Genomic DNA, 57,671 nt, shown 5'->3' on the forward strand with positions numbered 1-57,671 from the left:
TTTTATGGTTTGTTCATACATGGCAATCTTCTATAAAAAATGGTCAAATGAATTACGTATAAAAATGTGGATTCCTAAGTGGATTCATATAAAATTTTATCCAATAAATAATTGATATTATTATATTTTTATGCAATGCGCGGTGGAAAAGGAATTTAGCGCATTTTCAAAAGTTGGAGCGATCATATTTGAATAATTTTATGTACAAGTTCTAATATATAATAAAAATGACCATTCGTATAAAGATAAAATTATTTTATAAATATTTTTAATAGTAAATATTATAAAATATTTTAAGTAAATTTTTTTCTTATTTGTTATATATGGTTTAAATTTAAAAAATTTTATTAAAAATATCTATAAAGTGAATTTTATACTTAATTAATTATAAATTAAATTGATAAAAATGAATAAAATAAAAATATTATATTATTATTTCTATAGAATTTTCTTTATTTTCTATGCATACGAGGAAAATTTTCCCCCCTTATGTAAGCTGAAGAGTCATCTTAAATTTTTGGTAAAATGATCTGCTTAGTAAATTAGTAAAAGTAATAAGTGGGTAAGAGTAATGTGCTACGCGATAAAGTTATTGGTTTTTACAATCATATACATTGGTTGTATTATTATGATGGTAAGTTGTGTTGCTATTTACAGTAAGCTGAAAACGACCTGATTGTGGTTATTCATTGTGTTTGTATATTTGCTTTTAAAAGTCTTTAGGCTTCCAAATCCATTTCACGACGACGCTCGTGAATGGTAGAACGTAAAATCTGTTGAGTACTACTATTTTTACGTTTATGAAAGTATAAGTTGGCGACATCAGTATATTTACCAGTCTATAGTGTTGTGACAGCTCTTGCATTTAGATGGTTTATAAAAATTATTCTTAAATGATTTTTTTCTACGCCAATGCTATTTAGTGATGTACAAGCGAATAGTTTTGTTGATTTAATATAAATAGGCTCGAGATGAGGAAATTTCGCCTTATGCGGAATTTTCTTTAATTTATTGAATATGAAAATAATTCATGGTTATAAATCAATGTGTTATAATTCTATCTTGTACTCTTGTACTAGAGTTTTGGGTATTGGTATGAGTGAAAAAACAGATATTAAAACATAATGATATTTGAATGTGATTATAGAAAGATGAGATGACATTGCATCAACTGAATACAGAAGATCTTTTTGGGTACAAATATACTGTGCATCCTGACGTGGTATATCCATGTGATGCATTGCTAACAGACTTTTATCAGCTTTCTAGTTTAATGATATGAAGATGGTGCTGCAAAAAGATTGCAGCTTAAAACCACCCCTTCCTACCACCACGGGCTGCAATTTCAAAGCGCTGGTAGAAGTATTGTAACAGTTTCATTCAGCAAAAAGGTGATATTAAAGAATGAATAAATGTTCTATGATCGGATTTTTCGTCCTATCCATATAAGAATGCAAGCTCCAATCAAACCTGCAATAAGATAGCCAAGCCAACCAGCAAAACTCACGCCAAAAAAGCTAAAAATAAAGCTTGCTAATGCGGCTCCAATAATTCCTAAGATAATGTTTAAAAACACGCCTGTCTGGCTTTTCATAAGATATTGTGCAATCCAACCTGCAAGGCCACCAATAATAATAGCTGCAATCCAACCGATATTTGCGTCTTTCATTATGCTCTCCCTTAATCTAAGCTGTTAGTATCTAACTAGAGTAAGCTGTATGAAAATCAAGGATTATTTCTTTTTGTGGAGGAGATACGACTTGAGGAAATTTTGTTATAACTTTCACTTTGCTGATTTTTAAATAACGCGAATAGTATTTTCCATAAAAGCACAAATATACATAATCTCATTCTATGATAACAAAAAGTTCTGAAGTTAGCAATTATTTTACGCAAAAAGAAAAAAGTGTCTATGAAAGTACTTTGAGAGTATGAAAAAGCGTGTTTGTAAATACATCTTGCCAATTTTTAGAACGCGTTTTGAAGAAACGAAAGTGACTTGATTAAAATAAAGTGACCTGATTAAAATTGATTAAAATAAATGAGAAAAATAGATATTCAAAAAATTTGAAAAGAATACCACCCTTAAGATATCAATAATGTTGAAAATAGTGTTTTAAAATGTGTGCTTTTAATTTTTTGCACCATGTTGCATTGGTAAAATAGATGAAAATATTGATTGTAGTCATTGCAATCTCATGAATACTAGCATTCCTTAGGATACAATTTTTTCCTTGAGGTTGTGTTTTTTACTAGAGAAATTTGATTTGATTAGGATATTTGAAGTGTTAAAATCCAATGATTAGTATGATATGGAGATTGGGGATAAATTTGCCAAAAGTTAAGATTTAGCTGTTTATTATTCTTCAGGATTTCGCAAGCGAGAACTTTGGAGAAGTCCTTGTGCTTCTAAAATGGGATAAATCATTGAGGTTAAAAGGGAATTGATTTGTTTCAGATCGCGTACCGTGTCAAGATGAAGGCTGGATGATTCTATATTTTTAAGATTGCCGTCACGAAGGCGTTTAAAATGCTTTAAACTCATCTCTTTTTCTAAATTGCGAAGCTGGTCTTTTTTCTGCACAAGTAAATGCGCACTATGTGTGTCACGTGAGACAAGAACATTAAATGCAATATGTGCATTGGCTAGAACAATAGCGTGGAAACGGAGGAGGTCATTCCATCCTTCGCTGCTAAATTGTAAATTTTTTTGCTGTTTCTTTTTAACCAGCATAAGCATATTATGAATAATAATGTCTCCTGCTTGATCCAGTTTTATACAAGCTTCTAGAAGTTCTTGGGTTTGAAGAGCTTCTTCATCAGATAATTTTTGCCCAGATAATTGTGCGAGATAAAGTTTGATTGCAGTATGTTTTTTGTCCAATATAGTGTTCAGTTGGTTGAGTTCATGGATGATGTCTGGATCGGGTTTTTCATAAAGTCCCATAATTTTTTCTAGCATGATATCCACAAGGTCACAAATGTGAATGACCTCACGCATGACATTAGAAAGTGCTAGAGTCGGGCGTTCAAGAACACTATCATCAAGGGCTGTTTGATTAGATAAATTAAGTATTTTATCAGTTTGCGTTCTTTTTGTATTTATATCGACAATTTTAGTGGTCAGTTTTAAAACCCATTTTGAGAGTGGTATTCCAGCAAGGAGAATGAAAGCATTGAAAATAATATGGGTGTTGATCACTTGAGATGAGGTGTTATCGCCTAGCCATGTGATTGATGGTTGAAAGAACAAAAATAAGATAAGAACAAGGAGTGAACCTGCTCCGCGCATGAGTAAATTCCCTAATGGAACAAGGCGGGTATGAGGTGGGGCATTGCGCGTTAAAAGCGGTGCTATAAGGGAAGAACCAAAATTCACTCCAAGGACCATGATAACACATAGCTGAGCATGGATGAGATCATAGTTGGCGAAATTGACCAGCAAAATAATTCCTGCAATGGAGGAATGAAAAAGGTAGGTTAATGCGGCTGCCAACAAAAAAGTAGAAACGGGATCATTTGAGAGATAATTAATAATATTCGGTAAAATAGCGCTATCACGTAGAGGTTCTGTGGCGGTACTGATCATTTGTAAGGACAAAATCAAAAGACCAATACCAATAACAATACGTCCTACTTGACGCCAATCACGTTTTTCAGTTGTCATGAAGATACAAGTGCCAATTAAAAGACATAAGGGCACAATGATCGTAAGATCATAGGAAAGAACTTTAACAACTAATGCTGATCCTAATTCTCCTCCACGCACAGCCATGAGCCCCGCCAATCCAGAGACAAAACCAGATTCAACAAAAGAACCAACAAGGAGTGTTATTGCTGTAGAGCTTTGTAAAATCATTGCTGCAAAGAGTCCAAAACTGACAGCAAATAATGGTTTGGAAATGACATGGCGCATTTTGTATTTTAGTCTGTCGCCATAGGCACGTTCAACTCCTGTGCGTACCATGCGTGTTGCCCAGAGAAGTAAAGAAATAGCGCCTGCAAGATGAAGGAGTACCAATGAACCATTCATGATACTTTTTCTTTCCTTTTTGTTATAAAGATAGTTGATTAAAAAATTGATGCATTGAGGTTTATTATTTTACTTTGCTTTTTCTTCTAATATATGACGAAGATCATAGCCATTTGGATTTTGAAAAATCTTTAGTCCAAAACTGGGAAGAATGGAATAAAGGTGATCAAAAATATCAGATTGAATTTGTTCATATTCCCGCCAAATGATTGTGTTGGTAAAGCAATAAATTTCTAAGGGTAGACCATTTGGTGTGGGAGGTAATTGTCTTGCCATTAGGGTCATGTTTTGTGCGATATTGAGGTGCTTTTCTAGATAAGCAATAACGTAAGCGCGGAAAGTTCCAATATTGGTTAAACGGCGGGTATTGGCTAATACATCATGATTTTTATCTAATTGGGTGTTCCATTCATTGATTTCTGGTATTTTGTTTGTGAAATAATTTTCTAATAAATTAAACCGAGAAAGATATGTTTGTTCTTCTTCTGTATGAAAACGGATGCTTGATTGGTCAATATAGAGGGACCGTTTAATGCGCCGTCCGCCTGCTTCTTGCATTCCACGCCAATTTTTGAAAGGATCTGTTACGAGCTTACGTATAGGCACGGTTGTGATTGTTTTATCAAAATTTTGAACTTTAACGGTATGAAGAGCAATTTCAGTGACATCGCCATCTACATCAAGACTAGGAATTTGAATCCAATCGCCAACACGAACCATATCGGTGGATGAAATTTGAATGCCTGCAATAAGAGAAAGCAGCGTATCTTGGAAAATCAACATAAGGACAGCTGCCATTGCACCAAGACCGGATAAAAGAATAAGAGGTGAGCGGTCCATTAATGTGGCTACCATCAGAATGATAGCGACAGTAAAAAGCGCAATTTTAGCGATTTGAATATAACCTTTTATTGGTTTTAACCGTGCTGTTGGCCTTTGTTCATAAAGGATATTAACAACATTAAGAAAAGAAGAAATTGCAAGAACAACAACAAAAATAATGAAAGTGTTAGCAACATTGCCTATAATAGTGCCAAGTGCATCAGGAAGTGTTGGGATAAAATCAATACCAATTGAAAGAGTAAAGGCTGCAACAATATTGGCTATGTACTGAATGGTATGTTCAATATCAACGGTTGTAGCTTTAGGGAGAAAAGAAGAAAGCTTTTTTGCTCCGTGAAAGAGTAGGTTTTTTGCTAAAAAATTGACTAAAATCGCAATAATGATAAGAATAATAAGCCAAGCAATAGATTCTAGCAACGGATATTGAACAAGAAATTTGGTCACTTTTTCACTCTCCATTTCTGAAATATGTGCGGTTGAGTCTTTTCCATTCTCAACTGTGTAAAAGGAAGTCTTGGAATTATGCTCTAAAGTCGTTAAATATGCAAAAAAGAATTTTCAACTCTGTGAGAGATAATGCGTTTTCTGCCTGATTTCCTTGATGAGCTCCGCACCAGATTACCAATTTCAACTGTTATTGGTCAAAGAGTGGTTTTTGATACTAAAAAAAGCAAGCCTTCGCGAGGAGATTTTTGGTGCTGTTGCCCATTTCATGGTGAGAAAACTCCAAGCTTTCATTGTGATGATCGTAAAGGTCGTTATTATTGTTTTGGATGCGGTGTGAGCGGTGATATCTTCACGTTTCTTTGTGAGCTTGATGGATTACATTTTTCAGAAAGTGTAGAGCGTTTGGCTGATTTTGCAGGGGTAAAATTACCTGTTTTTGATTCCAAAAGTCATAAACAGCAAAGGGAAAAAGCTGATCTTTATGACGTCATGAAAATGGCTATGGATTTTTTCCAATATAGTTTACATAGTGAAGAAGGTGCACAGGCACGTCGTTATCTTGATACACGTGGTATAACACCAAAGCTTGCAGAGCGTTTTCGGATTGGTTTTGCTCCAATGAAGCGTACAGCTTTGAAAGAAGCGTTGAGTGCACGTGGTATCTCAATAAAACAAATGGAAGATTGTGGACTTCTCGTATCAGGTGAAGAGAATATGGTTTCTTATGATCGTTTTAGAAATCGTATTATGTTTCCCATTGAAGATTTACGCGGTCGTGTGGTGGCTTTTGGAGGTCGGGCTTTAGAGAAAAATACACGGGCAAAATATCTTAATAGCCCTGAAACAGTCCTGTTTCATAAAGGAAATATGCTTTATAATGCAGCAGCAGCCCGTAAAAATAGTCGTTTTGTTGGTGATGAAAAAGTTCATTCACTTCTTGTTGTTGAAGGTTATATGGATGTCATCGCGTTGACGAAATCTGGTTTTGAAGCTGTTGTATCGCCTTTGGGAACAGCATTAACGGAAGTGCAAATTGGGCTTTTATGGCAAATGGGGACTGATCCTATTTTGTGTTTTGATGGAGATGATGCTGGTTTAAAAGCTGCTTTTCGTGTTGCTGATCGCGTTCTTCCTCTTTTAAAGGCGGGGGTTTCTGTACGCTTTGTTTTACTGCCGCAAGGTAAAGATCCAGATGAAATTATTTCTGATGGTGGTGCACAGCTTTTTACTTCCTTTTTGCAAAAATCAATTCCATTGATTGAGCTTCTGTGGTGGCGTGCTACTTATGGAAAGAGTTTTGAAACTCCAGAAGCACGAGCGGCGCTAGAAAAACAAATAAAACAGCAAGTTTTTATGGTTAAGGATGAGGATGTTCGTCGCTATTATTTGCAGGATATCAAAAAACGGCTCTTTGATTTTTTTCATCTCTCTTTTTCGAAAAAAAAAGGAGAAAAGCAATATGATCAATTCTCCAAAAATAGAATATTTAAAAACCAATCTTTTTCCGTGTTGGCAAATACCAACATAGTGCGTCATTCTTCGCAATCGATTCCTCTGCGTGAGGCTATTATTTTACTGATTCTGGCTTACTATCCTGAATTATGGTATGAAAATTTTGAAGTTTTGGCTGAGTTGGAGCTACAAAACACTCAATTAATGCGCTTTCATCAATCCATGTTAGAAATTCTTGGAAGCCAGCAGCTCCAAGATAAAGAAACAATGGTTGCGTTTTTAGAAGAAAAAGGGCAAAAAACTTTATTAGAGCAGATGAAAAGTCTTGTGCAACATGTTGGTGTGCGTACCATATTTATTGGAGCATCCGTTGAAGATGCACGTACTATATTAAAACAAGCTATCTACTTGCATCTTCGAGAATACCACCTACATAAGAGATTACAGGATATTGAAGAGCAACTCGTAGAAAATCCTAATAGTGAGGTTTTTGGTCTGCTTCGTGAGGTAAAAAAGGAGTTGGAACATATGCAGGCGACAGAAGCGTTAATCGAAGGGTTTGGAAGTTTGCTTGATGAAAAAATAGAGGGAAATAAGTAAGATACAATAAAATGATTCGCTTTTTTGATGCGAATCAGTCACCTAAAGCTTAAAATGAGAAAATTTAGTTGAGCGGCGTTTTTATAAAAAATGACGAGTGAATTTTGGGAAAAGCGGGAAAGTGGTTTTTACTATAGGATGAAGAGATTATCTCAGAAAAGCTGAGAGGTGGTCGGGGAAACTTCTAGAGTTTTCCCGCGTTTTTGTGTGAATGAAGGACGTATGCAGAACGTATTTTTCTAATAGAAATCTCATCTAAGAGAAAGTATATATAGGAAATTGAAATTATTGGACGTGTAAGTAAGAAAAAACTGGTCACGTAGAAGCTGTGGAGTGATCAAGTGGAGTTATGGTATGGCAACAAAGGTTAAACAGAAAGATAATGTGGAAGTAACAAGCCAAGCAAGTTTGGATAGTCCTCTTCTTGATTTTTCTGATGATGCCATCAAGAAAATGATTAAACTTGCCAAAAAGAATGGTTACGTGACGATGGATGAACTGAATGCAGTCCTTCCTTCGAGCGAGGTTACGTCCGAACAAATTGAAGATATCTTAGCGATGTTCTCCGAGATGGGTATTAATGTTGTGGACGATGAAAATGAAGCCGATCCTGAAAATTACGAGGAAGAGGTTACAGTAGAAGGGGGAGATTTAGTAGAAGCTTCTAGCCATGCAATCGCGACAACAACAAATAAGCGTGAGGTAACGGATCGTACTGATGATCCGGTACGTATGTATTTGCGTGAAATGGGAGCTGTTGAGCTACTTTCACGGGAAGGTGAAATTGCCATTGCTAAGCGTATTGAAGCAGGGCGTGAGACAATGATTGGAGGACTTTGTGAGAGCCCCTTAACTTTTCAGGCTCTTATTATCTGGCGTGAAGAATTAAAAGAGCAGCGTGTTCTCCTTCGTGAAATTATCGATCTTGAAATGACTTATGCTGGTCCAGAAGCTAAGCAGGCCCCTGTTGTTGAGCGCAGTGAAGTTAATAAGGTAACAGAGGAAAAAATATCTTCTGGTATGCGCGACATCGACGGTATAGTGGGCGATGGAGGCATTGAGGATGATGATGAGGATGATGATGAAGTGAATTTGTCACTTGCTGCAATGGAAAATGAGCTTTGTCCTCAAGTTATGGAGACATTGGATTTCATTGCTCAGACCTATACAAAATTGCGAAAATTACAAGATCAGCACGTTGAGAGCAGTTTGGCAGAGCGTAAAGAGGGGGCTCTGTCGCCTTTGCAGAAGAAAAAGTATATTCAATTAAAGAGCGAATTGGTTCAAGCGGTGAAATCTCTTTCTTTAAACCAAAATCGTATTGAATCCTTGGTTGAGCAGCTTTATGACATCAATAAGAGATTGATTCATAATGAGGGTAAACTGAAGCGGATTGCAAATAATTACGGTGTTGGTCATGAGGATTTTTTAAGAGAGTACCAAGGTCGTGAATTGGATGCAGATTGGATTAATTATATTTCAACTTTGTCAGGAAATGGCTGGAAAGAATTTTCAAAACGAGAAGCTAAGGAAATTCAGAGTTTGCGCAGTGAAATACAGAATCTTGCACAAGAAACGGCTATTTCAATTGGCGAGTTCCGTCGGATTGTGACACAGGTGCAGAAAGGTGAGCGCGAATCAACGATTGCTAAAAAAGAAATGGTGGAAGCTAATTTGCGTCTTGTGATTTCAATTGCAAAAAAATATACCAATCGTGGATTACAATTTCTTGATCTTATCCAAGAAGGCAATATCGGTTTGATGAAGGCGGTGGATAAGTTTGAATATCGGCGCGGATACAAATTTTCTACTTATGCCACATGGTGGATTCGTCAGGCTATTACTCGCTCAATTGCTGATCAGGCACGTACTATTCGTATCCCTGTTCATATGATTGAAACAATTAATAAGATTGTTCGTACATCGCGTCAGATTCTCCATGAAATTGGACGTGAACCTACACCGGAAGAATTGTCTAGTAAACTTTCTATGCCTTTAGAAAAAGTACGGAAAGTTCTTAAAATTGCAAAAGAACCTATTTCACTGGAAACACCCGTTGGTGATGAAGATGATTCTCATTTGGGTGATTTTATTGAGGATAGAAACGCATTATTGCCGATTGATGCAGCCATTCAGGCTAATTTACGGGATACAACTACGCGTGTACTTGCATCATTAACACCACGTGAAGAACGAGTTTTGCGAATGCGTTTTGGTATAGGAATGAATACTGATCATACGTTGGAAGAGGTTGGTCAACAATTTTCTGTTACGAGAGAGCGTATTCGTCAGATTGAGGCAAAGGCGCTTCGCAAGTTGAAGCATCCTAGCCGTTCACGAAAATTGCGTAGTTTTCTTGATTCTTAATAAGATTGGTGGCTTCTTCGAAGAGGTATTCTTGCAGCGAATCTGGATGATATCGTATCATTTTAGATATGCTTTTTTGAGGTATGTATAGGGCAGGTGGCAAACAATCTATAGAAAATTTGCGGGGGCAAATATTTCTCTTGTCCTTGGTATCTGTGATGTTGGCTATAAAAATAACGGATGGGTAACGTAAAGTTATATGATCTTTTCTTAAAGAATTGGAATGAGGCCGAGCGCGTTATTCTGTGTGTAAGGAATACTCGGAAATATGATATCTTATCTTTTATTAAGATGTATTGACTTTATTAATGAGTAAGGTGTCTTTTATATTATGGAAGCATTCATATAAGCAATTTATATCAGTGTATGAGGATTAAAAGAATCTATGCGGATTATGGTGTCGTTTGAGATGGTAAAATATTGAAAACGATCTGTTGTAGTTATTTCTTATATTTGTTCGTAACAGATATTTTTAGGCATTATTTTTCTTCAGATGAGATGTTTTTTTATAAAGTATATTTTGAGCTGGTTTGGAAAAGGTTATTTTGAAGCATTTCATGCTTTGAGGAGATAAAAATCTGTGAAATTGTAAGGATTAAATTTTTTTTATTTTGCTTTTATAGATTTTTTATTAAGGCTACGGCAAAATTTATGAGTGAAAAACTGCCCTTTTGGAAAGTCAAAAAACTAGAAGAAATTTCTATTTCTGAGTGGGAAAGTCTTTGTGATGGTTGTGGGTTGTGCTGTTTACACAAAGTAGAAGATGATGATACTGGTGATGTCTATGCAACCAATGTTGCTTGTCGTCTTTTAGATAAAGAAACCTGTCAATGTCGTAACTATATTCATCGTAAATCAATTGTTCCAAATTGTATAGCGTTAGATGTTGCGACGGTTAAAACCGCTCGTTGGCTTCCTGAAAGTTGTTCTTATAGGCTCGTTAATGAGGGAAAAGATCTTCAATGGTGGCATCCACTGGTGTCTGGAGATTGTCAAACGGTACATCAAACAGAATTTTCTGCGCGTGAAAAGATAGAAATTTATGAAGATGAATTATCGTCTGAAGAAGCTTATCTCTACCATATCACTGGTCTTCTCTATGAAGGTCAGTGATATGGTTACCTCAGGCAATAATTGGATGATGTTATATGATTTAATCTATAGCAAATACTACGGTTACATTGACATTATAGCCTAATTCACCTCCTGAAAAATTTGTATCGGTATAGTCTGCATTTGCTGCTTTGCTCATGAGACGTGGCATATGATGATAATGATCATCATTTTCATTGATTTTAATAATTCTTCCTAATTTTAAATGAGCTGCTTCTGCTATAGTTTCTGCTTTTGCGATAGCTTCAGAAATGGCTTTTTTCCGTGCATCTTGATAAAATGGTTTTGTGTTTGCATTGGTAAAGGTAATACCATTAACTGAGTTAACACCGAGAGCCATGGCTTGATCAAATATTTTTCCAGCATTGGCGAGGTCGCGAATACGCACTGTTAAAGAATTTGAAACATGATAGAGTCTTTCGCTTTCTTTTTGTTCATGATTTTTATCTGAGTTAGATTGATAAATGGATAAGCCTGATGTTTGTAAATCATTTGCTTGGATACCATTTTTCTTAAAAGCATTTACAATGTCATTCATAGATTTATTATTGGCTGCTAATGCTTTTTGGGCAGTTTTATCATATGTAACAACGGCCAGATTGATAATTGCCATATCCGGTGCTGCTTGGCTTTCTCCAGTTGCAGTTACTGTAATCGTTGCATTTTTCATTTTGCTTTCTTCGGCATGTACGGCAAGCAATGTGGAAAGCAGTGTGAGCACTACCATAGCTGTTTTAATTCCGTAATGATTCAATGGTTGGGAAATTATTTTAATCATATCTATTCCTTTGTATTCGTGTATTTAATATTCTCATTTTTAGAAGTCCTTGTAAAGAAATTAGGGTACTAGAAAAAAAACCGATAAAAAGATGATTATAATTTAAGTAACCTCTTGTATCATAGGGCGTTTTAGTTTAGAGAAAAGCGATCTGTGGGGCCTGTAGCTCAATTGGTTAGAGCCAGCGGCTCATAACCGCTTGGTTGGGGGTTCGAGTCCCTCCGGGCCCACCATTAAATGAACTGTATAGAAAATTTTCTAAGTCTTATACATTTTGTATTTTTTATATTCTGCGTTTGTTTGTCATTTTCTTATTATGTCTGTTGTACGTCGTTTTCTGTCAGTCCTTTTTACTGTAGAAGGGTGTTATGATGTTTTTAGGACGGCAAAAATTTCCTTCATTTACGATATCATAGCATCTGCGTAAGCTTGATATTATAGCGATTTTTCTTAGTCTAATGCGCTGATTTAAATTCTGTTGCATTACATTCCTCATGAAGCAGGGAAGTTTTTTGAGGCGTTCATTTCTGTTTTAAAATGTATGGTATTATCTGTAATATCTTTTAGTTATTTCAATTCTGTCATTACGATGCGAGTGCATATACAAAATCATGCAAAATATACAGGCTTATGAGTCGCACAAGATCAATGATATAACATATCAACGATATCTTCTTTTGTTTAAGTCGGCATTTCTTTTGTAGAGAAACTTTTTATAGTTGTAGTTTTGAGGTATCTTATAAAATCTCTTGATCAATTTTTCGTTTAAATTTTTCAAAGAGCTTTGTGTAGCTGTAGGGGTTATTTTGTGTTGTTTGATACCCACAGTAATATCTTTACTGTTTTGTTAAAAAATATTCTCTACAGAGGTAAAAATTTTTATGAAAATATATTTTATATTTTTATTATATTGTATTCATGAGTTCTGTTGTATTTGCAGTTTGAATTATTATTGAAGAGTAATCCGTAAGATCTTTTGGTTTTATCTTGATAAGGTTATTTAAAGTGCTCTGATAAAAATGTACTCTTTTTTCTGTTCGTTTTCTTTTTATACAAATCTATTGGTTATTGCTTTTATCGTTTTTCGAAAGTGTTTGTGTGAAAGCAGAATTCATTTTTCTAAGTTTATATGTGGAAATGTGATTTTATTTCATACAAAAAGATCTTTTTTGTAAAGGTTTGTGCAACTTATATGCATATAGCATTGGGGCTTGACCAGTGGTTTCTTTTTAAGTACTGCCGTTTTATTCATGATAGATTTCGATCTCAGTATTTCAGCGGTGTTCTTCAAGGGAGGTTTTTCCCTTTGAGAGGTGTGTTCCAGAGAGTCATGACGGCGCTGTTGTTCATAAGAACTGTATATATCGAATCGTTATATTTTTCTTTGCGATATTGTTATAAAAACATAAATAGTTCTGTGTAGAATAAAATTGTGATGTATTTTTTATTTCAAAATAGATTTGTTCAGATTCTCTCATATAGAATTCAGAAACATATCCACATATATCTTCATGTTGATCAGTTATTGATTCGCACCGTAAGAGCTAAGTGTTGTTATAAGCATTATTGTCAATTTTTCATAAAGAGGTCTGGACCATGCGATGTTTTCTGTTTCATCATGGTACATAGCCAACGGGATTCCATCTGATTTTATAAAAAACAGATTTTATAAAAAACAGTTATACATAACTACTTCCATACTGTTTCTTGCAAATAATTTTTTCTAAGGTATGGGATGTATATATAAACGCCTTAGCGTTAGCTAGTTTGATTCTAGGGAGTATAATTATGAAAAATGACAAAAAATCTGAAACAACTTTATCTGATATAATCGTGAAATGGGAAGTTTTAACGACAGCTCAAAAGAAAGAGATATTGGAAAGAGTGGAAGATGCTACGAACGCTTTTCAGTCAACAGAACATTTAAAGCCTCAATCTTCTTTTTATCTCCAGACGAAATCAAAGCGATGAGCTTTAAATCTTCATCAGAGATGTTAAAACCAGTTATTACATATACAGCGCTGGCATTTCCAAGTGTGTTAAGAATAGCCATGAGTTTATCTACAGATGGTCTCTTTCCTCCATTTATCATTTGTTGTACATAGTTTTGTCCACAGCCTGCAGCTTTGCTTATCTCGATCATGGTTCGTCCATCGCTTTTTATCAATTCAATTAAGCGTTGAAACCAATCTTTTTCAGTCTTTGTCATTTTTGACCTTTACACATTTACGCTATAGCGTTATTATTACGCTGCGAATCTAAAATACATGATATAGGGAGCGTCAAAATATCCATGTGTAGCTCTTCGCTTATGAAGGATATAGAGTTGTTTTTAATAACAAAATGTCCCCATACGCTTTTTAGAATCAATAAAATGGTTGTTTAGTCCACGATTGTGACAGGGTATATGCGTATAACCACAGGCGGAATACACATTCGTGTTTTCATGAAGTGTATACTGATAGTATACGCAGCTACGCTATAAATCAAGATATACCCCAACAGTGGCATTTGTAAGAAAAACTTCTTACATGAAGCGGTGTGTAAGAATAATGGAGTTTTGTAGCTTTAGGGAAGAGGATTACAGCTCTGAATAAATAATAAATTCATGAGCAAAAAACACTGATTTCCCTTCTGTTTTCATAGATGAGGTTACTTTTGGGTGTATGTAGGTAGGTGCGTTAAAAGATTTCGAAAACATCAAAAAATGATTTTGGTGTTTGTAGAAAGTATGAAGGTAGTTTGAGTTACGAAGGCAATGATTGGATGGAATGGAATACAGACGGTAGTGTTTTATTGAAGATGGATGCATTTTTGATGATGCCGTAGTTTATAATGATGCTTGGTATTGATTGGGCTTATTACGCTATTAGCGTTATTTGAAATCAGTTCTATTCTTGTATTTTATGTAAGTAAATAGAGTGTAAAATTGGCGTGAAGTTACGTATCTGGTAGCTTTCAGGATGCTTGCTTTGTGTCATTTATTAGCGTGTTTTTATGGAGAAAATAACGATGCCGAGGGTATTTATTTACACTTGGCGCGTGTGGTTTTTTGTATTCTTTTTTGACCGAAGGCCAAACAAAATCATTTTGTTGAGATGATCGTTTCAATGACAACTAAAGGAGATAAAAATGAGTGTAAACGAAATTTTATTGGGAGTGGTGATTGTTATTTTGTTTTTCAGTGGGGTCGTGTTTCGGCTTATTTCTTATTATCGTGCTCAGGTTAAAGTTTTTAAAGAAGAAGCGAGAAAGATTAAGCATGAGTTCTTAAGGGATTCTATGAAGATGACTGAAGAACGAGAGCAGGCGATTAGAGAGCAAAATATGGTGATTAAAAGACGTGATCAAACGATAGAAAAACTAAAAAAACAAATTAAGCAGTACGAGGAAGTCATAAATCAACATCAGGAAAAGATTAAATTTGAAGATAGTGAAAAAAGGTGATTGTATCTATTTTTGGCATCATATCTGTATATTCACAGCCTTGGAAATATGAAGAAAGATGACTTAAAAGGTTGTATAGAGATAAACTTACTTTATGAAAACGCAACTTTTTGTGGTGATGGACATATTACTAAAAACAATTTTTGAGGAGATCGATTTGTTTGGAGAATGAGGTGTATTAATAATATTCTCAAAAAATGGGTATAAAAAGACGCATAGCAGCAGAAATAAAGACTGTTTTTTAGAAAATAAAGCAGATAAATCGATTATAATGATTGGATACAGAAAGTAACAAGAAAAATACATACAGAAGATATTAGGTATTTGTTGAGATAAGTATAATTTACGTGTTTTCTGTCACGTTTATCACTTTTATAAAAAGGCACAAGATTTGAGAGGGTTGTTGATTGCATCAATGGCAGTCTCATTATTGTTTTGGAGACAGATACAGCATATGCAGAAAGCTTTATCTCTGTTATTTATGTGTGTTAGAAATTACGTAAAAAAGCATCCTTTTCCCAAAATATCTTTTTTCTTGAAGGAAATTCCGTCACTTTATTGCGCATCGTAAAAGTGATGCGTAAGATTTCAAATATACAAAACAAAAATTTTTGTTTAAATGGTAAAGAACGTTAGGATCATAGCTCTCTAATAAGAGCTTTATGTGTAATTTCTTTTATCTGTTCGATATTTACCAGAATATCTTGTTTTGTTGGATAACCTTTACTAGAAAAAGCGATTTTTTGTTCGTCTCCTGACATTAAACGCCAGTACCATTGATTATGAACTCCTCGAAATACCTCAAAATACATGTTTCCTACCTCATAAAATATCCGATAATTTTCAGGATAAATATTCAACCAATCTGACTATGAAGTTTAAGGTATGTCTCTACAATAATTAATCAATATACTCCTTTCCATTTTTTATTATTAAACAATATTCTCTATAAAAATTACATTTTGTAACAATAAAATATTTATTGTCAATAAGGTCTAAATAGTAATTTTATAATATAGTTATACTGTATTTATAATAAAAAAATTTATTTTTTACTACTTTTAGGTAAGTATATTCAATTATTGTACTATAAAATAAACCTTATACAAAACATTAAACTTTCTCAGCATGGAAAACAAAAAATGCTTTTTCCCGTGCTGATAAAGTTTATATGCGTTCTGTTATTCCTTAAATTAAAGATGCTTATTGATTAGCTATAATCTCTTTTTGCGATATACTTCGAATGAGCAAATCAATAAACAAGCTGAGGGTATAGGAATTAGCCATTTTTGCTTTCATATCAATCAGAGAGGTTGCAGTTTTGGGGGTAAGGCTATTAGATGAGCCTTGTTTTGCTAAATACTTCTGCAATTTTTCATGAGAATTATCAATTTTTTCTTGATTGAGCTCTTCACTAGAACCACTCTTAGAAAGCGTTTCTTCAAGTCCCTCGATTTTTTTTATAAAATAGTTCCAGTCAAAGTCACCTTTAGTATATTCATCATCAAACATTTTTCCTTGTCCGGTTAAAAGCCAATTAATATTGACACCGTATAGTGTTCGGTATGTTTGTAGGACACTAAGATTGGGTTCTCTTTCTCCACGTTCATAAAAAGCGATGGAATTTTTTGTCATGCTAAAACTTTTAGCCAGTGTCTCGCGCGATGGATCCCCTAAAGCGAGGCGTACATAACGTAAACGTTTTCCAAATATAGTTTTTGATTCAGTTTCAGGACGTGCCACGAGTTATCTCCCTCAGTAATCATCATGGTATAGCTTTTCACCAATAAAGGCACAGTATGTATTAATACATCATGGCATAATGTCAATATTTATAGTTTTATTTCTCTTTATTTTTTTCATTTTAGCGGATAGAAGGCAACTTTTTATGTGTTGTGTTGTATATTATTTAAATCTGGTATCCATTTTTAATAGAGCGAAAGAGCTACTGATTCTTTTCTTGTTTTTTGCAAAGGAAATTCCATATGGATTTTTTATGTAGATTCTATTTCACTTTCATGACTATATGCAATCTTTCAATTTGTGCCACAATAAATGAAGAGAATTAAATTTTGAGGAATGATCATGGCCTTATTAGCCTATTTTAAGTGGGCTTTTTTTTTCACAATTTTTGGCGTTTTTATGGGAGGCGCTATTGGTTGGCTTGAAACGGGAAGTCTTATTGGTTTTTTAAAATATTTTTTCATTTGTTGTGTTTTAGGAATTTTAGAAATTTCTTTATCATTTGATAATTCTATTATCAATGCTCGTGTTCTTAAAAAGATGGATATGTTATGGCGCCGCCGTTTTTTAGTGTGGGGTATTTTGGTGGCTGTGTTTGGAATGCGGATTGTTTTTCCGTTACTGGTGGTTGTTGTTGCTGTTGGGATTAATCCAATTGCAGCAGTAAAATTAGCGATATGGGAGCCACATCAATATGCTGCAATCTTAACGGATGCTCATGTAGGAATTGCTGCTTTTGGAGGAACTTTCCTCATGATGGTTGGCTTGAAATATTTTTTTGATCCTGAAAAAGAAGTGCATTGGCTTATTTTTATAGAGAGACCTGCTCAAAAGTTTGGATCTCTCGTTGGCATTGATATTGCAATCGTTTTGATTTTAATCTTGCTCTTTTCAGGGCAGATTGTGACAGAAGATAAAATGACCTTTTTATTTGCTGCTCTTTATGGACTTTTGACATTTATAGGAGTCGAAGCTATTAGCTCTCTTTTGGACACTCCCAAAACGACTTTGACTACAGTTGCTAAAGGGGGAGCAGGTGCATTTCTTTATCTAGAAATTCTCGATGCTAGTTTTTCTTTTGATGGGGTTGTTGGTGCTTTTGCTTTTTCACATAATCTTTTTATTATTGCAATTGGTCTTGGTATCGGTGCCTTTTATGTTCGCTCTATGACGATTATGTTAGTCGAATCAGGAATATTATTACATTATCGTTATTTGGAGCATGGTGCTTTTTACGCGATTTTAGTACTCGCGGTTATTATGTATCTACAAACTCTTATATCGGTTCCTGAAGTTTTAACAGGTTTAGTGGGTGTTTGTATTATTGGAATGGCATTTTATTCTTCTCTTCGTTTTAAACGCCATCACTTGAATAAATATGCTGCATCTGAGTAAATTTGAGAAATTTTTATGTGCTGCAAGGCAGGATGGAAGAAGATATCTTAAGAAGCCATTAAAAGCTCTACACCAGATTCATTCATTGTTTTAAGCATTGCGTTAAGGGATCCATTCAGATCAATACCGGCACAAGCGTTTAATGAAACACTAACTTTAAAGCCACATTTTATGGCGTGAAGCGCAGAAAATCCCACACAGTAATCGGTTGCTAAGCCACACATAGCCAGCTTTGTAAAACTGTGCTCTTTGAGATAGGCTTGTAAGCCTGTTGATGTTTTTTGGTCGTTTTCAAAAAAGGCGGAATAGCTATCAATTTTTTGATTATAGCCTTTTCGAAGGATAAGTTGTGCCTTCTCAACTTTGAGAGATGCATGAAATTCAGCTCCTTTTGTTCCTTGTATGCAATGATCAGGCCAGAGTATTTGAGGACCATAATCAAGATCAACAGTATCATAAGGTGTTTTTTGGGGATAGAAAGAAGCAAAGCTGCAATGATTTTTGGGGTGCCAGTCTTGTGTTAAAATGATATGATCAAAATGATCTATGAGATTATTAATGGTGGGTAAAATGATGTCACTTTGTGGTACTGCAAGTGCTCCACCTGGTAAAAAGTCATTTTGAACATCAATGACGATTAAGGCTTTTTTTTCCATGAAAATATTCCTGATATGGTACTTTTTAAGCGCTTATGTTTCAGCTTGAATTTTTGAGATAAATTCACGGATATTGCTATTGTTTTTACAATTATCAAGCCAAAAAAGAGGTGTGGATAGGCTTTTACAATTCATTTTATAACTTTTTATGAATTGCAACCATTTCTCAATGGGGAGTGCGCTATAGTCACTCCTTGCTACGTGTTGGTGTAAAGCTTTTATGATCATTAAGCTTGGGACATCAGATCCCATACGGCGACGGTCGTTTTGTAGACGTAATTTGAGCCACATCAATGTAAGGGGTGAAGTCCATTGTTTTCCGTGACACAAAATTGATGAAAAAAGAGAGGGATTTTTTACGGCGTAATGTAAAGCCCATAAGGCAAAAAAAGAGGGAGCATAGATAATAGGTTTTTGAGATGATGCTATATTACATTGGTAATTTGGTTTAATACGATAAAAACACAATGTTATATCTGGTACGGAAAAAAAAGGTAACGTCTGATAGCATGTTTCAGGTACAGCTAAAAAGATTTTCCTTTTATTTTTTGAAGGGGTATTTTTTTGCATTTAGAACCGTAGTTAGGCTTGTGAGATGAGAGAAAATATATCAATATAAAGCAAGAACCTTTACTACAATGCAAACGTCTCTTATCATGTTGCTTAAGAGAAGTAATTTTTGCAAAGTCCTAATTTTAATACCGTATAATATAAAGAGAAATTCATGGCACGTCAATTTATCTATCACATGGCTGGGCTTAACAAGGCTTATGGCAATAAAAAAATTTTAGAAAATATTCATTTGTCTTTTTATCCAGATGCAAAAATTGGTATTTTGGGACCGAATGGTGCAGGTAAATCAACAATTTTGCGTATTATGGCTGGATTGGATAAGGAATACAGTGGAGAAGCATGGCTTTCTGAAGGAGCACGTTGTGGTTATCTGCCGCAAGAACCTGTCCTTGATACAAGCAAAGATGTGCGTGGAAATGTAATGGAAGGTATTGCAGACAAGCAAGAAATTATAGAGCGTTATAATGAATTGATGATGAATTATAGCGAGGAAACGGCTGATGAAAGTGCAAGGCTTCAAGATATTATCGACAGTCAGAACCTTTGGGATTTAGAAAATCAAGTGGAAATGGCTATGGCTGCTCTTGGTTGTCCTCCAGGCAATGAGAGTGTAACAAAACTTTCAGGTGGTGAGAAGCGACGGGTTGCTCTTTGCAAATTGCTTTTGTCAAAACCTGATTTACTGCTTTTGGATGAACCGACGAACCATTTAGATGCTGAAACGACAGCTTGGCTTGAGAGGCACCTGCGTGAATATCTAGGTGCGGTGCTTTTGATTACGCATGATCGTTATTTTCTCGATAATGTAACGGGTTGGATTTTAGAATTAGACCGTGGTAAAGGTATTCCTTATGAGGGGAATTATTCTGCTTATTTGGGCGCTAAGGCTAAACGTTTGGCTCAGGAAGGTCGTGAAGAGGCTGCTCGTCAGCGCGCATTATCACGTGAGCAGGAATGGATAGCTTCTAGTCCAAAAGGGCGGCAAGCAAAATCAAAAGCTCGAATTAAAGCCTATGATGAGCTGGTTCAGGCTGCACGTGAACGCCGTCCTGGAGAGGCACAAATCATTATTCCTATTGGCGAAAGATTGGGGCAAGTTGTCATTGAAGTTGATCATCTCTCTAAAGCATATGGTGAGCGTGTATTGATTGATGATCTTTCTTTTAAGCTTCCTGCTGGTGGTATTGTAGGAGTCATAGGTGCTAATGGGATGGGAAAGTCTACCTTGTTTAAAATGTTAACAGGGCAGGAAAAACCAGATTCAGGTCAAATACGTGTCGGCGAAACAGTTCAGATGAGTTATGTTGATCAGAGTCGCGATTCATTGGCTGGAGATAAAACTGTTTGGGAGGAAATTTCTGGGGGAAATGACATTATTAAATTAGGGAAATATGAGATGAATAGTCGCGCTTATTGCGGTGCGTTTAATTTTAAGGGGGCAGATCAGCAGCAAAAAGTAGCAAATTTATCAGGAGGACAACGCAATCGCGTACATTTGGCTAAACTTTTAAAAGAAGGAGGCAATGTTTTGCTTCTTGATGAACCAACAAATGATCTTGATACTGAAACATTAGGTGCATTGGAAGATGCATTAGAAAGTTTTGCTGGTTGTGCAGTGATCATATCGCACGATCGTATGTTTCTTGATCGATTGGCGACGCATATTTTGGCCTTTGAAGGTGATGGTCATGTAGAATGGTTTGAAGGTAATTTTGCTGAATATGAGGCTGATAAAGTTCGTCGTCTTGGTCCCGATTCTCTTAATCTGAGACGAGTCAATTATAAGCCGCTAACACGGTAGAGTTTCTTATTTGATCTTGATTGAGAGAGTGGTGAAAGTGATTGCTGTTGTTAGATAGTCTATCATATGATGGTTTTCATCACTCTTAGAATAAATAAAATATAGAATTCTGATTATTCCCTTTTCATGGTGTGTTATTATACTTTATGTATGCTGGTAATGTATATGACATCTATTACGCATCAAATGACAAGAGGGGGGCGTATGTTTTGACATGCAATTTATTGGCAGAAAAGAAATTGATATGAATTTTATAGATACTCTTTTTATCATAATAGAAGGGTAGAAGAGAGAAAAATGCCATTCGTTCTTTAGTAATTTCCTCTTAATTTATACTCTTAAAAATAGCATGAACAGAAGTAATGCAACTATAAGTCTTCTACTTGATTCTCTATCCATAAGGATAAATGCTTATTTGAGCAGTGAGGAGTCTTGATGAAAAAAAGAGTAGGTTTGAATAAAATGGTTAGGCTATTGAAGACAATAGCAGAAGAAAATCATTTACGTATTTTAACATTATTATATCATGAAGATTTAACGGTCTCAGATATCATTTTTGTTCTTGGTCAGTCGCAATCGTATATTATACGGCATATACGTTTATTGTGCAAGGCACGATTGATTGAGCATTATAAAAAGGGGGGAAGGGTTTATTTTAGGCTTTGTCATGGTTGGGTGGAAAAAAACATTGTGATGGTTGTTCTTTCAACTTTATCAGAAAGTGATTTGATGCTAGCATATGATTTGTCATGTTTAATGAAGGTTAGAGAACAGCATAAGAAAAGAGACAAGAAAATTTTCTTACAAAAAACTGCGCAGTGGGATAAATTGCGATTACCATATATTGCAGATCATATTATAGAAAATACTTTACTTGAAATCGTTGGCGATAAGCCATTTGAGACAATGCTAGGAATTGGCATAGGGGTAGGATCTGTCTTAAAACTGTTCTCAAGGCTTTATACGCGTGCAATAGAAGTCGTTCTTAATAGCAGTATTTTACATTTATCTGTTGGAGATGAAACTTTTGACTTGGTTATTCTTCATGGGGCTTTGCATTTTCTTGAAAATCCTGAGATGGCTCTTCATGAGGTTACACATGTTTTGCGTCCTCATGGACGTTTATTGATTGTGGATTTTGTTCAGTATAAGGATAAATCTTTACATTCCTCCAATGTTGATGTGTATCCTAAATTTTCAGACTTACAAATAGAACAATGGCTTAAAAACGTAGGGCTTATTTTAGAAAAAACGATTTGTATTGCTCCTACGCAAAGTGAAAACGATGAACAGCTTATGATGACATTTTGGCTTGCTCGTGATCCGCGTTTATTGATAGATGATATAAAGAACAAAAAAGTGGAATTTGCATAATCATACTTGTGAATTATTTTCTTCTCTGCCTTTTCTCAATTAAAAATGCAAGGATGATAATTGAGTAAATCTTTGAGTAATCATTGTTTTTATACTCACATTTTGTTTTCGTGTATAAGAATTTTGGTAGTTTGAAGTGGGAGAAAGAGGGGTATCCACTTTTTTTGAAGCTTCACACCAATTTCAATACGCCCAACCATGGAAACATTCTTGAGAACAGCTTTTGAAACTGGGAAGATATCCCCTGCAATATAAATCTTACCATCAGTTAAAACAACGCTTTGATGCTCTTTATGAACAAAAGCATCAGCACGTTCAACGCGGTCACCTTCTTTAGCAACAAGGCGTCCCAAACGGTCATGACGTCCTCGAATAATGGTTTGCATCTCATTCAGTTCACTACTTTGAATAAAAGGACGCGTCCCATAGAATACAACGCTTTGTTGTTCCTCTTTGCCAACTGATCTATCAATTGCAAACGGTTATAACTCTAAAGATATTTTTATAGAGGCGAAGTCATTCGTATCGTTATTAATGTGGCTTGATAGAATCTTTGTTAATTTATTAATATATTGATTTATAAGGATAATATATCTTTTGTAACCTGAATGAAAATTCTGAATATAGGAATATTTTCTCATTTCAAATTTTCTCATTCAGGTGTTTTTATGTGGTATGATAGGATTAATGTGGGAAAAAATTGTTTAAGCAATGGGTAAAGAGCTTCTTAGTGAATTGTTGAAGCGTGAAAGTTTCCGCAACAGTTGGAAGAAGGAAAATAAATAATGTTCTTGGTTCGCTTTTTACGAAGTATAAAGATAAGATTCTCAATGAATTTTGCACTATATTTATAGACAGAATAGGGAGGAGGGATTGAAAGAAAAAGAAGGCTTTTCGTTAAAGAAAGTATATAAATAGCCGTGTAATCGGGTGTTGTTCTTTGTAAAAGGGGAGGTTAACGGACAATTCAAGAGAAAGTATTCTATAATTTTTTTAAGAGAGAATACAGCATTTCTTGAGTACAGAAATTATGATTTTATCATTCTGCAGGGAAGTTAGTAGAGCTTGAAAAAAATATCCGTACTAACGATTATCTATTACGATAATATGTGAGAGTTTGTTTCTGATTATCAAATAATCTGTAGCTACCTTAAATGACGATAGTGAATCATTAGCAATAAATATGTTTAGAATTTTAATTTGCATGATTTTAAGGAGCTAAAAAGATCCGTGTTTTGATTTTCATTGTAATAGCTTTTGGAAAGAATGAATATCGTTTTTATGTGTTTTTCCCTTCTATAAAAAAAATCTTATGAATTGTTTTTGTTTTGAAATTTGTACGATCATTGGAATTTTCTAGAAGATTGTTATGAAATTACAATCATTATAGATTCTTATAGATGTTTTAAATAAAATTGCTTCAAATTGGATCAATTTGAATATTTTTTGCCTAAATTTTTCCATTTTTAAATGATTTATAATTTTTTTTATGTTCTTTGCTTAGGATGCAATAAGAATTTCTTGTTGTTTAAAATTTTTTACTCCATAGCAATAATATTGCACTGGTTATCTTAGTGGCTGGTGCGAGAGGACGATCAGGGAACCTCCTCCCCCCCCCCCGCGTGGATCCCTTAGATTGTCTGGCCTGACTGAGGGAATCCTCAGTCAGGTTTTTGAGAAGCCATTTTCTGAAGTTTTGTGGGTATTTTGAGTGGTTCTTTGTGGAGAGTTATCGGTTTTTTTGGTGTGTAGCGTGTAAGAAATAGAGTATTAGAAATTATTTGGTTTATGAGGTTGTTTTTTCTTTGATTGCTGATAGAACAATTTGTTAAGTATCGTACTATAATGTTTGAGTGAGAGGTCAATGAGAGATTTCTGGAATCGTATTCTTCTCATTTTGTTTGTTTTTTTTGTTTTTACAGCGATTTTTTTTGCTTTTCGAAGCGTTTTGGTTCACCAGTTTATATTTAACCGCTCTTTTTCTTCCTCTTCTTCTCAGGATCAGGTTAATATAACAGAAGATGCGTTTTTGGAGAGGTTAGCAGTTTCTTTTCCCGATATTGTAAAAGAGCTCTCTCAACTGAGTCCTCAGCAACAACAACAATTGATTGAGCAACTGCGCCAAGAGGCGATTGCTTTTGCTTCCGCAAATGGTCAGAGTGATGAGCAAGCTCAAAAATTGGGAGAAGTTATTGCTACAGTTCTTTCAAAAGTGATTGCACAGCCTTCTATTGGTAGTACTTATTTTTAGCTATTTTTTGTAATTTTAAGAGATTATATTTTTTACCATTCATTTTGGGGAATGTTTGGTTGTGTTTTTCATGAGATTTTGAAAAGTGGATAGGGAAGTTGCACATTCTACCATTTGTATTTGTTATGATGTTATAAGGGATAAAAGGTAGAGCACTTGAAATCCCTTTTTTTATGAGTTTTAGCATGTTTATCTATTTCATGTTTTTTGAAGATGAGGATAAGACGTGTAAGAGTGGTGGAATCGTAGTCTTCTAGCGCACTATTTGAATGAGGAGGCACAATATAATTTTTTATTCAGACGGTATGAGGATTATTTGGGCTGTTTCTTATAGAAATTTCTTAAAAGAGAGATAAGTTATTTTTAATTTGTACTATGTTATCAAGAATTGATGTTTTTATGTATATTTACTAAACTATTCATAATATTTTAGTTTCAGTAATTATTTTGTTTAATATAAAATTATTTCAGTTGACATGGATCATTCATAATTATTTCTATTTACTTATCATCATCATATGATATTGATGGAATTAAGTAATGATATTCTTATTTATATTATGTAATAATGTTTCAACAAAATACTTTAATAATTATATGTAAAAATGTAATATATATTTCTATTATTATTTTTATTTGCTAAATTGTTATAATATGATAGATGAACTGGAAATTTATAAAGTATATAACCTTTTTATATCTTAAAATATATGTTATATATTCCTCATTACTAGTTACTTTATGAGATAAATGGATATATAATGAGTAATCTGAGTGAATTTCTTCTGAAGTAGAAAACTATCTTTAAATTGTCTTAATATTTCCATTTTCAAACCGTTCTTTGGCTTTCTTTTTACGTATAATGCGGCCCGCGGAGCCATTGTGGCTATGATTTAAGAATATTTTAGTAAAGAGAAAGAGAATGCAGTTTTTAAAGATCTTTTTGAGTGCAGTATTTGCTGTATTTTTTGTTTTTGCCATAAGTCTGGCACATGCAGTGCTTTATATTGCAGGATCAAGTGAGAGAGCCCCGATTATTGCTTCTAAGACATTGGATCGTCCTTATGAATCTCTTATTCAGAAATTTGCGAATAAGTATAATGTTCCCGTTAATTTAGCACACGCTGTTGTTAGTGTTGAGAGTAATTATAAAGCGGGTACAAAAGGGGCTGCTGGAGAGATAGGTTTGATGCAAATTAAACCATCTACGGCACGAGGGTTGGGTTTTAATGGCTCTGTGCAAGATCTTTATGATCCGGAGACCAATCTTGAATACGGTATGCGTTATTTGGCACGGGCATATAAACTTAGTGGTGGCAGTACATGTGGTACAATTCTTAAATATAATGCAGGTCATGCTGCAAAAAAAATGAATTCCATTTCGGCTAAATATTGCTTAAAGGTGAAAACTTATCTGGCTTCATTGAAATAAAAGATACCTTGAAAGCAATGTGTTTTTTGATCTGATTTTTAAAATATCTTAAGAGGGTTATTTTCACGTGATAAAAAATGCTTTATAAAGAATGAGTCAGTCGGCTGGGCAGCCGCGCTTGTCCAATGCTTAAAGGCGGCAGGTGAGGAAAGTCCGGGCTCCATGGAAAAACGGTGCCGGGTAACACCCGGCGGGGGCGACCCTAGGGAAAGTGCCACAGAAAGTAAACCGCCTATTTTTGTAGGTAAGGGTGAAAGGGTGGAGTAAGAGCCCACCGCGCATTCAGTAATGAGTGTGGCAAGGTAAACCCCACCGGGAGCAAGACCGAATAGAAATGACGTGCAAGGTTTAACTTGCAGCCGATTTCCGGGCGAGTCATTTGGGTAGGTTGCACGAGGCGGATGGTAACATCCGTCCCAGATGAATGGTTGCCATGTAGAGTATAAACTTTACCATACAGAACCCGGCTTATAAGCCGACTGATATCTCGTGATTAAACTTTCTTTGATATATAAATAATTGACACTTTGTATGCAGGATTTTTCTATAGGATGTGTGTATTTGAAGTGTATGCTTAAATTATAGAGTATTTTTAAGAATTATAACATTTCTTTAAGTATAATGCATTACGAATGTAATATGAGTTAACTTTAGCTTTGTTTTCCCTCGATGCGAGAGATATGAGAGTTGAAGTTTTGGCTATTCTGATATCAATTTCCATTGATGGTTATTGATTTAAATAAAGCATAAATCAAGACGGATTATTTTGACAGAACAGAGTCATAAAGCTGAACGCCATATTCCAGTGTTATTGCAACCAGTTTTAGCTGGGCTTGCACCATTGGTTGGAGCAAAAGTGGTCGATGGCACCTTTGGTGCTGGTGGTTATACACGTGCTTTATTAAATGCGGGGGCAGAAGTTATTGCTCTTGATCGTGATCCTTATGCTATTCGTGATGGACAATCGCTTGTTGATGAATTTTTTCCACGACTTCGTTTGGTGCAAATGGAATTTTCACGGTTGGAAAGTATCGTTGAAGAAAAGGTGGATGCTATTATTCTGGATATTGGTGTTTCTTCAATGCAGCTTGATGAAGCTGAAAGAGGATTTTCTTTTCAAAAGGATGGTCCGTTAGATATGCGAATGGCTCAGACTGGTTTTACAGCAAGTGATGTTGTGAATTGTTTAAAAAGAGATGATTTGGCGCGAATCTTTAGGATATTGGGAGAAGAGCGTTATGCGGGCAGGATTGCACGTATGATTGAACAGCGCCGCTGTGTTCGACCTTTTTTGCGTACAGGTGATCTTGCTCAGGCTATCGAATCGTTGGTAGGGCGTAGAAGTCGGGATCGCATTCATCCTGCAACGCGTGTATTTCAGGCTCTTCGTATTTATGTGAATGATGAAATTGGTGAGCTTGCACGTGGCTTATTTGCTGCTGAACGCGTCTTAAAAGCAGGAGGTCGTTTGGGTGTTGTGAGTTTTCATTCTCTTGAAGACCGTATGGTGAAAAGATTTTTTTCTGCGCGTTCAGGACAGTGTATGAGGTCACGTTATCTTCCTGAAATAGAGACGGTTCCAGCAACATTTTTTCCTTTGTCTAAAGGTGGAATTATTGCAAATGAAGAGGAATTACAACAGAATCCACGTTCACGCTCGGCGAGGTTACGTATTGGTATCCGTACCGATGCTGATAGTCTTGCTGCAGATATGGAATTATTTGGTTTAGCAGAAATTGCTCGTTTTGAAGGTAGTAAGAAATGACAGTTTTTCGTACATTTGATATGATTTTAGTGATAATTATGATTTGTATGGCAGGTCTTACTTATAAGGTAAAATATGATGTTCAAAAACGAATGAGTGAAATCCGTCATCTTGAACATAAAATTGCTGCAGAAAAAAACACCGTTAATTTGCTTCATGCTGAATGGGCTGTGATGATAGAGCCTTCACGGATGCAAAAGCTTGCGAAGCGTTATCAAAAAGAGCTTGGTTTAGAAATCATTCAGCCCCGTCAAATTGTAGAGTTTGAGGATATTCCGGTACGTATCTATGATCAAATTGAAGAAATTATTAAACAAAATATCTTGGAAAAAAAACAGGAATTTTTGGCAAATAATCGCATTTCTCAGGTCAATGGTGTTGTTCAAAAAGGTGTGCGATGATGAAATCATTGTTTCACTTTTCGCAACGAAAAAAGCATTTAAAAAATCCGTTGGATATTCATAAATTTTCCGCTCGCCGTTCATATTCTAGTCGTTTGCGTTTAATTTTTTCTTTTCTTTGTTTTCTTATTTTATATGGCATTATGGGGGCTTGTCTTATTTCTTATGGGCTTGAAGGTGGGCAAATTGAAGAAGCAAAAGGGCCAGCAGTCCTTCAATTGACTGCGCGACCTGATATTATTGATCGGCATGGTCGTTTGTTAGCAACGGATATTAAAACTTATTCTCTTTTTGCGGAACCACGACGTATTATTGATGTGGATGAAACCATCGAATTACTCTCAACAGTTTTGCCTAATCTCAATTGGCAGGAAACTTATAAACGTCTCAAAAAAAAGTCTAGTTTTTCTTGGATACAGCGTGGGTTAACACCAACCCAAAAAACGCAAATTATGGCTCTTGGTATTCCAGGGATTGGTTTTCGCACAGAAGTTCGTCGTTTTTATCCAAGTGGATCTGTCGTTTCGCATGTTCTTGGCATGGTGAATGTGGATAATCAGGGCATAGCAGGATTGGAAAAATACATTGATGATGCAGGATTAAGTGCTTTGCGTGCGGCTGGTCTTGCAACAGAAGAATCATTAAAACCAGTTCAGCTTTCGATAGATATTCGTATTCAGACGATTGTTCATGATGAACTTATGGAAGCAATGAAGCGTTATAAAGCACTTGCTGCAGGAGCAGTTATTTTAAATATCTATACAGGTGAGGTTCTTGCTATGGCGTCACTACCAGATTTTGATCCTAGAAATCCTATTGCTGCTCTAAAAAGTGATCGTCTTAATCGAATGACAGCTGGAGCTTTTGAAATGGGATCTATCATTAAAAGTTTTACAACCGCGATGGCACTTGATTCAGATCTTTTTCATTTAAACAGCATCATTGATGCTTCACAGCCTATTCAAGCAAGTCAGAATTATTTTATTCGTGATTTCCATGGAAAAAAACGTCCTCTAAAACTTTGGGAGGTTTTTATTTATTCTTCTAATATTGGTTCTGCTAAAGAGGCCTTAGCAGTGGGGATTGATGGACATCGTGAGTTTTTGAAACGACTTGGTTTACTTGATCGATTGACAACAGAATTGCCTGAAGTTGCACATCCTATCGTGCCCCACCAGTGGAAGGATATCCATTCTATGACGATTTCTTTTGGGCATGGTATGGCAACAACACCTTTGCAAACAGCAGTCGGTACTGCAGCTTTAATGAATAATGGTTGGTTAATTGAACCTACGTTTTTGAAACGCACAAAAGAACAAGCTTTAAAACACGCGAAAAAGGTCTTGCAGGACAAAACAAGTCAAAATATGCGTTATCTCTATCAGTTAAACAGTTATATTGGGTCAGGACGGAATGCACAAGTGAAAGGTTATCGCGTTGGTGGTAAGACAGGAACAGCCGAAAAAGTAGAAAATGGAAAATATTCTAAAACAAAAAATTTCAATAGTTTTCTAGCTGCTTTTCCTATTGATAATCCTTCCTATGTTGTTTTAACAATTATCGATGAACCACAACCTGAAGAGGGACAGCGTTCAGCAACAGCAGCAATGAATGCAGGGCCGATGCTTGCTAACATTATTCGTCGTTCAGCGAGTTTTCTGGAAATAAAACCAGATTTTGAAAAAGAGTATGAGCCTTTTTCAAGTACAAAAAACGGTTCAAGATGAATTAAACAACAGCAAAATTAATATAGAAGGTGCATTATCATGTTGTTTGGAACAGTTTTTACAGAATCTATAGAAGATGAGAGTCTTTCTTCAATAGAAATAACAGGAATAAGTGCAGATTCTCGGAAAATATTACCAGGTTTTGTTTTTGTCGCTATTCTAGGAAATCAAGGTGATGGAAGGCACTATATCAACGATGCTATAAAGCGTGGTGCACGAGCGATCGTTATAGATTCCCATACTGTTCTTGAGAATTTACCTGTTCCTGTTTTACGTGTTGGTAATGTGCGTCATAATTTAGCGACTGCAGCTGCTCGTTTTTACGGCTCTCAACCTGAAACGGTTGTGGCTGTGACAGGAACGAGTGGGAAAACATCCGTTGTTTCTTTTATTCGGCAAATTTGGGCTCATACTGGATTATGTGCGGCCAGTATAGGGACGGTAGGTGTTGTTTCTCCTCACCGGAATGATTTTGCTTCTCTCACAACACCTGATCCTGTTGTTTTGCAGCGTCTCCTTCATGAACTTTCCGATGAGGGTGTAACACATGCAGCTCTTGAGGCATCTTCTCATGGACTTGATCAGAGCCGACTTGATGGGGTACGTTTAACAGCAGCTGCCTTTACCAATTTAGGGCGTGACCATATGGATTATCACACGAGTGTAGAGGATTATTTGCGTGCTAAAATGCGGCTGTTTGATACGCTTTTGCCTCCAGATTCTCCTGCTTTAGTTTTTGCAGATGATGTTTGTTCACAAAAGGTTATTGATACGATCATACAAGCACGTCGTCGTGTCTTGACAATTGGGCGTAAAGGGCAATTTATCACTATTAATCGTGTTGAACATCAACGGTCAAAACAGTGTGTTGAGTGTCGTGTGGAGGATCATATTTATACATTTAATTTGCCACTTTCTGGAGACTTTCAGGTCACCAACGCACTTATAGCGGCGGGATTAGCAATTGTAACGGGTGTCTCTCCGAGAAAAGCTTTTGATGCCCTTGAAACTTTGCAAGGTGCACCTGGGCGGCTAGAGTTGGTTGGAAAAACAGAAAATAATGCTCCCGTTTATATAGATTATGCACATAAACCAGAAGCTTTGGAACAAGTTTTGCTTTCTGTTCGCCCCTTTACGCAAGGACGCTTGATCCTTGTTTTTGGTTGCGGCGGAGATCGTGATCAAGGAAAAAGACCTTTGATGGGAAAAATCGCGGAAAATAAAGCTGATATTGTTATTGTAACCGATGATAATCCTCGCACAGAAATACCAGAAAAAATACGTAAGGATATTTTACAAGCAGCACCAAGTGCCATAGAAATAGCAGATCGTGGTGAAGCTATTGACTATGCGATTGGGCTTCTAAAAGCAGGGGATACTTTAATCATTGCTGGAAAAGGTCATGAGAATGGTCAAATTATAGGGCAAAAAACATATCCTTTTTCAGATCGTTTGAAAGTAATTGATGCTTTGCAGGAACGGAATAAATGACAGCTTTATGGGATAAACAATCACTTGTTGCAGCAATTGATGGCTTTGTCGTTGGATCTGTCCCAGAAACTTTTTCTGGGATTTCTATTGACAGTCGGACTCTTACAGAAGGTGATATATTTTTCTGTATTAAAGGGAATCGTTTTGATGGTCATGATTTTGCTTTGCAAGCTAATGCACGAGGAGCAGGTGTTCTTATCGTTGCAGAAAGTCGTTTGGCTGAAATGGAAAAAATATCTGCTCCATTGATTGTTGTTCCTGATGTTTTGCAAGCTTTAGAAAAACTTGCGCAAGCCGCACGTAAGCGCTCAAAGGCTAAGATTATCGCAATAACAGGTTCGGTGGGGAAAACAACGACAAAAGAATCTTTAAAACAAGTTCTTGCAACTTTTGGAAAAGTTCATGCTAATCCTGCTTCTTTAAACAATCATTGGGGCGTTCCTCTGACGTTAGCACGAATGCCTGTGGAGAGTGATTATGGTATCTTTGAAATTGGCATGAATCATAAAGATGAAATTCGCCCTTTGGTGAATTTCGTTCGTCCGCATGTTGTTCTCATTACGCATATTTCTTCAGGGCATATGGGATTTTTTAAAAATCTTGAGGAGATTGCAGATGCAAAAGCTGAAATTTTTGAAGGATTAGATAAAGAGGGAACTGTCGTTTTAAATGCAGATAATGAGTTTTTTTCTTATTTAGTTCAAAAAGCCAAGCAATGCGGTGTGAAAAAAATCTTAAGTTTTGGTGAGGCTGAAAATGCTGACTATCAGGCGAGAGATATACGTCTTTTTACCGATTACAGCTCTATGATTGTTCGTATTGCTGGAAAAGATAAGATGATTAAAATTGGTGCGCCTGGACGACATATTATACAAAATAGTTTAGCTGTCATTGCTATTTGTGATGCTATGCATGTTGACTTGGAAACTGTTTTTCTTTCTTTGAGCCGCTTTTCTCTTCAAAAAGGGCGCGGTATTCGTTATCGATTGTCGTTATCCAATGGTGGCGAATTTCATTTAATTGATGAAAGCTATAATGCTAACCCTGCATCTATGCGCGCTGCTCTTGATCTTCTTGCTATCGGGCCAGTCGGCTTGCATGGTAGGCGAATTGCTATTTTAGGTGATATGTTAGAATTGGGAGCTTACAGTGAAGAACTCCATCGTGATTTAGTCAAGCCAATATGTCTTTCTGGTGCTCACCCAGTTTTTTTATTTGGTGAAGAAATGAAGTTTTTAGCCACAGAACTGTCTGCTTACCTCAAGGTTTATTATGCTGAAAATGTTGAAAAAATTTTACCGCTTATTTTTGCAGAAATCTCCAATGGGGATCTGCTCATGATTAAATCATCCCATAGTCTTTCTTCATCAGATATTGTGGATGCATTGCTTGATCGTTATCAAGCAGTTTCTTTATAATTTTAATAGGTTTTTACATTATGATGCTGTTTTTTTCTTCGCTTAGTGATTGGTTGCCAGGCGTGAATGTTTTTCGTTACATTACTTTTCGCACGATAGCAGCTACTCTGACATCGGGGCTTATTGTTTTTTTGTTTGGCCCTAGCATTATTGCTTCTCTTAAATTACGGCAGGGAAAAGGGCAGCCTATTCGCGCTGATGGACCTCAAACACATTTTAAAAAGGCTGGAACACCAACCATGGGTGGGTTGATAATTCTCACTGGTGTTGTGGTCTCGGCACTTTTGTGGTGCAATTTGTCGAATATTTATTTTTGGGTATCGGTATTTGTTATGCTTTCTTTTGGAGCAATCGGTTTTTATGATGATTATCTTAAGGTTACAAAACAAACGGAGAAAGGGTTTTCTGGTAAGGCTCGGTTAAGTTTAGAATTTTTGGTTGCAGCAATTGCAGCTTTTCTTATCCTACAAGTTAGTTCTCCTGGATTAGCTCTGCCCTTTATGAAAGAGTATTTGATTAGCTTGAGCTGGTTTTTCATTCCTTTTTCTGCTGTTGTCATTGTAGCGACTGGTAATGCAGTTAATTTGACCGATGGTCTTGATGGACTTGCTATCGTTCCTGTGATGGTTGCAGCTCTCTCTTTTGCTCTGATTTCTTATCTTTCTGGTAATATAAATTTTGCTGATTATCTGCAAATTCATTATGTCCCTGGGACAGGTGAATTGGCAGTTTTATTAGGTGCTGTTGTTGGGGCGGGTCTTGGTTTTTTATGGTTTAATGCACCGCCAGCGGCTATTTTTATGGGAGATACTGGTTCGTTGGCTCTTGGAGGGCTGTTGGGTGTTGTTGCTGTAGCAACCAAGCATGAAATTGTTTTAGCTCTCATTGGTGGGCTTTTTGCCCTAGAAGGGTTTTCAGTTGTTATTCAGGTTGGTTATTTTAAATTAACAAAAAAACGTGTGTTTCTCATGGCACCAATACATCATCATTTTGAAAAAAAAGGATGGACTGAAAGCCAAGTTGTGATACGCTTTTGGATTATTTCAATTATTCTTGCTTTGATTGGTCTTTCAACACTTAAATTACGGTGAGATTTTGATTTCTGTTGCATGTTATAAAGGTCAAAAAGTTGCTCTGTTTGGATTAGGACAATCAGGATTAGCAACGGCACAAGCATTGATGAGTGGCGGCGCAGAAGTGATTGCGTGGGATGATAATCCTTTAGCTGTACAAGAAGCTGTTCGGCGAAATATTCCAACGAGAGATCTGCGTCATGAGGATTGGTCTGAGTTTGTTGCATTGATTTTAACGCCTGGCGTTCCTTTAATTTATCCAAAACCTCATTGGACTGTTGATAAGGCATGTCAAGCAGATATAGAAATTATTGGTGATATTGAATTGTTTGTTCGTGAACGTAACCATTTTTTACAGAGCCATGGTTTTTGTGATAGAGATGTTCCGTTCGTTGCTATTACGGGTACGAATGGGAAGTCAACAACAACAGCTTTGCTTACGCATTTGTTAGAAGAAATAGGCTATGATGTACAGATGGGGGGAAATATTGGAACTGCAATATTGATGCTTAAGCCGTTTGTAAAAAAACGTATTTATGTGATTGAATGTTCATCCTTTCAAATTGATCTTACCCCTTCTCTTCAGCCAACAGTTGGAATTTTATTGAATCTAACAGCTGATCATATTGATCGCCATGGTAGCTTTTCTCGTTATGTGCAAACCAAAAAGCGTTTAGTTTCTCAGGCTTTTTGTGCTTTTATTTCAGTAGATGATGCTGCATGTCAGGCTTTGTATCAACAATTGGTTGATGAAGGTTGTCATGTTATAGCGAGTTCCAAAGAACATTTTATCGAAAATGGTTTTTATGCAGAGGGAACTAAGCTCTTTTCTGTTTCTCAAGGACAGCGCCATATGCTTGCAGATCTCGCATCTACTGTGGCTCTGCGCGGTTCTCATAATGCACAAAATACTCTTATGGCTTTAGCAGCATTGCAGGCTTTAAAGGTCACAGATCCACATATAGAAAAACATTTAGCAAGTTATAAAGGGTTGCCTCATCGTATGCAACAGGTGCGTAAAATGGGGTCAGTTTTGTTTATCAATGATAGCAAGGCAACCAATGCAGATGCATCAGCGCCGGCACTTTCTACTTTTCATGATATTTTTTGGATTGTTGGAGGGCAGGCAAAAGAAGGTGGAATTGAAGCTTTAAGAGGATTTTTTCATAAAGTTCGTAAAGCTTATTTGATTGGGGAGGCGGCAGAGGAGTTTGCTGGCGTTATAGGGTCTTCTTTTCCTTTTTCATTAAGTTTAACTTTGGAAAATGCGGTGCATGAAGCTGCTGCCGATGCTATGTGTTGCAAGGCAAAAGAGGTTGTCGTTCTCTTTTCACCTGCTTGCGCGAGTTATGATCAATTTAAAAATTATGAAATGCGTGGCGATGCATTTGTTTCTTTTGTTAGGCAGTTAAAAGAAGCTAAAATTTAAAAAAATGCTTTTGTGTTAAGACTCCAGAATCTTTTTTTGTGTAATTCAATTTTTGAGATGTTTGCTAAAAAATAGGGAACCATATCCCTTTGAATGTAATTATGAAAAAAATAAGGTAGATATGATGGTGACGCGTGCAGATAGAGACCCGATTGCTAATTGGTGGTGGACAATTGATCGCTCTATCTTTGCTGCTTGTCTGATTTTAATGGGGATTGGCATCATGCTATCTTTTGCTGCGAGCCCCGTCATTGCAAAAAAAATCGGGATTTCTGATAGTTTTTATTTTGTTCGATGGCATATCGTTTTTAGTATTTTGGCGTTTTTTACGATGATTACTATTTCTTTTTTCTCGATTCGTAATATTCGCCGTTTATGCGTTCTTTTGCTTATTGCGACTCTTATCCTTATGGTTGCAACCTTATTCTTTGGTCCAGAATTAAAGGGAGCACGGCGGTGGATTCCTCTATTTGGTTTTTCTATACAAGCTTCGGAGTTTATGAAACCAGCTTTTGTGGTGATTGCTGCTTGGCTTTTTTCGGAACAGGTACGCAATAGAGGTATTCCTGGATATACGTTATCTATAATGCTTTATGCTTTTTGTTGTGTACTTCTTGTTTTACAGCCTGATATTGGTCAAACATTTTTAGTCAGTGCGACATGGGGTGGTTTGTTTTTTGTTGCTGGTGTGCCTCTTACAGTGATTTTCCTCTTTATTATTTTAGGTTTAGTGGGAGTTGTTGTCGCGTATTTTTCTCTTCATCATGTCCGAGAACGCATCAATGGTTTTTTGACAGGTGAAGGCGATACATTCCAAGTAGATGTAGGACGTGAGGCTATTTTGAATGGTGGTTGGTTTGGGCAAGGGCCTGGAGAGGGAACGGTAAAACGTATCATTCCTGATAGCCATACAGACTTTGTGTTTTCCGTTGCTGCTGAAGAATATGGTATTATCCTTTGTCTTTTCATTATGATGCTTTTTGGCTTTATCGTTATGCGTTCGTTGTATATAGCATTGAATACGCGTGATTCATTTATACGTTTTGGGATTACGGGCATAGCGATGATGATTGGCTTTCAGTCAGCGATTAATATGGCAGTGAATCTTCATCTTATACCTCCCAAAGGTATGACATTGCCGTTTATTTCTTATGGTGGTTCATCTATGGTGGCGATTGCATTTTCAATGGGCATTTTGCTTAGCTTAACCCGTCGCTGGCCAGAAGCGCGTCTTTCAGCTCTTTCATCTTCTTCAGTTTTGGATACTCCTTATGACTGATAAAAAAGTTATTATTTTAGCTGCAGGCGGTACAGGGGGACATCTTTTCCCTGCTGAAGCACTTTCTGTTGAATTAAGGCGGCGTGGATATGAGGTTCATTTGGCAACGGATGAAAGAGTTCAACGTTTTGTACGCAGCTTTGATAAAGAGCACACACATATCATTTCGTCTGCAACATTTACACGACGCCATCCTTTTGCTCTTGTAAAAATATTTTGGTTTTTGTTAAAGGGAATGGGGCAATCGTTGATGCTTTTTTATAAATTGCGTCCTGTTCTTGTTGGTGGTTTTGGAGGGTATCCTACTTTTCCTCCTCTTTTGGTTGCTGCTTTAACAAGGCGAAAAACGTTTATCCATGAGCAAAATGCTATTATGGGACGTGCTAATCGGGCATTGGCAGTTTTTGTACATGCAATAGCAGGTGGTTTGCTATCGCAAAATAAGAGTTACGCTCATAAAATATTTTTAACTGGCAATCCTGTGCGTGAATCTGTTCTTAAAGCAGCAGAAATTCCTTATCACGCTTCAGAAGATAAAGATCCATTTCATTTTTTGGTTTTTGGTGGAAGTCAGGGTGCTTCTTTTTTTTCACGAATTGTTCCAGAAGCGATTGCTTTGCTAGATGATGCGATACGTAAACGTTTGCGCATTGTTCAACAAGTTCGAGGTGAAGCTGAAGAGTTAATAAAAACCTACCATAAGATGGGTGTGCAAGCAGAAGTTGCCCCTTTCTTTGATGATATAGCTGAACGTATGGCGCAATCTCATTTTATTTTATCACGTGCGGGTGCTTCATCTGTTTGTGAAATAGCTGTTATTGGTCGGCCTGCTTTGCTTGTCCCATATCCCCATGCCTTGGATCACGATCAAGCAGCAAATGCAGCATTGCTTGCAGATGTAGGAGGTGCTCAAATTGTCTCAGAAAAAGATTTGAATGCACAAAAACTGGCTTCTCTTTTAACAGAATCCTGTTGTGCATCGCACTTATTAGAAAAACAAGCGCTTTCTGCAAAAAAAGTTGGGCAACCTCGTGCAACCAGTCGTCTTGCATATATGGCAGAAGCATTGATTGCGGGGCAGTCATTGTCAAGTATAAAAGAGGAGTTTTTTGATGAAAATGCCGCTTAATATAGGTGTTATCCATTTTGTTGGAATCGGTGGTATCGGCATGAGTGGAATTGCGGAGGTTTTCCATAATCTTGGCTATAAAGTTCAAGGATCAGATCAGGTTGATAGTGCAAATGTTGAACGTTTACGGAGAAAAGGAATTAACATTTATATAGGTCACCATGCTCAGAACTTAGGGGACGCAGAGGTTGTTGTTTTTTCTACTGCCATTAAAAAAACAAATCCTGAGTATATTGCTGCGAAAGAGAGGCGCTTGCTACTTGTGAGGCGTGCAGAAATGCTTGCCGAGTTGATGCGGTTTCGTCGAGCAATCGCTGTGGGAGGTACCCATGGTAAAACGACGACTACATCTATGATAGCTGCACTCCTTGATACTGGGAGTCTTGATCCAGTGGTGATTAATGGGGGGATTATTAATGCCTATGGTACGAATGCTCGTATGGGGGGAGGTGATTGGATGGTTGTTGAAGCCGATGAAAGTGATGGTACATTTTTAAAGTTACCTGCTGATATTGCTGTTATTACCAATATCGATGCTGAACATTTGGATCATTACGGAAGTTTTGATGATTTGCGCAAGGCTTTTCGACAATTTGTGGAAAATATTCCTTTTTATGGTTTTGCTGTTTTGTGCTTAGACCATTCAGAAGTCCAATCGTTGGCGAGCTGTATCGATGATCGTTGGGTGATTACTTATGGTGAAAATCCACAAGCAGATGTTCGTTTTCTTAATCTTTCTATGGATGGTCAAAAAACCTATTTTGATGTTCTTATTCGTTCACGCAAGACAGGGAAAGAGACTGAGTTGAAAAAATTGATTTTACCAATGTCTGGGCAGCACAATATTTCTAATGCAACAGCGGCGATTGCTATTGCGCATGAACTTGGTATTTCGAATGAAGCTATAAAAAAGGGCTTAGAAAAATTTGGTGGTGTAAAACGACGTTTTACACAAACAGGCAGTTGGAATGGTATTGAAATATTTGATGATTATGGGCATCATCCTGTTGAAATAAAGGCTGTTTTAGGTGCAGCGCGTGAGAGTGCAAAAGGGCGCGTGATTGCGATTGCGCAACCCCATCGTTACTCGCGTTTGCATTATTTGTTTGATGATTTTTCTGTGTGTTTTAATGATGCAGATACAGTATTGATTGCGCCGGTGTACGCAGCAGGTGAAGAGCCAATTGCTGGTTTTGGTGCCAAAGAATTAGTAGAGCACATTCAAATGGCAGGTCATCGTGATGTGCGTTTGGTTGATTGTCTGGAAGATGTTGTTTCGGTTGTCTCTAGATTTGCTAAGTCTGGAGATTATGTTGTTTTTCTTGGTGCTGGCAATATTACACAGTGGGCTTGTGCGTTGCCTCATCAGTTAGCGGTATTGGATAGCAATGGTAAATTTTCAGATCATTGATGGTGAAGCGCTGTTGGCGCAATTGGAACCTGCACTCAGCGAGATAAAAGGTAAAATTACGCCCAATGTTGGTATGCGTAAAGTAGCGTGGTTTCGCGCTGGTGGGCTGGCAGAGCTTTTTTATCAACCTGCAGATGAGGCGGATTTAGCTCTTTTCCTTAAAAATCTGCCTGAACCTATTCCCGTAACAATTGTGGGGATTGGGTCTAATCTTTTGGTGCGTGATGGGGGAATCCCTGGCGTTGTTATTCGTCTTTCATCTAAAAATTTTGGGCAAATACAGCAAGTTTCTCCAAAGCGTTTTTTGGTTGGTGCTGCTACGGCGGATAAACATTTGGCAGCGGCAGCTTTAGAGGCTGAGGTTGCAGGTTTTCATTTTTACCATGGTATTCCTGGTAGTCTTGGAGGGGCACTCAAAATGAATGCTGGGGCTAATGGCGTCGAGACTTCTGCACGTGTTGTTGAGGTTTATGCCCTTGATCGCAAAGGGCAGCGCCATATCTTGCGTTTGGAAGATATGCATTATTCTTATCGTCATTGTGATGTTCCTGAAGGTTTTATTTTTACTGCTGCTTTGTTGGAAGGAAACTCGGGAAATAAAGATGATATTCGTGCGGCTATGAATGAAGTTGCAATGCATCGGGAAACTGTACAGCCTATTCGCGAAAAAACAGGTGGATCAACTTTCAAAAATCCTGAAAATGCATCTGCATGGCGTGTTATTGATGCAGCAGGGTGCCGTGGTTTGCAGATTGGTGGAGCTCAAATGAGTGAAATGCACTGTAATTTTATGATCAATACAGGAGAAGCAACCGGTTATGATCTTGAAGCTTTAGGAGAAACAGTCCGTGCTCGTGTTTTTGCCCATTCAGCTCATCTTTTGCAGTGGGAAATACAGCGTATTGGTCAATTTGAACAAGACCGTGTTGTTCCTTGTTTTGATCAGTCTCATGAATTGATTCAGTATTATAAAAAAATAGAAATAAAAAATTGAGTCATTTCAAAGAGATAATGAAGAAAATCCATTAAGAATCAATAAATTAACAAAGAAACTCTTGCGTCATGACTCTGATTCTGATTCATTACGTACAATGCTAGGTTATTGATTCGAAAAGAGAAATCCTGTTTTTTTCTGTATATGGTGTTGGTCGTTTTGACCAAGTCTATATATAGTATATCAGGGAGGTTAAGTTGTTATGAAAGATGAGCATATAGCTGTATTAATGGGAGGATTTTCCTCTGAACGGTCTGTAAGTTTGTCTTCAGGTACAGCTTGTGCTGATGTTCTTGAAGCTAAGGGGTATCGTGTGAGCCGTCTGGATGTTGATGGTCAGATTGCTTCTGTTCTTGAACAATTGCGTCCTGATATTGTTTTTAATGCATTGCATGGACCATTTGGTGAAGATGGTCGGATTCAGGGTATTCTTGAATATTTGAAAATTCCTTATACCCATTCTGGTGTGATGGCATCCGCATTGGCAATGGATAAGGGGCGTGCAAAAATTATTGTTGCGAGCGTTGGAGTTTCTGTTGCTCCTTCTTGTATTATGAGCCGCTTTGCCATTGGGCGTGAACATCCTATGGAGCCTCCTTATGTGGTTAAACCTGTATGTGAGGGATCGAGTTTTGGTGTCGTGATTGTAAAAGACAATGAAGCGTCACCGCCGCGTCATATTGTGGGGGGTGAGTGGGATTATGCAGATGAAGTGATCGTTGAAAAGTATATTCCTGGTCGTGAACTGACTTGTGCTGTTTTGGGAAATGAGGTGCTGGATGTCTGTGAAATTTTCCCTGAACAACTTTTCCAATTCTATAATTATGACTCGAAATATAAAGCTGGTGGCTCTCTTCATGTTTGTCCTGCGCAACTTTCATCAAATATTTACCAAAAGGTGCAAAAAATGTCTTTAGCGGCACATCAGGCGATAGGTTGTCGAGGTCTTACCCGTTCTGATTTTCGTTTTGATGAGGCAACAGGGGAGTTGGTTTGGCTTGAAATTAATACGCAACCTGGTATGACACCAACCTCTCTTGTTCCTGATATTGCAAAGGCGAGCGGTCGTACTTATGGCGATATTGTTCAGTGGATAGTGGAGGACGCGTCGTGTATGCGTTGAATGTTGATAAAACAAATGTTCCGATGGAGGCGCTGTTCGTGCCGATCTTGCCACGACTTTATCGTCGTTTTTTTCGGTTTATGTTTGAGTGTGTTTTTATCAATGTTCATGTTCCTCGTCATTTGGGTTCTTTTGCAGTTTTGTTGTTTTTCTTTGTTACATTGTTTTATGGGCTTTCGTCGAGCGGTCATATAGGAATGATTGTGAAGACAGTTGTATCGGATCTTGGGTTTGTTGTGACCAATGTCGATATAAGTGGTGATAAGCGCTTGGTAAAACAGGAAATTTTAAGAGTCTTAGGACTTGACTCTTTTCCATCCATATTCGCTTTTGATGTTGATAGAGCTCGTTCTATTTTGGAAAAGCAAGAATGGGTACAGTCGGCGAATGTTCAGAAGATTTATCCTAATCTTGTGCGTATTTCAGTCGTGGAGCGTGAGCCCTATGCAGTTTGGCAGCACGATGGTATAGTAGATATTGTTGATGATACGGGTCGTGTTATTGTGCCATTTCAAGGAGGAATAGTTCGGGGTTTGCCTCTTGTGGTTGGTCAGGGTGCGCAGAATACAGCTAAAATGTTTATTCAAGCTCTTTCTGAGTATCCACAGCTCTATAATCGTGTTAGAGCTTATGTGCGTGTGGGTGATCGACGTTGGGATCTGATCTTGGATAATGGGGTACGCATTATGTTACCTGAAAATGGTGCATTTGAACGTCTTGCTTCTCTTGTTAAGTCAGGGACAGCACAAGATCTTTTTTCTCGCGATGTTTTGCGTATTGATCTTCGTCTTGCTGATCGCATTACAGTTTCTTTATCGGATGAAGCGCTGGAGCGTCGTCGTGCTGCTGTGGAAGAAAAAGAACGCATTTTAAAAGTGCGAAAGGTAGGGAATTTATGATGTTGTTAGGTTCACATCATATAGGGGGACGCAAAACGCGTTTTTTGACGGTTCTTGATGTTGGATCAAGTAAGATTGTATGTCTTATTGCTTGTTTACGTCCTTTGAACAATGTGAACTATTTACATAGTCGTACGCACTCTATGGAAATTCTAGGCTTTGGAGTGCAGCGTTCGCGCGGTATAAAATCTGGTGTTGTGATGGATATGTTGGCGGCAGAACAATCAATAAGATTGGCTGTTGATGCGGCAGAAAAAATGGCTGGTTTGGTGGTGGATTCGGTGATTGTTAATTTTTCTTCAAGCCGATTACAGAGCGCCCTTATCAGTGGTACCGTGCGTTTAAATGGCCGTGAAGTCACTAAGCGTGATATACGTGTGGCATTTGCCGAAGTTTCACGCAAAGCTTTTAATGCTGAGCGTCATGTTGTGCATTCAGTTCCTCTTTCTTATGTCCTAGATGGAGATAAGGGAATTTCTGATCCTGTTGGAATGGCAGGCGAGTTGTTTGGTATGAATGTGCATGTTGTAACAGCTGAGACTGCAGCTTTGCGTAATTTGGAAATATGCATTAATCGTGCGCATTTGAGTGTTGAAGCTATGGTCGTAACTCCTTTTGCAAGTGGTCTTGCTTCTTTGATGAATGATGAGGCACATTTGGGGGCGGCATGTATTGATTTTGGCGGAGGAACAACAACATTTTCTGTATTTTTTGAGGGAAAATTTGTTCATGCCGATGCACTTGCGGTTGGTGGAAATCATGTGACTCTTGATATAGCACGTGGATTTTCTATGTCTCTCACAGAAGCAGAGCGGTTAAAGGTTGTTTACGGTTCGGCACTTCTGACAAGTGCTGATGAACATCAGATGATTAATGTGGCAGAGATTGGCTGTGAACATCGCGAAACTCAATATCCACGTGCTGTTCTTGGTCGTATTATTCGCGCACGTGTCGAAGAAATATTAGAAATGGTGCGTGATTGTCTGAATCGTTCTGGTTTTGGTCATGTTATTGGTAAGCGTGTTATTTTGACCGGAGGAGCAAGCCAGTTAACGGGGTTGCCGGAAATGGCACGTACTATGTTGGGAAGAAATGTTCGTATAGGGCGGCCTTTGGGTATTTCGAGGCTTCCTTCTCTTGCAAAAGGGGCGGCGTTTACATCTGCTGTTGGATTGTTAATTTATCCGCAATTGATGGGTTTTGAAGAAAAAACAATGCAATCTGCGGTGAATCATTTGTCTATGGGCACGCGTGGATATTTTCAACGTGTTGGTCAGTGGTTGCGTGAGAGTTTTTAGTAAGTCTATTGAGGTAAGTTAAATTTCATCGCTTTGGCTTGCGATGTCTTAGGAGAAGGAAAAGAAAATGACGATTAATCTGCATCGGCCAGATATCGCGGAATTGAAGCCACGTATTACCGTTTTTGGTGTTGGCGGTGGTGGTGGTAATGCCGTGAATAATATGATTAATGCTGGTCTTCAGGGAGTTGATTTTGTTGTTGCTAATACGGATGCACAGGCTTTGGCGATGTCAAAGGCGGAACGTGTTATCCAGCTTGGTGCAGCTGTTACGGAAGGTCTAGGTGCTGGTGCTTTGCCAGAAGTTGGGCAAGCAGCTGCAGAGGAATGTATTGATGAAATTATCGATCATTTGGCAGATTCCCATATGGTTTTCATCACTGCTGGTATGGGTGGAGGTACTGGAACTGGAGCTGCGCCTGTTGTTGCTCGTGCTGCTCGTGAAAAAGGTATTTTGACCGTTGGTGTTGTGACAAAGCCATTCCAGTTTGAAGGTGCTCGCCGTATGAAGACGGCAGAGGCTGGTATTGATGAGTTACAAAAGTCTGTTGATACATTGATTGTTATTCCTAATCAGAATCTTTTTCGTATTGCAGATGAAAAAACAACATTTGCTGATGCTTTTGCTATGGCTGATCAAGTGCTTTACTCTGGTGTTGCTTCCATTACAGATTTGATGATTAAAGAGGGATTGATTAACCTTGATTTTGCTGACGTTCGTTCTGTTATGCATGAAATGGGACGAGCGATGATGGGGACTGGTGAGGCATCTGGTGAGGGGCGTGCTTTAGCTGCTGCTGAAGCTGCTATTGCTAACCCACTGTTGGATGATACTTCTATGCGTGGTGCGCGTGGCTTACTGATTTCCATTACTGGTGGTCGTGATATGACTCTCTTTGAAGTAGATGAAGCTGCTAATCGTATTCGCGAAGAAGTTGATGCGGATGCCAATGTTATTTTTGGTGCTATTGATGATGAATCATTAGAGGGTGTTATTCGTGTATCTGTGGTGGCTACGGGTATTGATCGTGAAGTGAGCAATGTGATTCAGCCTTCTCATCCTCAGATTCAGAGACCTGCGTCTTCAATGCGCAAAAGTGATCCAGGAGTAACACAAACTTCTTTTCATGTTCAGTCACCTCCTTTGCGTTCTGAGTCAATGGTAGAAGTGATAGAAGCACTTGAAATAGAAAAGGGAAAATTGGCTGGAGAACAGTTCCGTCCTAAAAGTCAAATTTTTGCACAATCTGCAGATGCAGTGGCAGCACGGAATGCGAATGTTGCTTCTTCCGGATCAAATTTTGCACATGGGCAGATGTCAAATGCGCCACGTATGCAAGCAAGTCGAGGTTTACAGCAGCCTATGATGGCACCTGTAAGCATGGAGGCGACAGCGCATGTTCTTGAGGATATGCCAGAAGTTGTGAAGCAAGAAGAGAAAAAAGTTCAGCAAAAGCAAGAATCACAAATGCAAGCGCGTTCACCTATGCGTATGCCTGAACTGAAGGATTTTCCTCCTGTTGCTTATGGACAACGGGAAAGATTATCTTCTGCTGATCAGGGGCCTCGCAATCTTTGGCAGCGTTTGAAACAAAGCTTAACACATCGTGAGGTAAGTGAGCCAGAAGCAAGATTAGAACCTGCGGTGAAATCTTCTCAGCAGAAAGAGGCTCCTATTCATAATAAAAATTCTCAAGAACTTCCTCAAGATGCTTCTGTCTATGTTCCACGTCGTTCTGGTGAATTGCATCCTCATGTTCCGCAAGAACAGCTTAATTTTATAAGCGAAGAAGATCAGTTAGAAGTACCGGCATTTTTGCGTCGTCAGGCGAATTAATGAGCAAAAAGTAAGGAAGAGGAAAAAATTGAATTCCTCTTTCATGATCAATAGAAGCTTTATGAGATATGCTGTGTTTTTTAAACTCGCTTATTCTTAAGTGGGTTTATTATTTGCTATGCACGGAGTTTTATGGTTTTGTTAATATTTTAAAAGATACAAAAACAACTGAATGAAGTAACAGGATGAATCAGGTGCAAAAATATCAGTCTACTCTTAAAAAGACTGTGATATTTAAGGGTTACGGTGTTCATAGTGGGTGTTTATCTGTCGTAAAAATCTGTCCAGCTGAGGTTGGGTGTGGTATTGTTTTTAAGCGTTGCGGTTTAGATGGAATAGAGAAAATATTTCAAGCACATGCATCACAAACGGGAGAAACTGAATTATCAACAGTGCTTGGTCATGGAAAATTCAGAATTGAAACAATTGAGCATTTAATGGCTGCAATCACTGCTTATAATTTGGATAATTTGGTTATAGAAGTATCTGCTCATGAGATCCCTATTTTGGATGGTTCTGCTTGGCAATATTGTCAAGCTTTTGAAAAAGTGGGGATTGTACAGCAGAATATATTGCGTTCCTATTTTATGATAAAAAAGCCGCTACGGATTGAAAATGCTCATGGTTTTGCAGAGTTTTTGCCATTTGACGGACGCCGTTTTGATGTAACAATTTCTTTTCCTTCTACTGCTATTGGCAAACAACATTTAATTTTTGATCTTACCTTACAAGGGTTTCGAGATGATTTATCACGCGCGCGTACTTTCGGTTTTGTTAAAGACGTAGAAAAATTATGGATTTCTGGGAAGGGATTAGGGGCTTCTTTGGAAAATTCTCTTATTATAGGGCTGAATGATGAAATCATGAATCTAGGTGGTCCTTATTGGAAAAATGAATATGTTCGGCATAAAATGCTTGATGCGATTGGTGATACTGCTTTGCTTGGAGCACCTTTTATTGGATTATTTCGTTCTTATTGTAGTGGGCATGGAATTAATTCGCAATTGGTGAAAGCTGTTTTGAAAGACGAATCGTGTTACGAAGAGATTTACTTATAGGTAGATGAGAAAAAAAATTCTATAATCTATTTTATTTTTAAGGGGATGATTGATCTTAAGTCTCTAAATTTCTTAGTGGAATTTAAAGTGATATGGTATAAAAGTTTCTAATAAGTAATTTTTGCTACGTGGTGGTATTCTTTGGAGGCCGGAAAGACTATGATAAAATCTCATGTAGGTACTGAAAATATAGCATATAGAAAATCTCATGTTGTATGCAAGGTATTGGGAGTGGTGCTTTTGGGAAGCACTTTCACATTAGCAGGTTGTTTATTTAAAGAGAAAAATACCCTTGATCCATCTGCATATGTTTTTAAAATAGATCCACCAGATGTTTTATATAATCAAGCGCTTGCTAGCCTTAAGAGTGGGCGGCTTGCTGATGCATCAAAAAAGTTTCTTACAATCGAAAAACACTATGCTTATACTGATTGGGGACGTAAATCTCTCATGATGGGGGCTGTTACAAATTATCAACTTGGTAAATATGATGATTCAATTAGTATGGCGCGGCACTATATTACCCTTTACCCAGGGGCTGATGATGCTGCTTATGCTTATTATATTATTGGTCTTTCTTCTTTCCGTCGGATTCCTGACGTTACACGGGATCAAGATGATACGAAACGTGCAATTGCTTCTATGCAGCTACTTATAGAGCGTTATCCTCATTCTGAGTATGTTGAAGATGCTAAAGCTAAAATACGTTTTGGTCGAGAACAGTTGGCTGGTAAAGAGATGCAGGTTGGCCGTTATTATGAAGAAGGTCGGCGCTATCTTGCAGCAAGCAGAAGATTTCGTACAGTGGTTGAAGAGTATTCTGATACAAATCAAATTGAAGAGGCGCTTTTTCGTTTAACGGAAGTTAATCTTGCTCTTGGCTTAACTGTAGAAGCACAGACAGCAGCAGCTGTTTTAGGACGTAATTATCCCAAAAGTGCATGGTACAAATTTGCTTACAATTTATTGCAAAAAAATAATGTATCACCCCAAGAGCATAAATCTTCTTGGATTTCAAATGCTTTCAGTAGTGGTAAAAATAGGGCACGTTGATTCTTTATGCTGACACAGCTTTCGATTCATAATATTGTTTTGATCGAAACGCTCGATATTCATTTTGCAGCGGGGTTATCAGTTTTAACTGGTGAAACGGGTGCTGGGAAGTCTATACTCCTTGATGCATTGTCATTGGCTTTAGGGGGGCGTGGGGATGCTTCTCTTGTGCGTCATGGAGAAACGCAAGGGCAGGTGACGGCTGTTTTTGATGTTCCTATTGCACATCCTGTGCGCCAACTTATCCGTGAGAATGGTTTTGATGATGAAGGTGATATTATTTTACGGCGTGTGCAATCGAGCGATGGTCGTAGTCGTGTTTTTATCAACGATCAGATAGCCAGTGTTGCATTGATGCGTCGTGTTGGTCGTATGTTGGTTGAAATCCATGGACAGCATGATGACCGTGCGCTTGTTGATATTGTGACGCATCGCCAGTTATTAGATGCTTTTGGTGGGCTTGAGGAAGAAACAGAAAATTTACGTCAGTGTTATCGTATATGGTGTGAATTTGAAGAGCGTTTAGAGCAACAACGTGTTAAGGTGAAAGATGCTGAGCGGGAGGCTGATTATCTGCGTGCGTGCGTGGAAGAGCTTGAAAAGCTTGATTTTCAAGTTGGTGAAGAAGAGTCTCTTTCTCTTCGTCGTGCAGATATGCTTAAATTGGAAAAAATAGCGACGGATATTAAAGAGGCTGATGATCTTTTAAGTGGTTCAAAATCACCAATACCAGTTCTTTCTCATTTGGTGAGGCGTTTGGAACGGAAAATTCCTGAAGCAGAAGCGCTGATAACGCCTGTAGTGAAAGCCATTGATGATGCATTGCATGCACTTGCAACAGCGCAAGAAGGTATTGAAACGGCGGTGCGGGCATTGGATTTTGAACCTAGTGAATTAGAGCAGATAGAAGAGCGCCTTTTTGCTCTTCGAGATTTTGCACGTAAATATCATGTTTCTGCTGATGAGTTGGTTCAGTTGCGCAATAAAATGGAAGCTGAACTCACTGCGTTTGAGGAGGCTCAGATCACATTAACGCGTTTTGAAGAAGAGGCGCGAGAAGCACAGAAAAATTATGATACATTGGCACAAGCGTTGTCAGTAAAACGTCGGAAGACGGCAACACATTTATCAGAAAATGTTATGGCGGAATTACCAGCGTTAAAATTGGAAAAGGCAGAATTTATTGTTGAAATGCAAAGTGATGTTGAAAAGCGAAGTGCAGAGGGGATAGACCGCATAGAATATTGGGTTCGAACAAATCCTGGGACACGTCCTGGACCAATGTTGAGTGTTGCTTCTGGTGGTGAACTTTCTCGTTTTTTATTGGCATTAAAGGTTGTTTTGTCCGATCATGGATCAGCGCCTACTTTGATTTTTGATGAGATTGATACAGGAGTTGGTGGAGCTGTTGCTGCTGCCATCGGTCAACGGTTACAGCGCTTATCAGAAAATATTCAGGTTTTTGCCATTACGCATGCACCACAGGTAGCATCGAAAGCGCATAGTCATTTTCTTATATCAAAGGTTGAAAGTGATGATAAATGCTCCTTTGTTACGGCTGTTCATAAAATGGAAGAGCATGAGCGTGCAGAAGAAATTGCTCGCATGTTAGCAGGAGAACAGATTACTAAAGAAGCGCGTGCGGCTGCTCAAAAGCTTCTCGCATAAATATAATTGATAAGCAATAAAAATATCTTTATCAATTATACCACCGGTGAGTATGGGGTTATTTGGTTTCATTTCGTGAAAAAGAGTTGGGATTCTTATGATCATAGCCCATAATGTGGAATAGATTTGATGAACAAAGATGAAGCTAAAAAACTCACTGCTCTTGAAGCAGAAAATGAACTAGAGTGGTTAGCAAAAGAGATTGCGCGTCATGATGTGCTTTATAATAGTAATGACCAACCTGAAATTTCTGATGCAGAGTATGATGCTCTTCGCCGGCGTAATGCAGAAATTGAATCTCTTTTTCCAGAGCTTATTCGTGCAGATTCTCCTTCATATAAAATTGGCGCACCAGCTTCTGAAAAATTTGAAAAATCTGTTCATGCACAGATGATGCTTTCACTTGATAATGCATTCAGTGCCGAAGAAGTCACTGAATTTGTTGAGCGAGTTCGTCGCTTTTTACGGTTGCCAGAAACACAAATATTGGAAATAACAGCAGAGCCAAAGATTGATGGTTTATCTTTATCTTTGCGTTATGAAAAGGGAAGGCTTGTAAGTGCTGCAACGCGTGGCGATGGATATATTGGTGAAAATGTAACGGCAAATGCGCGAACAATTTTAGATATTCCGCAGAGTTTGCAAGGAAAATTTCCTGATATTATTGAGGTTCGTGGTGAAGTTTATATGAGGCGAGAGGACTTCCAAGCACTTAATGGGAGCCAAGAGGAAAAAGGCAAGTTTACTTTTTCTAATCCTAGAAATGCTGCGGCTGGTTCTTTGCGTCAACTTGATTCACGGATAACGGCTAGTAGAAAGCTTCGATTTTTTGCTTATGCTTGTGGTGAGGTGAGTGAAATATTTGCAAAAAGCCAAATGGAGATGATGAAAAAGCTAAAAGAATATGGATTTGTTATCAATCCATTAACAAAAGCTTTTAAGACAGTAGAAGAAATTATTTCATACTATCACGATATAGAAGAATGCCGTCATTCCTTAAGCTATGATATTGATGGGATTGTTTATAAAGTTAATGATTTGATACTTCAGGCACGTTTAGGATTTGTTTCTCGTTCACCTCGTTGGGCTATTGCGCATAAATTCCCAGCAGAAAAAGCTATGGCGCTTTTGGAAGGTATTGATATTCAAGTCGGTCGTACGGGAGCATTAACCCCTGTTGCGCGCCTTTCACCTATTACTGTTGGTGGTGTGGTGGTTACCAATGCAAGTTTACATAATGAAGATTATATTAAGGGGGTTGGTCATAAAGGGGAGCCTCTTCGTGAAGGGCGTGACATCCGTGTAGGTGATACAGTTATTGTACAACGTGCTGGCGATGTCATTCCACAAATTGTTGATATTGTTGCTGAAAAGCGTCCAAAAGATTCTTCCGTTTTTGTTTTTCCCGATGTCTGCCCTGCTTGTGGAAGTCATGCTGTTCGTGAAGTCGGAGAAGCTGTACGCCGATGCACAGGAGGGCTTATTTGTCCTGCACAAGCTATTGAGCGTATTCGTCATTTTGTTGCACGCAATGCTTTTGATATTGAGGGACTTGGAAAAAAGCAGGTAGAATTTTTCTTTCATATACAAGATAAGAATCTTTGTATTCGTACACCAGCTGATATTTTTACTTTACAACGCCGACAAGAAAAATCTCTGGTTCGTTTGGAGAATATGGAAGGTTTTGGTGTTGTTTCAGTTCGTAAACTTTATGATGCCATTAATGCTCGTCGAGAGATTTCTTTAAACCGTTTTTTATTTGCGCTAGGAATTCGCCACGTTGGAGAGGTTAATGCGCGACGTCTTGCTCGTGCTTACCAAAATTATACAGCTTTTGAAACTGCTGTAATGGCAGCGACTGTTCCGTGTGATAAGGAAAATGAAGAAGGTAATGAGGCTTGGATGGAGCTTACCAATATCGAAGGAATTGGACCACAGGTAGGAAGCGCAATTATTGATTTTTATCAAGAAGTGCATAACCGTGAGATTTTATCTGTTTTGCTGGAGGAAGTAACACCTCTTGATGAGAAACCTGTCATGACTTCTTCTTCACCAGTTGCAGGGAAAATCATTGTTTTTACAGGAACTTTGGCACGTATGTCACGTGATGAAGCAAAAGCGCTGGCAGAGCGATTAGGTGCAAAGACTTCAGGTTCTCTTTCTAAAAAAACAGATCTTCTTGTTGCAGGCCTTGGAGCAGGATCAAAGTTAACCAAAGCGCAAGAACTAGGGGTTGAGGTTGTTGATGAAGAGGCTTGGATGCAATTGATTGAAGGATATTATGTTTAAGAGCTTCTTCTTTCAATGCAACGGATATGATTGTGCTTACAACTCATTGATTTATAAAGTTATTCATCTTTTCCATGCTATTCGAGAGAGGTATACGATAATTATCTCATTATAAGCTTTTTATGTTTAGAGTTTGAAAAGTTATTTCTTTGCATATTACAAGAAGGAGAAATATGTGGATGAGAGCTGTTTATTTTTTCATGAATGTGCAAGATGAGAGTTAACGATATATTTTTCGTGATCGTTTTTGGGATCATTGCTTTTATATGAGGTATAATCTCGCTCATCTGTTACAGTGAAAACATTGATAGTTTCCTTCCTTTGAGGAGTATCATAATATCTTGTAGAAAAAGTGTAGCTATTTCTTCAATCTGTTGCTAGGAAATCTGTAGTTTTAAGCGCTGTTCTCTTCTAAGAAAGCTTGCGGTTCTGTTGTTGCTTATAATTAATGTACATCCCTAAGATAATAATGTTTTTGAGATAAAAATTGTGGCAGAATATAATTCCTGCAAGTTTATATCAGTTTTTGTATGGCAGATTGGATGGTACGCGTATTATTTATCTTTGAAATACGAATACAGTGTTATTATTATATTTGTCAGCCCCCAATGTTGCGATAGCCCTTGCATTGAGACGGTTCATAAGAGGTATTTTGGGTCATTTCTTGTACAAATTTTATCCACACACTTATCGCGCTTGTGTGACGTGCAAGCGAATAATTTTGATTGATTTAAGATAAACAGACTTGAAGCCTTACGATATTCGTAACTCTCATTCAACATACAAAATAGTGAATTATCATTATAAATCAAATCCTTGTCATCAGGTAAAAATATGAGAGCGGTAAAGGAAAAAAATTAGTATTCATCTTTACTATTGCCTTTAATTAGGCTTTATGACTTTCAAAAGTATCTATAGAATTATCTTTTAAATATCAGAAATTATCCATTGTTTCATGCTTTTATTTGTAGCATTTTTAAATAAAAATAATTCTTCAAAAAATAGAATAATATTTTGCAGTGGTATTTATAAAAGAATTTTGCGTTGGCATTTATGAAAGGATATAAAGTAAGCTTTATCGTGCGTCACTTCCTTTAAGATTATAAAATTATGCATTTAATATCATTAATTTGCTAGTTTCCAATGTTACCATTTAAGATAGTATATGAGATATATTTATTCTTTTTTATTGATGTACTATAGGACAGCTTGAAGTAAAGGAAAGCTATTGTATCTTTTTTTAAGAAAAATAATAAATTATTATAAATCAAAATGTTAGATATTATTGTACAATCTTAATTTCTTGAAACTTATCAAGAAAAGTTATTCGTATGAGGAATATTTTTTATATTCTTTTACTATTTTGTTTTTTAAGAAGAGAGCAAGGATATAAGAGAAAATAAAATTTATATACTAACTGATTTAAAGAGGCATTGTTGCTTCTTTTGTCCATTTTTTGTCTTCTTCATTTAAGTAAGGTGCATTCACTTGATAAACATGAGCATGATAATCATTGAGCCATTGTCGCTCTTGTTGTGTCAAAAGTTCTGGGAGGATTAATTTTCGATCAATGGGACAATTTGTGAGCGTTTCAAATGAAAGCATTTCTATATCACCACCGTTAATTTTTTCGGCTGGTTTTACAATCATCAAATTTTCAATACGAATGCCAAAAGTCCCTTCACGGTAATAGCCAGGTTCATTAGAAACAATCATTCCGGGGATCAATTCTTGGCTGCCATTGCGTGAAATATTTTGTGGTCCTTCATGAACAGAGAGATAAGATCCAACCCCATGACCCGTACCATGAGCATAATCAAAACCCGCCTTCCATAAGGCTATGCGTGCTAAAACATCAAGATCTTGACCTCGTGTGCCTTTTGGAAATCGTGCAGTTGAAAGAGCAATCATACCTTTGAGAACAAGAGTAAAACAGCGTTTTTCTTCTTCTCCAACCTTTCCAATTGCTACCGTGCGTGTAACATCTGTGGTACCATCACGGTATTGTCCACCTGAATCAACAAGATAAAGTTCACCAGCATTGAGTTGTTTATTTGTTTTAGTTGTTACACGATAATGAATAATGGCACCGTTTGCACTTGCTGCTGAGATTGTATCAAAAGAGAGATCTTCAAGTTTTCCTCCCATTTCTTTTGCAGTGGTTATGCGAAGTTCTTCTAATTTTTGAGCAGCAGAAATTTCATCGACTGTGCTTGGTGTTTGGTTCTCTAACCAAGAAAAAAAACGGGTAAGGGCTACACCATCACGCAGATGCGCTCTGCGTGCACCATCGAGTTCAGTATTATTCTTCACTGCTCGTGGTAGGGCAGCGGGATCAGTAAGTGTAATGAAAGAGCATTTTTGTTCTTCAATAGTGGTACGTAATTTTTCGCATGTTAGTCGTGGATCTAAAGCAAAAACTGTTCCTCTTTGAGCATAATTTTTGATCTTTGATATAAGTTGTTTTGGTCCATATAATTTTGCATAATGTTCCAGATATTGTTTTTGTTCTAGGCCAAGTTTTTTACGATCAATGAATAAGGCTGGTATTTCTTTAACAGGAACGAGAGCAAAACAAAGAGAAAAAGGTGTGTTGGAAACATCATGTCCACGTATATTGAATGTCCATGCGATAGAGGAAGGATCTGTAAAAATAAAAGCATCTGCATCGGCTTTCTCGATATTTTTTCGAAGCAATGCGAGTTTTTCATCGGTGTTGCATCCTGCATATTTGATAGGATGAATCGATAAAGAGGATTGCGGTAACTGTGGTTGATCATGCCATAAAAGGTCAATGGGATTTTGTTGTATTGCTATAAGTTTTCCACCTGCTTTAAATTCTAATGCTTTTTTTAACGCATCTGTCTCAGCAATGGTATGCAGCCATGGATCAAAGCCAATAGAAAGTTTTTGCCCATTTTTTTCGAGCCATTGTGAGGGAGGGAAGGTGATGAGATCTTCATATTCAAAGATAAGAGGATCGGTTTGTTGGCGGACTTGGAGTTTATAACGTCCGTCAGTGAATAGAACAGCTTTGTTTTTTAAAATGAGTGCGATACCAGATGATCCAGTAAAGCCTGTGAGCCAGCCAAGGCGTTGAGCATGTGGGGGAACATATTCTCCTTGATGTTCATCTGCACGCGGAACAAGAAAGCCATCTAATCCGAGGCGATCGAGTTCTTTACGAAAAGAGGAAATACGCTCGAAAGCATGAGAGGGATTTGTTGTTGCCTCAAAAGATTGATACATAACAACGTTCTTTCCTTTTATTTTACTTTTCTTTTATTTTAAATGTATGGTAACCCACCCTTGACGATGATATGTTTCAATATGTTTCAAACCTTGTGCTATATAAGCTTTTAAAACAGCAGCATGTTGTTCTTCAAGGATTCCAGAGAGTATGAGTGATCCTCCTTTTTGAAGAGCTTGTACCATCTTTTGTGCAAACTCAATAAGAGGATTGGCAAGGATATTAGCAACAATGAGATCAAAAGGCGCACGTGATGTAATCTCATCATGATGAAAGTCTGTTGCTGTAACAGCTGTGATATATTTTTTTACGCCATTGAGAGCGATATTATGCTGTGCAACTTGGATAGCAATTGGGTCAATGTCGGATGCGAGGATAGTAATAGGTTTGAGCATTGCTATACCAATAGCTAAAACTCCACTGCCTGTACCAAGATCAAGAGCATTTTGCGGATTTTCATTTTGCATTACTTTGGCAATCATTTCCAAACAACCGGCTGTTGTTCCATGATGCCCTGTACCAAAAGCTTGATTAGCTTCAATTTCAATAGGCAAAACATTGGGTGGAATGTCATCTCTATTATGGCTTCCATGTAGAAAAAAAGGACCAGCACGCACAGGTGTTAACCCTTCAAGACTTTGTTTGACCCAATCAATATCGGGTAAAATTTCACAGTTAATTTTATCAAGATCTACAGAAAGGATTTGCGCAAAACGCTTCGAAACACTTTCTTGGTTTACTTTGTCAACATACAGAGAAAGTTCACATACGGAATTTTTTTCATCTATCTCTGCAAGTGCAAGAGGATATCCTTCCTCTTCAAAAGCTGTTTCTATAAGAGTATAAAATAATTCTGCTTCATTTTTAGAAGCCGTGTAATACAGACGAATTTGCTGCGACATTCTCTTCTTTCTTTTAGTCTGAGACAAGTTTTTTAAGCCGTTCCATGGCAGCTTCGTCTTTTATATCGTTATTTTCAAGCTCATAAGGAATGACGCCAGCTAATTTCCCGCCTTTTTTTAGTAAAAAAATTGCTGCTGTGTGGTTATAAGTGTAGTTTCCATCCGTTCCAGGTACTTTTTCAGCAACAATATTAAAAGAATCTACCATTTTATGAACTTTTTCAGGATTTCCACTGATACCAATAATTTTATTGTTGAAATTACTGAGATAATTATGAAGAACTTCTGGAGTATCACGTTCAGGATCAACAGTGACAAACCATATTCCTAATTTATCAGCTTTTGGGCCAAGGGCTGTCAGCCATCGGTCAAGATTGATCAATGTGGTAGGGCAACTTTCAGGACACATGGTGAAGCCAAAGAAAATAATTGAAGGCTTGCTTCGAATATCAGCTTCGGTAATAGTGTTTCCATTGGAATCGGTGAGTGTAAAATTATCGCCTAAAGGTTTATTTCTTAACGTATCATAACTAAAAATGCCTATAAGAAATATAATCGTCAGCCCTAGAATACGTATTACATTTTTCATGGTTTGTCTCTCTTAAAGTACTAGGAAATTGTAGCATTGGTGGTTTGGTTTTGCAATCTTTGTTTCATGGTTGGTTTTATTCATCTCGTCGCTATGTCTCTCATGTTATTGATAAAAACAATTGGTAAAAGATGAATGGGTATTGAGCAGGATCTTCGATTTCATAAAAGTGAGCCTCATATCAGTACAACAGCACGATTGCATGGTTGTAAATTAGGACGCTATGTTGGAATCAATGAACGGGTGATTTTGCATGATGTAACAGTTGGGGATTTTTCTTATTTTGAGCGGAATAGCGAAGCGATTTATAGTGATATTGGTCGTTTCTGTTCTATTGCATCTCATGTACGCATTAATGCACTAGAGCATCCTATAGAACGGGTTTCAACGCATAAAATAACATATCGCCCTAATGAATATTTCCGTTATATGCCGTTAGATAGTTCTTTTCGTGAAAAGCGTCGTGCAAAACGTGTGATTATTGGGCATGATGTATGGATTGGGTGTGGTGCGGTTATTATGCCAGGGGTAACTGTTGGACATGGCGCTATTATTGGTGCTAATGCCGTTATAACAAAAGATGTTACACCCTATACGATTGTTGCTGGAGTCCCTGCAAAGCTGTTGCGGATGCGTTTTCCCAATGATGTGATTCAGGTACTTTTAGAGATGGCGTGGTGGAATTGGCCGCTTGATAAAATTTACAACGCAGTATCCGATATGCAAAGCTTATCAATTGAAGATTTTATTCGTAAATGGAAGTAAAAAATGTGGAAATATTCTTTTTATATTTGCATTTTTAGACTTTGGTTACGAAATTATCAAGGACACGTTTTTCGCCAACTTTCTCAAACGTAATTGTTAATTTGTGTCCGTCTATAGCTGAAATATGTCCGTAACCAAATTTTATGTGAAAAATTCGGTCATTGATTGAAAAACTTGATGGCATATCAGATACTGATTGCGCGATGACTTTTCCTTCAATGTTTTTTTGTGCACGCTTCCATCTTGGTGTTGCGTAATCGCTATAAAAGGGATCAGTCTGTTTAAAATGTGAGTTTCCATAACCACCATAAGAGGTTCCCATTTCTATAACTTCTATATGCTCTGCTGGTAACTCATCCAAAAAACGCGATGGAGTCGTAGATTGCCAAAGACCATGAACTCTTCGATTGGATACAAACCATATATGCAAATGTTTTTTTGCTCTTGTCAGTCCTACATAAGCTAATCGTCGTTCTTCTTCTAATCCTAAACGTCCACCTTCATCCAATGAGCGTTGG

Annotated in this window: 43 protein-coding genes, 1 tRNA gene, 1 other RNA gene and 1 pseudogene (1 of these 46 running past the window's edge); 32 read left to right on the forward strand and 14 right to left on the reverse strand. The window is 37.3% G+C overall.

Features of this window, described 5'->3' with window-relative positions:
- Nucleotides 1–1,417 precede the first annotated feature (1,417 nt).
- The 3 genes from ABID39_RS02260 to ABID39_RS02270 all read right to left on the reverse strand — a co-directional run bounded on the left by ABID39_RS02260 (nt 1,418) and on the right by ABID39_RS02270 (nt 5,320).
- A complete protein-coding gene (locus tag ABID39_RS02260) occupies nt 1,418–1,669 on the reverse strand; it encodes a GlsB/YeaQ/YmgE family stress response membrane protein (RefSeq protein WP_354185634.1) in 252 nt (83 codons plus the stop codon).
- A gap of 690 nt (nt 1,670–2,359) precedes the next feature.
- Nucleotides 2,360–4,033, reverse strand: coding sequence for a Na/Pi cotransporter family protein (locus tag ABID39_RS02265; protein ID WP_354185636.1), 1,674 nt, complete (start codon nt 4,031–4,033; stop codon nt 2,360–2,362).
- Nucleotides 4,034–4,102: 69 nt separating this feature from the next.
- Nucleotides 4,103–5,320, reverse strand: a complete 1,218-nt coding sequence (locus ABID39_RS02270; RefSeq protein ID WP_354185638.1) for a mechanosensitive ion channel family protein — start codon at nt 5,318–5,320, stop codon at nt 4,103–4,105.
- A gap of 132 nt (nt 5,321–5,452) precedes the next feature.
- Here ABID39_RS02270 and dnaG point away from each other — a divergent pair, with 132 nt between their 5' ends.
- From dnaG to ABID39_RS02285, 3 genes are all read left to right on the forward strand, one after another.
- Nucleotides 5,453–7,375 carry a DNA primase gene (gene dnaG / locus ABID39_RS02275; protein ID WP_354185640.1) on the forward strand — a complete coding sequence of 641 codons (1,923 nt, stop codon included), beginning with the start codon at nt 5,453–5,455 and terminating at the stop codon, nt 7,373–7,375.
- A gap of 354 nt (nt 7,376–7,729) precedes the next feature.
- Complete coding sequence (gene rpoD, locus ABID39_RS02280; RefSeq protein WP_354185642.1) at nt 7,730–9,742, forward strand: RNA polymerase sigma factor RpoD; 2,013 nt, start codon at nt 7,730–7,732, stop codon at nt 9,740–9,742.
- 651 nt (nt 9,743–10,393) lie between these two features.
- Entirely contained in the window at nt 10,394–10,855 is a 462-nt protein-coding gene (locus ABID39_RS02285; protein WP_354185644.1) for a YcgN family cysteine cluster protein, read from the forward strand.
- 40 nt (nt 10,856–10,895) lie between these two features.
- On the opposite strand, the gene ABID39_RS02290 is transcribed toward ABID39_RS02285, so the two are convergent.
- Entirely contained in the window at nt 10,896–11,633 is a 738-nt protein-coding gene (locus ABID39_RS02290) for an SIMPL domain-containing protein (RefSeq protein ID WP_354185646.1), read from the reverse strand.
- Nucleotides 11,634–11,789: 156 nt separating this feature from the next.
- On the opposite strand from ABID39_RS02290, the gene ABID39_RS02295 reads away from it, so the two are divergent.
- Both ABID39_RS02295 and ABID39_RS02300 read left to right on the forward strand, forming a co-directional pair.
- Nucleotides 11,790–11,866 (forward strand) — tRNA-Ile (locus ABID39_RS02295).
- 1,555 nt (nt 11,867–13,421) lie between these two features.
- Nucleotides 13,422–13,604 (forward strand): hypothetical protein, encoded by a 183-nt coding sequence (locus ABID39_RS02300; protein WP_354185648.1) that lies wholly within the window; start codon nt 13,422–13,424, stop codon nt 13,602–13,604.
- Here the strand turns inward: ABID39_RS02300 and ABID39_RS02305 are convergent.
- The gene (locus tag ABID39_RS02305) at nt 13,528–13,842 is read right to left on the reverse strand and encodes a helix-turn-helix domain-containing protein (protein ID WP_354185650.1); all 315 of its coding nucleotides are present in this window, start codon (nt 13,840–13,842) and stop codon (nt 13,528–13,530) included. The two genes, ABID39_RS02300 and ABID39_RS02305, sit on opposite strands and share 77 nt — an antisense overlap.
- Before the next feature lie 923 nt (nt 13,843–14,765).
- Between ABID39_RS02305 and ABID39_RS02310 the strand changes: the two genes are divergently transcribed.
- Nucleotides 14,766–15,080 carry a hypothetical protein gene (locus ABID39_RS02310; RefSeq protein WP_354185652.1) on the forward strand — a complete coding sequence of 105 codons (315 nt, stop codon included), beginning with the start codon at nt 14,766–14,768 and terminating at the stop codon, nt 15,078–15,080.
- 638 nt (nt 15,081–15,718) lie between these two features.
- Here ABID39_RS02310 and ABID39_RS02315 read toward each other — a convergent pair.
- Nucleotides 15,719–15,892 carry a YegP family protein gene (locus ABID39_RS02315; protein WP_354185654.1) on the reverse strand — a complete coding sequence of 58 codons (174 nt, stop codon included), beginning with the start codon at nt 15,890–15,892 and terminating at the stop codon, nt 15,719–15,721.
- Between the two features lie 391 nt (nt 15,893–16,283).
- Nucleotides 16,284–16,823 (reverse strand): helix-turn-helix domain-containing protein, encoded by a 540-nt coding sequence (locus ABID39_RS02320; RefSeq protein WP_354185656.1) that lies wholly within the window; start codon nt 16,821–16,823, stop codon nt 16,284–16,286.
- Between the two features lie 342 nt (nt 16,824–17,165).
- Between ABID39_RS02320 and ABID39_RS02325 the strand changes: the two genes are divergently transcribed.
- Nucleotides 17,166–18,218, forward strand: a complete 1,053-nt coding sequence (locus ABID39_RS02325; protein ID WP_354185658.1) for a DUF475 domain-containing protein — start codon at nt 17,166–17,168, stop codon at nt 18,216–18,218.
- 47 nt (nt 18,219–18,265) lie between these two features.
- On the opposite strand, the gene pncA is transcribed toward ABID39_RS02325, so the two are convergent.
- Both pncA and ABID39_RS02335 read right to left on the reverse strand, forming a co-directional pair.
- Complete coding sequence (gene pncA, locus ABID39_RS02330) at nt 18,266–18,874, reverse strand: bifunctional nicotinamidase/pyrazinamidase (protein ID WP_354185660.1); 609 nt, start codon at nt 18,872–18,874, stop codon at nt 18,266–18,268.
- 33 nt (nt 18,875–18,907) lie between these two features.
- A complete protein-coding gene (locus ABID39_RS02335; RefSeq protein WP_354185662.1) occupies nt 18,908–19,444 on the reverse strand; it encodes a hypothetical protein in 537 nt (178 codons plus the stop codon).
- 154 nt (nt 19,445–19,598) lie between these two features.
- Here ABID39_RS02335 and ettA point away from each other — a divergent pair, with 154 nt between their 5' ends.
- Complete coding sequence (gene ettA / locus ABID39_RS02340) at nt 19,599–21,248, forward strand: energy-dependent translational throttle protein EttA (RefSeq protein ID WP_354185664.1); 1,650 nt, start codon at nt 19,599–19,601, stop codon at nt 21,246–21,248.
- A 435-nt stretch (nt 21,249–21,683) separates the two neighbouring features.
- Nucleotides 21,684–22,622 carry an ArsR/SmtB family transcription factor gene (locus ABID39_RS02345; protein WP_354185666.1) on the forward strand — a complete coding sequence of 313 codons (939 nt, stop codon included), beginning with the start codon at nt 21,684–21,686 and terminating at the stop codon, nt 22,620–22,622.
- A 152-nt stretch (nt 22,623–22,774) separates the two neighbouring features.
- Here the strand turns inward: ABID39_RS02345 and ABID39_RS02350 are convergent.
- Nucleotides 22,775–23,095: pseudogene (locus ABID39_RS02350) on the reverse strand (DUF4815 domain-containing protein); the annotation flags it as partial.
- A gap of 1,391 nt (nt 23,096–24,486) precedes the next feature.
- On the opposite strand from ABID39_RS02350, the gene ABID39_RS02355 reads away from it, so the two are divergent.
- The 22 genes from ABID39_RS02355 (at nt 24,487) to ligA (ending at nt 51,647) form a co-directional block, all read left to right on the forward strand.
- A complete protein-coding gene (locus ABID39_RS02355) occupies nt 24,487–24,873 on the forward strand; it encodes a hypothetical protein (RefSeq protein WP_354185668.1) in 387 nt (128 codons plus the stop codon).
- Nucleotides 24,874–25,795: 922 nt separating this feature from the next.
- On the forward strand, nt 25,796–26,305 hold the full coding sequence (locus ABID39_RS02360; RefSeq protein WP_354185670.1) for a lytic transglycosylase domain-containing protein: 510 nt from the start codon (nt 25,796–25,798) through the stop codon (nt 26,303–26,305).
- A gap of 96 nt (nt 26,306–26,401) precedes the next feature.
- Nucleotides 26,402–26,792: RNase P RNA component class A (gene rnpB, locus ABID39_RS02365), an RNA gene on the forward strand.
- 279 nt (nt 26,793–27,071) lie between these two features.
- Nucleotides 27,072–28,070 carry a 16S rRNA (cytosine(1402)-N(4))-methyltransferase RsmH gene (gene rsmH, locus ABID39_RS02370; RefSeq protein ID WP_354185672.1) on the forward strand — a complete coding sequence of 333 codons (999 nt, stop codon included), beginning with the start codon at nt 27,072–27,074 and terminating at the stop codon, nt 28,068–28,070.
- Nucleotides 28,067–28,471, forward strand: a complete 405-nt coding sequence (ftsL, locus tag ABID39_RS02375) for a cell division protein FtsL (protein ID WP_354185674.1) — start codon at nt 28,067–28,069, stop codon at nt 28,469–28,471. Before rsmH ends, ftsL begins: the two co-directional genes overlap by 4 nt.
- Nucleotides 28,471–30,198: a peptidoglycan D,D-transpeptidase FtsI family protein gene (locus ABID39_RS02380; RefSeq protein WP_354185800.1), complete on the forward strand. Its 1,728-nt coding sequence runs from the start codon at nt 28,471–28,473 to the stop codon at nt 30,196–30,198. The genes ftsL and ABID39_RS02380 overlap by 1 nt, the downstream gene beginning before the upstream one ends.
- Nucleotides 30,199–30,237: 39 nt before the next feature.
- Nucleotides 30,238–31,689 carry a UDP-N-acetylmuramoyl-L-alanyl-D-glutamate--2,6-diaminopimelate ligase gene (locus ABID39_RS02385; protein ID WP_354185676.1) on the forward strand — a complete coding sequence of 484 codons (1,452 nt, stop codon included), beginning with the start codon at nt 30,238–30,240 and terminating at the stop codon, nt 31,687–31,689.
- Nucleotides 31,686–33,107, forward strand: coding sequence for a UDP-N-acetylmuramoyl-tripeptide--D-alanyl-D-alanine ligase (locus ABID39_RS02390; RefSeq protein ID WP_354185678.1), 1,422 nt, complete (start codon nt 31,686–31,688; stop codon nt 33,105–33,107). Before ABID39_RS02385 ends, ABID39_RS02390 begins: the two co-directional genes overlap by 4 nt.
- 20 nt (nt 33,108–33,127) lie before the next feature.
- Nucleotides 33,128–34,198 (forward strand): phospho-N-acetylmuramoyl-pentapeptide-transferase, encoded by a 1,071-nt coding sequence (gene mraY / locus ABID39_RS02395; RefSeq protein WP_354185680.1) that lies wholly within the window; start codon nt 33,128–33,130, stop codon nt 34,196–34,198.
- A 4-nt stretch (nt 34,199–34,202) separates the two neighbouring features.
- On the forward strand, nt 34,203–35,609 hold the full coding sequence (murD, locus tag ABID39_RS02400; protein ID WP_354185682.1) for a UDP-N-acetylmuramoyl-L-alanine--D-glutamate ligase: 1,407 nt from the start codon (nt 34,203–34,205) through the stop codon (nt 35,607–35,609).
- A 124-nt stretch (nt 35,610–35,733) separates the two neighbouring features.
- On the forward strand, nt 35,734–36,888 hold the full coding sequence (locus ABID39_RS02405; protein ID WP_354185802.1) for an FtsW/RodA/SpoVE family cell cycle protein: 1,155 nt from the start codon (nt 35,734–35,736) through the stop codon (nt 36,886–36,888).
- The gene (locus ABID39_RS02410) at nt 36,881–38,017 is read left to right on the forward strand and encodes a UDP-N-acetylglucosamine--N-acetylmuramyl-(pentapeptide) pyrophosphoryl-undecaprenol N-acetylglucosamine transferase (protein WP_354185684.1); all 1,137 of its coding nucleotides are present in this window, start codon (nt 36,881–36,883) and stop codon (nt 38,015–38,017) included. The genes ABID39_RS02405 and ABID39_RS02410 overlap by 8 nt, the downstream gene beginning before the upstream one ends.
- The gene (gene murC, locus ABID39_RS02415) at nt 38,001–39,428 is read left to right on the forward strand and encodes a UDP-N-acetylmuramate--L-alanine ligase (protein WP_354185686.1); all 1,428 of its coding nucleotides are present in this window, start codon (nt 38,001–38,003) and stop codon (nt 39,426–39,428) included. Before ABID39_RS02410 ends, murC begins: the two co-directional genes overlap by 17 nt.
- The gene (gene murB, locus ABID39_RS02420; protein WP_354185688.1) at nt 39,406–40,422 is read left to right on the forward strand and encodes a UDP-N-acetylmuramate dehydrogenase; all 1,017 of its coding nucleotides are present in this window, start codon (nt 39,406–39,408) and stop codon (nt 40,420–40,422) included. Before murC ends, murB begins: the two co-directional genes overlap by 23 nt.
- A gap of 202 nt (nt 40,423–40,624) precedes the next feature.
- Entirely contained in the window at nt 40,625–41,545 is a 921-nt protein-coding gene (locus ABID39_RS02425; protein WP_354185690.1) for a D-alanine--D-alanine ligase, read from the forward strand.
- A complete protein-coding gene (locus ABID39_RS02430) occupies nt 41,533–42,444 on the forward strand; it encodes a cell division protein FtsQ/DivIB (RefSeq protein WP_354185692.1) in 912 nt (303 codons plus the stop codon). The genes ABID39_RS02425 and ABID39_RS02430 overlap by 13 nt, the downstream gene beginning before the upstream one ends.
- Nucleotides 42,441–43,742, forward strand: coding sequence for a cell division protein FtsA (gene ftsA / locus ABID39_RS02435; protein WP_354185694.1), 1,302 nt, complete (start codon nt 42,441–42,443; stop codon nt 43,740–43,742). Before ABID39_RS02430 ends, ftsA begins: the two co-directional genes overlap by 4 nt.
- A gap of 67 nt (nt 43,743–43,809) precedes the next feature.
- The gene (gene ftsZ, locus ABID39_RS02440; RefSeq protein WP_354185696.1) at nt 43,810–45,579 is read left to right on the forward strand and encodes a cell division protein FtsZ; all 1,770 of its coding nucleotides are present in this window, start codon (nt 43,810–43,812) and stop codon (nt 45,577–45,579) included.
- Nucleotides 45,580–45,764: 185 nt separating this feature from the next.
- Nucleotides 45,765–46,637 carry a UDP-3-O-acyl-N-acetylglucosamine deacetylase gene (gene lpxC / locus ABID39_RS02445; protein WP_354185698.1) on the forward strand — a complete coding sequence of 291 codons (873 nt, stop codon included), beginning with the start codon at nt 45,765–45,767 and terminating at the stop codon, nt 46,635–46,637.
- A 159-nt stretch (nt 46,638–46,796) separates the two neighbouring features.
- The gene (locus tag ABID39_RS02450) at nt 46,797–47,690 is read left to right on the forward strand and encodes an outer membrane protein assembly factor BamD (RefSeq protein ID WP_354185700.1); all 894 of its coding nucleotides are present in this window, start codon (nt 46,797–46,799) and stop codon (nt 47,688–47,690) included.
- A 6-nt stretch (nt 47,691–47,696) separates the two neighbouring features.
- Nucleotides 47,697–49,358: a DNA repair protein RecN gene (gene recN / locus ABID39_RS02455; RefSeq protein WP_354185702.1), complete on the forward strand. Its 1,662-nt coding sequence runs from the start codon at nt 47,697–47,699 to the stop codon at nt 49,356–49,358.
- 129 nt (nt 49,359–49,487) lie between these two features.
- Entirely contained in the window at nt 49,488–51,647 is a 2,160-nt protein-coding gene (gene ligA / locus ABID39_RS02460) for an NAD-dependent DNA ligase LigA (protein WP_354185704.1), read from the forward strand.
- Nucleotides 51,648–53,069: 1,422 nt separating this feature from the next.
- Here the strand turns inward: ligA and ABID39_RS02465 are convergent.
- The 3 genes from ABID39_RS02465 to ABID39_RS02475 are packed head-to-tail and all read right to left on the reverse strand — an operon-like array spanning nt 53,070 to nt 56,388.
- Complete coding sequence (locus ABID39_RS02465; RefSeq protein ID WP_354185706.1) at nt 53,070–54,896, reverse strand: aminopeptidase P family protein; 1,827 nt, start codon at nt 54,894–54,896, stop codon at nt 53,070–53,072.
- 33 nt (nt 54,897–54,929) lie between these two features.
- Nucleotides 54,930–55,799: a 50S ribosomal protein L11 methyltransferase gene (locus ABID39_RS02470; protein WP_354185708.1), complete on the reverse strand. Its 870-nt coding sequence runs from the start codon at nt 55,797–55,799 to the stop codon at nt 54,930–54,932.
- A gap of 13 nt (nt 55,800–55,812) precedes the next feature.
- Entirely contained in the window at nt 55,813–56,388 is a 576-nt protein-coding gene (locus ABID39_RS02475; RefSeq protein WP_354185709.1) for an SCO family protein, read from the reverse strand.
- A gap of 135 nt (nt 56,389–56,523) precedes the next feature.
- Here ABID39_RS02475 and ABID39_RS02480 point away from each other — a divergent pair, with 135 nt between their 5' ends.
- The gene (locus ABID39_RS02480; RefSeq protein ID WP_354185711.1) at nt 56,524–57,153 is read left to right on the forward strand and encodes a DapH/DapD/GlmU-related protein; all 630 of its coding nucleotides are present in this window, start codon (nt 56,524–56,526) and stop codon (nt 57,151–57,153) included.
- A 34-nt stretch (nt 57,154–57,187) separates the two neighbouring features.
- Here ABID39_RS02480 and ABID39_RS02485 read toward each other — a convergent pair whose 3' ends face one another.
- Nucleotides 57,188–57,671 carry the 3' portion of an ATP-dependent helicase gene (locus tag ABID39_RS02485; RefSeq protein ID WP_354185713.1) on the reverse strand. Its footprint extends 1,859 nt past the window's final position, so 484 of the gene's 2,343 nt are visible here — the last part of the coding sequence; the start codon falls outside the window, past its right edge; it ends in the stop codon at nt 57,188–57,190.

This window comes from Bartonella japonica, from assembly GCF_040545385.1.
GTDB classification, from domain to species: Bacteria; Pseudomonadota; Alphaproteobacteria; order Rhizobiales; family Rhizobiaceae; genus Bartonella; species Bartonella japonica.

Bases quoted from the DNA above. Each gene is read 5' to 3' on its own strand.
- ABID39_RS02260 (WP_354185634.1), bottom strand. From the start codon at position 1,669: ATGAAAGACGCAAATATCGGTTGGATTGCAGCTATTATTATTGGTGGC.
- ABID39_RS02265 (WP_354185636.1), bottom strand. From the start codon at position 4,033: ATGAATGGTTCATTGGTACTCCTTCATCTTGCAGGCGCTATTTCTTTA.
- dnaG (WP_354185640.1), top strand. From the start codon at position 5,453: ATGCGTTTTCTGCCTGATTTCCTTGATGAGCTCCGCACCAGATTACCA.
- rpoD (WP_354185642.1), top strand. From the start codon at position 7,730: ATGGCAACAAAGGTTAAACAGAAAGATAATGTGGAAGTAACAAGCCAA.
- ABID39_RS02285 (WP_354185644.1), top strand. From the start codon at position 10,394: ATGAGTGAAAAACTGCCCTTTTGGAAAGTCAAAAAACTAGAAGAAATT.
- ABID39_RS02290 (WP_354185646.1), bottom strand. From the start codon at position 11,633: ATGATTAAAATAATTTCCCAACCATTGAATCATTACGGAATTAAAACA.
- ABID39_RS02300 (WP_354185648.1), top strand. From the start codon at position 13,422: ATGAAAAATGACAAAAAATCTGAAACAACTTTATCTGATATAATCGTG.
- ABID39_RS02305 (WP_354185650.1), bottom strand. From the start codon at position 13,842: ATGACAAAGACTGAAAAAGATTGGTTTCAACGCTTAATTGAATTGATA.
- ABID39_RS02310 (WP_354185652.1), top strand. From the start codon at position 14,766: ATGAGTGTAAACGAAATTTTATTGGGAGTGGTGATTGTTATTTTGTTT.
- ABID39_RS02315 (WP_354185654.1), bottom strand. From the start codon at position 15,892: ATGTATTTTGAGGTATTTCGAGGAGTTCATAATCAATGGTACTGGCGT.
- ABID39_RS02325 (WP_354185658.1), top strand. From the start codon at position 17,166: ATGGCCTTATTAGCCTATTTTAAGTGGGCTTTTTTTTTCACAATTTTT.
- pncA (WP_354185660.1), bottom strand. From the start codon at position 18,874: ATGGAAAAAAAAGCCTTAATCGTCATTGATGTTCAAAATGACTTTTTA.
- ABID39_RS02335 (WP_354185662.1), bottom strand. From the start codon at position 19,444: ATGCAAAAAAATACCCCTTCAAAAAATAAAAGGAAAATCTTTTTAGCT.
- ettA (WP_354185664.1), top strand. From the start codon at position 19,599: ATGGCACGTCAATTTATCTATCACATGGCTGGGCTTAACAAGGCTTAT.
- ABID39_RS02345 (WP_354185666.1), top strand. From the start codon at position 21,684: ATGAAAAAAAGAGTAGGTTTGAATAAAATGGTTAGGCTATTGAAGACA.
- ABID39_RS02355 (WP_354185668.1), top strand. From the start codon at position 24,487: ATGAGAGATTTCTGGAATCGTATTCTTCTCATTTTGTTTGTTTTTTTT.
- ABID39_RS02360 (WP_354185670.1), top strand. From the start codon at position 25,796: ATGCAGTTTTTAAAGATCTTTTTGAGTGCAGTATTTGCTGTATTTTTT.
- ftsL (WP_354185674.1), top strand. From the start codon at position 28,067: ATGACAGTTTTTCGTACATTTGATATGATTTTAGTGATAATTATGATT.
- ABID39_RS02380 (WP_354185800.1), top strand. From the start codon at position 28,471: ATGAAATCATTGTTTCACTTTTCGCAACGAAAAAAGCATTTAAAAAAT.
- ABID39_RS02385 (WP_354185676.1), top strand. From the start codon at position 30,238: ATGTTGTTTGGAACAGTTTTTACAGAATCTATAGAAGATGAGAGTCTT.
- ABID39_RS02390 (WP_354185678.1), top strand. From the start codon at position 31,686: ATGACAGCTTTATGGGATAAACAATCACTTGTTGCAGCAATTGATGGC.
- mraY (WP_354185680.1), top strand. From the start codon at position 33,128: ATGATGCTGTTTTTTTCTTCGCTTAGTGATTGGTTGCCAGGCGTGAAT.
- ABID39_RS02405 (WP_354185802.1), top strand. From the start codon at position 35,734: ATGGTGACGCGTGCAGATAGAGACCCGATTGCTAATTGGTGGTGGACA.
- ABID39_RS02410 (WP_354185684.1), top strand. From the start codon at position 36,881: ATGACTGATAAAAAAGTTATTATTTTAGCTGCAGGCGGTACAGGGGGA.
- murC (WP_354185686.1), top strand. From the start codon at position 38,001: ATGAAAATGCCGCTTAATATAGGTGTTATCCATTTTGTTGGAATCGGT.
- murB (WP_354185688.1), top strand. From the start codon at position 39,406: ATGGTAAATTTTCAGATCATTGATGGTGAAGCGCTGTTGGCGCAATTG.
- ABID39_RS02425 (WP_354185690.1), top strand. From the start codon at position 40,625: ATGAAAGATGAGCATATAGCTGTATTAATGGGAGGATTTTCCTCTGAA.
- ftsA (WP_354185694.1), top strand. From the start codon at position 42,441: ATGATGTTGTTAGGTTCACATCATATAGGGGGACGCAAAACGCGTTTT.
- ftsZ (WP_354185696.1), top strand. From the start codon at position 43,810: ATGACGATTAATCTGCATCGGCCAGATATCGCGGAATTGAAGCCACGT.
- lpxC (WP_354185698.1), top strand. From the start codon at position 45,765: ATGAATCAGGTGCAAAAATATCAGTCTACTCTTAAAAAGACTGTGATA.
- ABID39_RS02450 (WP_354185700.1), top strand. From the start codon at position 46,797: ATGATAAAATCTCATGTAGGTACTGAAAATATAGCATATAGAAAATCT.
- recN (WP_354185702.1), top strand. From the start codon at position 47,697: ATGCTGACACAGCTTTCGATTCATAATATTGTTTTGATCGAAACGCTC.
- ligA (WP_354185704.1), top strand. From the start codon at position 49,488: ATGAACAAAGATGAAGCTAAAAAACTCACTGCTCTTGAAGCAGAAAAT.
- ABID39_RS02465 (WP_354185706.1), bottom strand. From the start codon at position 54,896: ATGTATCAATCTTTTGAGGCAACAACAAATCCCTCTCATGCTTTCGAG.
- ABID39_RS02470 (WP_354185708.1), bottom strand. From the start codon at position 55,799: ATGTCGCAGCAAATTCGTCTGTATTACACGGCTTCTAAAAATGAAGCA.
- ABID39_RS02475 (WP_354185709.1), bottom strand. From the start codon at position 56,388: ATGAAAAATGTAATACGTATTCTAGGGCTGACGATTATATTTCTTATA.
- ABID39_RS02480 (WP_354185711.1), top strand. From the start codon at position 56,524: ATGGGTATTGAGCAGGATCTTCGATTTCATAAAAGTGAGCCTCATATC.